This is a genomic window from Myroides sp. 1354 (genome assembly GCF_030324495.1).
Classification (GTDB): domain Bacteria; phylum Bacteroidota; class Bacteroidia; order Flavobacteriales; family Flavobacteriaceae; genus Flavobacterium.
In genome coordinates, this window is sequence record NZ_JACAGN010000016.1 from 1 (window position 1) to 57,671 (window position 57,671).

General features: G+C 33.7%; 61 protein-coding genes. 29 read left to right on the forward strand and 32 right to left on the reverse strand.

Annotated features, from left to right (window positions below):
- Window positions 1-432 precede the first annotated feature (432 nt).
- The 4 genes from HX004_RS14410 to HX004_RS14425 form a co-directional block, all read right to left on the reverse strand.
- Complete coding sequence (locus tag HX004_RS14410; protein WP_002992104.1) at window positions 433-1,767, reverse strand: DUF389 domain-containing protein; 1,335 nt, start codon at window positions 1,765-1,767, stop codon at window positions 433-435.
- Window positions 1,768-1,785: 18 nt separating this feature from the next.
- Window positions 1,786-3,108 carry a Na+/H+ antiporter NhaA gene (gene nhaA / locus HX004_RS14415; RefSeq protein ID WP_286443306.1) on the reverse strand — a complete coding sequence of 441 codons (1,323 nt, stop codon included), beginning with the start codon at window positions 3,106-3,108 and terminating at the stop codon, window positions 1,786-1,788.
- Between the two features lie 290 nt (window positions 3,109-3,398).
- Window positions 3,399-3,590, reverse strand: a complete 192-nt coding sequence (locus HX004_RS14420; RefSeq protein WP_286443307.1) for a cold-shock protein — start codon at window positions 3,588-3,590, stop codon at window positions 3,399-3,401.
- A 94-nt stretch (window positions 3,591-3,684) separates the two neighbouring features.
- Window positions 3,685-4,797, reverse strand: coding sequence for a DEAD/DEAH box helicase (locus tag HX004_RS14425; protein ID WP_286443308.1), 1,113 nt, complete (start codon window positions 4,795-4,797; stop codon window positions 3,685-3,687).
- Window positions 4,798-5,426: 629 nt separating this feature from the next.
- Here HX004_RS14425 and HX004_RS14430 point away from each other — a divergent pair.
- Entirely contained in the window at window positions 5,427-6,140 is a 714-nt protein-coding gene (locus tag HX004_RS14430; protein ID WP_060875543.1) for an ion channel, read from the forward strand.
- Window positions 6,141-6,704: 564 nt separating this feature from the next.
- Here HX004_RS14430 and HX004_RS14435 read toward each other — a convergent pair.
- The 6 genes from HX004_RS14435 to HX004_RS14460 form a co-directional block, all read right to left on the reverse strand.
- Window positions 6,705-6,965: a DNA topoisomerase gene (locus HX004_RS14435; RefSeq protein WP_081498607.1), complete on the reverse strand. Its 261-nt coding sequence runs from the start codon at window positions 6,963-6,965 to the stop codon at window positions 6,705-6,707.
- Between the two features lie 509 nt (window positions 6,966-7,474).
- Window positions 7,475-7,693 carry a hypothetical protein gene (locus HX004_RS14440; RefSeq protein ID WP_002992054.1) on the reverse strand — a complete coding sequence of 73 codons (219 nt, stop codon included), beginning with the start codon at window positions 7,691-7,693 and terminating at the stop codon, window positions 7,475-7,477.
- 18 nt (window positions 7,694-7,711) lie between these two features.
- The gene (locus HX004_RS14445) at window positions 7,712-7,942 is read right to left on the reverse strand and encodes a hypothetical protein (protein WP_060875544.1); all 231 of its coding nucleotides are present in this window, start codon (window positions 7,940-7,942) and stop codon (window positions 7,712-7,714) included.
- 583 nt (window positions 7,943-8,525) lie between these two features.
- The gene (locus HX004_RS14450; protein WP_002992048.1) at window positions 8,526-8,858 is read right to left on the reverse strand and encodes a hypothetical protein; all 333 of its coding nucleotides are present in this window, start codon (window positions 8,856-8,858) and stop codon (window positions 8,526-8,528) included.
- Window positions 8,859-10,061: 1,203 nt separating this feature from the next.
- Window positions 10,062-11,252 (reverse strand): DUF6438 domain-containing protein, encoded by a 1,191-nt coding sequence (locus HX004_RS14455; protein ID WP_286443309.1) that lies wholly within the window; start codon window positions 11,250-11,252, stop codon window positions 10,062-10,064.
- Window positions 11,197-11,748 (reverse strand): hypothetical protein, encoded by a 552-nt coding sequence (locus tag HX004_RS14460; RefSeq protein WP_286443310.1) that lies wholly within the window; start codon window positions 11,746-11,748, stop codon window positions 11,197-11,199. Before HX004_RS14460 ends, HX004_RS14455 begins: the two co-directional genes overlap by 56 nt.
- Before the next feature lie 118 nt (window positions 11,749-11,866).
- Between HX004_RS14460 and HX004_RS14465 the strand changes: the two genes are divergently transcribed.
- The 3 genes from HX004_RS14465 (at window position 11,867) to HX004_RS14475 (ending at window position 13,658) form a co-directional block, all read left to right on the forward strand.
- Window positions 11,867-12,616: a metallophosphoesterase gene (locus HX004_RS14465; protein ID WP_286443311.1), complete on the forward strand. Its 750-nt coding sequence runs from the start codon at window positions 11,867-11,869 to the stop codon at window positions 12,614-12,616.
- A gap of 3 nt (window positions 12,617-12,619) precedes the next feature.
- On the forward strand, window positions 12,620-12,976 hold the full coding sequence (locus HX004_RS14470) for a hypothetical protein (RefSeq protein WP_286443312.1): 357 nt from the start codon (window positions 12,620-12,622) through the stop codon (window positions 12,974-12,976).
- Window positions 12,977-13,199: 223 nt separating this feature from the next.
- Window positions 13,200-13,658 carry a hypothetical protein gene (locus HX004_RS14475; RefSeq protein WP_286443313.1) on the forward strand — a complete coding sequence of 153 codons (459 nt, stop codon included), beginning with the start codon at window positions 13,200-13,202 and terminating at the stop codon, window positions 13,656-13,658.
- Window positions 13,659-13,801: 143 nt separating this feature from the next.
- Here HX004_RS14475 and HX004_RS14480 read toward each other — a convergent pair whose 3' ends face one another.
- Window positions 13,802-15,043 (reverse strand): serine hydrolase domain-containing protein, encoded by a 1,242-nt coding sequence (locus HX004_RS14480; protein ID WP_286443314.1) that lies wholly within the window; start codon window positions 15,041-15,043, stop codon window positions 13,802-13,804.
- 418 nt (window positions 15,044-15,461) lie between these two features.
- Between HX004_RS14480 and HX004_RS14485 the strand changes: the two genes are divergently transcribed.
- The 4 genes from HX004_RS14485 (at window position 15,462) to HX004_RS14500 (ending at window position 17,902) form a co-directional block, all read left to right on the forward strand.
- The gene (locus tag HX004_RS14485; protein WP_286443315.1) at window positions 15,462-16,373 is read left to right on the forward strand and encodes a hypothetical protein; all 912 of its coding nucleotides are present in this window, start codon (window positions 15,462-15,464) and stop codon (window positions 16,371-16,373) included.
- A gap of 117 nt (window positions 16,374-16,490) precedes the next feature.
- Window positions 16,491-17,141 (forward strand): hypothetical protein, encoded by a 651-nt coding sequence (locus tag HX004_RS14490; RefSeq protein WP_286443316.1) that lies wholly within the window; start codon window positions 16,491-16,493, stop codon window positions 17,139-17,141.
- Between the two features lie 123 nt (window positions 17,142-17,264).
- On the forward strand, window positions 17,265-17,726 hold the full coding sequence (locus HX004_RS14495) for a DUF2004 domain-containing protein (protein ID WP_286443317.1): 462 nt from the start codon (window positions 17,265-17,267) through the stop codon (window positions 17,724-17,726).
- 11 nt (window positions 17,727-17,737) lie between these two features.
- The gene (locus HX004_RS14500) at window positions 17,738-17,902 is read left to right on the forward strand and encodes a hypothetical protein (RefSeq protein ID WP_286443318.1); all 165 of its coding nucleotides are present in this window, start codon (window positions 17,738-17,740) and stop codon (window positions 17,900-17,902) included.
- On the opposite strand, the gene HX004_RS14505 is transcribed toward HX004_RS14500, so the two are convergent.
- The 6 genes from HX004_RS14505 to HX004_RS14530 all read right to left on the reverse strand — a co-directional run bounded on the left by HX004_RS14505 (window position 17,894) and on the right by HX004_RS14530 (window position 24,213).
- Window positions 17,894-18,430, reverse strand: coding sequence for a PH domain-containing protein (locus HX004_RS14505; RefSeq protein ID WP_286443319.1), 537 nt, complete (start codon window positions 18,428-18,430; stop codon window positions 17,894-17,896). The genes HX004_RS14500 and HX004_RS14505 overlap by 9 nt on opposite strands.
- Window positions 18,431-18,637: 207 nt before the next feature.
- Window positions 18,638-20,134, reverse strand: coding sequence for an acyl-CoA dehydrogenase family protein (locus HX004_RS14510; protein ID WP_286443320.1), 1,497 nt, complete (start codon window positions 20,132-20,134; stop codon window positions 18,638-18,640).
- Between the two features lie 209 nt (window positions 20,135-20,343).
- A complete protein-coding gene (locus HX004_RS14515; RefSeq protein WP_286443321.1) occupies window positions 20,344-21,207 on the reverse strand; it encodes a helix-turn-helix domain-containing protein in 864 nt (287 codons plus the stop codon).
- A 300-nt stretch (window positions 21,208-21,507) separates the two neighbouring features.
- Window positions 21,508-22,176, reverse strand: coding sequence for a response regulator transcription factor (locus HX004_RS14520; RefSeq protein WP_286443322.1), 669 nt, complete (start codon window positions 22,174-22,176; stop codon window positions 21,508-21,510).
- A complete protein-coding gene (locus tag HX004_RS14525; protein WP_286443323.1) occupies window positions 22,166-22,975 on the reverse strand; it encodes a sensor histidine kinase in 810 nt (269 codons plus the stop codon). Before HX004_RS14525 ends, HX004_RS14520 begins: the two co-directional genes overlap by 11 nt.
- A gap of 557 nt (window positions 22,976-23,532) precedes the next feature.
- Window positions 23,533-24,213 (reverse strand): hypothetical protein, encoded by a 681-nt coding sequence (locus HX004_RS14530; protein ID WP_286443324.1) that lies wholly within the window; start codon window positions 24,211-24,213, stop codon window positions 23,533-23,535.
- A 174-nt stretch (window positions 24,214-24,387) separates the two neighbouring features.
- On the opposite strand from HX004_RS14530, the gene HX004_RS14535 reads away from it, so the two are divergent.
- The 5 genes from HX004_RS14535 to HX004_RS14555 all read left to right on the forward strand — a co-directional run bounded on the left by HX004_RS14535 (window position 24,388) and on the right by HX004_RS14555 (window position 27,914).
- Entirely contained in the window at window positions 24,388-25,041 is a 654-nt protein-coding gene (locus tag HX004_RS14535; protein ID WP_286443325.1) for a DUF2589 domain-containing protein, read from the forward strand.
- 94 nt (window positions 25,042-25,135) lie between these two features.
- Entirely contained in the window at window positions 25,136-25,753 is a 618-nt protein-coding gene (locus tag HX004_RS14540) for a DUF2589 domain-containing protein (protein ID WP_286443326.1), read from the forward strand.
- 193 nt (window positions 25,754-25,946) lie between these two features.
- Window positions 25,947-26,465, forward strand: coding sequence for a DUF2589 domain-containing protein (locus HX004_RS14545; protein ID WP_286443327.1), 519 nt, complete (start codon window positions 25,947-25,949; stop codon window positions 26,463-26,465).
- A gap of 33 nt (window positions 26,466-26,498) precedes the next feature.
- Window positions 26,499-27,269 (forward strand): M15 family metallopeptidase, encoded by a 771-nt coding sequence (locus tag HX004_RS14550; RefSeq protein WP_286443328.1) that lies wholly within the window; start codon window positions 26,499-26,501, stop codon window positions 27,267-27,269.
- A 3-nt stretch (window positions 27,270-27,272) separates the two neighbouring features.
- Window positions 27,273-27,914 (forward strand): hypothetical protein, encoded by a 642-nt coding sequence (locus HX004_RS14555; RefSeq protein WP_286443329.1) that lies wholly within the window; start codon window positions 27,273-27,275, stop codon window positions 27,912-27,914.
- A 156-nt stretch (window positions 27,915-28,070) separates the two neighbouring features.
- On the opposite strand, the gene HX004_RS14560 is transcribed toward HX004_RS14555, so the two are convergent.
- Entirely contained in the window at window positions 28,071-29,417 is a 1,347-nt protein-coding gene (locus HX004_RS14560; RefSeq protein WP_286443330.1) for a serine hydrolase domain-containing protein, read from the reverse strand.
- A gap of 189 nt (window positions 29,418-29,606) precedes the next feature.
- On the opposite strand from HX004_RS14560, the gene HX004_RS14565 reads away from it, so the two are divergent.
- From HX004_RS14565 to HX004_RS14575, 3 genes are read left to right on the forward strand one after another with little or no spacing between them, the layout of a single operon-like run.
- Window positions 29,607-30,656 (forward strand): sensor histidine kinase, encoded by a 1,050-nt coding sequence (locus HX004_RS14565; RefSeq protein WP_286443331.1) that lies wholly within the window; start codon window positions 29,607-29,609, stop codon window positions 30,654-30,656.
- A 3-nt stretch (window positions 30,657-30,659) separates the two neighbouring features.
- Window positions 30,660-31,376, forward strand: coding sequence for a LytR/AlgR family response regulator transcription factor (locus HX004_RS14570; RefSeq protein WP_286443332.1), 717 nt, complete (start codon window positions 30,660-30,662; stop codon window positions 31,374-31,376).
- 50 nt (window positions 31,377-31,426) lie between these two features.
- Window positions 31,427-31,996: a hypothetical protein gene (locus HX004_RS14575; RefSeq protein WP_286443333.1), complete on the forward strand. Its 570-nt coding sequence runs from the start codon at window positions 31,427-31,429 to the stop codon at window positions 31,994-31,996.
- A 47-nt stretch (window positions 31,997-32,043) separates the two neighbouring features.
- Here the strand turns inward: HX004_RS14575 and HX004_RS14580 are convergent, their stop codons facing one another.
- Together HX004_RS14580 and HX004_RS14585 are read right to left on the reverse strand one after the other, a co-directional pair.
- Complete coding sequence (locus tag HX004_RS14580; RefSeq protein ID WP_286443334.1) at window positions 32,044-32,832, reverse strand: PhzF family phenazine biosynthesis protein; 789 nt, start codon at window positions 32,830-32,832, stop codon at window positions 32,044-32,046.
- Window positions 32,833-32,887: 55 nt separating this feature from the next.
- The gene (locus HX004_RS14585; protein WP_286443335.1) at window positions 32,888-33,421 is read right to left on the reverse strand and encodes an NAD(P)H-dependent oxidoreductase; all 534 of its coding nucleotides are present in this window, start codon (window positions 33,419-33,421) and stop codon (window positions 32,888-32,890) included.
- Window positions 33,422-33,521: 100 nt separating this feature from the next.
- Here HX004_RS14585 and HX004_RS14590 point away from each other — a divergent pair, with 100 nt between their 5' ends.
- Both HX004_RS14590 and HX004_RS14595 read left to right on the forward strand, forming a co-directional pair.
- Window positions 33,522-33,875 (forward strand): winged helix-turn-helix transcriptional regulator, encoded by a 354-nt coding sequence (locus tag HX004_RS14590; RefSeq protein ID WP_286443336.1) that lies wholly within the window; start codon window positions 33,522-33,524, stop codon window positions 33,873-33,875.
- Between the two features lie 731 nt (window positions 33,876-34,606).
- Entirely contained in the window at window positions 34,607-35,557 is a 951-nt protein-coding gene (locus HX004_RS14595) for an ADP-ribosylglycohydrolase family protein (protein ID WP_286443337.1), read from the forward strand.
- A 58-nt stretch (window positions 35,558-35,615) separates the two neighbouring features.
- On the opposite strand, the gene HX004_RS14600 is transcribed toward HX004_RS14595, so the two are convergent.
- The 4 genes from HX004_RS14600 to HX004_RS14615 form a co-directional block, all read right to left on the reverse strand.
- Window positions 35,616-36,836, reverse strand: a complete 1,221-nt coding sequence (locus HX004_RS14600; protein ID WP_286443338.1) for a hypothetical protein — start codon at window positions 36,834-36,836, stop codon at window positions 35,616-35,618.
- A 103-nt stretch (window positions 36,837-36,939) separates the two neighbouring features.
- A complete protein-coding gene (locus HX004_RS14605; RefSeq protein WP_286443339.1) occupies window positions 36,940-37,884 on the reverse strand; it encodes a hypothetical protein in 945 nt (314 codons plus the stop codon).
- A 135-nt stretch (window positions 37,885-38,019) separates the two neighbouring features.
- On the reverse strand, window positions 38,020-38,739 hold the full coding sequence (locus HX004_RS14610; protein WP_286443340.1) for a DUF998 domain-containing protein: 720 nt from the start codon (window positions 38,737-38,739) through the stop codon (window positions 38,020-38,022).
- Window positions 38,740-39,021: 282 nt separating this feature from the next.
- Window positions 39,022-39,573, reverse strand: a complete 552-nt coding sequence (locus HX004_RS14615; protein ID WP_286443341.1) for a hypothetical protein — start codon at window positions 39,571-39,573, stop codon at window positions 39,022-39,024.
- Between the two features lie 152 nt (window positions 39,574-39,725).
- Here HX004_RS14615 and HX004_RS14620 point away from each other — a divergent pair, with 152 nt between their 5' ends.
- From HX004_RS14620 to HX004_RS14630, 3 genes are read left to right on the forward strand one after another with little or no spacing between them, the layout of a single operon-like run.
- Entirely contained in the window at window positions 39,726-39,884 is a 159-nt protein-coding gene (locus HX004_RS14620; RefSeq protein WP_286443342.1) for a hypothetical protein, read from the forward strand.
- A gap of 4 nt (window positions 39,885-39,888) precedes the next feature.
- Window positions 39,889-40,596 (forward strand): SMI1/KNR4 family protein, encoded by a 708-nt coding sequence (locus tag HX004_RS14625; protein ID WP_286443343.1) that lies wholly within the window; start codon window positions 39,889-39,891, stop codon window positions 40,594-40,596.
- Window positions 40,597-40,638: 42 nt separating this feature from the next.
- A complete protein-coding gene (locus HX004_RS14630; RefSeq protein WP_286443344.1) occupies window positions 40,639-41,109 on the forward strand; it encodes a hypothetical protein in 471 nt (156 codons plus the stop codon).
- A gap of 58 nt (window positions 41,110-41,167) precedes the next feature.
- Here the strand turns inward: HX004_RS14630 and HX004_RS14635 are convergent, their stop codons facing one another.
- From HX004_RS14635 to HX004_RS14645, 3 genes are all read right to left on the reverse strand, one after another.
- Window positions 41,168-42,043, reverse strand: a complete 876-nt coding sequence (locus tag HX004_RS14635; protein ID WP_286443345.1) for an AraC family transcriptional regulator — start codon at window positions 42,041-42,043, stop codon at window positions 41,168-41,170.
- Between the two features lie 783 nt (window positions 42,044-42,826).
- Window positions 42,827-43,288, reverse strand: a complete 462-nt coding sequence (locus HX004_RS14640) for a hypothetical protein (RefSeq protein ID WP_286443346.1) — start codon at window positions 43,286-43,288, stop codon at window positions 42,827-42,829.
- Window positions 43,289-43,553: 265 nt separating this feature from the next.
- The gene (locus HX004_RS14645; protein ID WP_286443347.1) at window positions 43,554-44,768 is read right to left on the reverse strand and encodes a DEAD/DEAH box helicase; all 1,215 of its coding nucleotides are present in this window, start codon (window positions 44,766-44,768) and stop codon (window positions 43,554-43,556) included.
- Window positions 44,769-45,377: 609 nt separating this feature from the next.
- Here HX004_RS14645 and HX004_RS14650 point away from each other — a divergent pair.
- Window positions 45,378-46,646 carry an aminotransferase class I/II-fold pyridoxal phosphate-dependent enzyme gene (locus tag HX004_RS14650; protein ID WP_286443348.1) on the forward strand — a complete coding sequence of 423 codons (1,269 nt, stop codon included), beginning with the start codon at window positions 45,378-45,380 and terminating at the stop codon, window positions 46,644-46,646.
- A 229-nt stretch (window positions 46,647-46,875) separates the two neighbouring features.
- A complete protein-coding gene (locus HX004_RS14655) occupies window positions 46,876-47,328 on the forward strand; it encodes a hypothetical protein (RefSeq protein WP_286443349.1) in 453 nt (150 codons plus the stop codon).
- Window positions 47,329-47,363: 35 nt separating this feature from the next.
- On the opposite strand, the gene HX004_RS14660 is transcribed toward HX004_RS14655, so the two are convergent.
- Window positions 47,364-48,491: an FAD-dependent monooxygenase gene (locus tag HX004_RS14660; protein WP_286443350.1), complete on the reverse strand. Its 1,128-nt coding sequence runs from the start codon at window positions 48,489-48,491 to the stop codon at window positions 47,364-47,366.
- Window positions 48,492-48,658: 167 nt separating this feature from the next.
- Between HX004_RS14660 and HX004_RS14665 the strand changes: the two genes are divergently transcribed.
- From HX004_RS14665 to HX004_RS14685, 5 genes are all read left to right on the forward strand, one after another.
- Window positions 48,659-49,462 (forward strand): DNA alkylation repair protein, encoded by an 804-nt coding sequence (locus HX004_RS14665; protein WP_286443351.1) that lies wholly within the window; start codon window positions 48,659-48,661, stop codon window positions 49,460-49,462.
- Window positions 49,463-50,219: 757 nt separating this feature from the next.
- Window positions 50,220-50,831 carry a hypothetical protein gene (locus tag HX004_RS14670; RefSeq protein WP_286443352.1) on the forward strand — a complete coding sequence of 204 codons (612 nt, stop codon included), beginning with the start codon at window positions 50,220-50,222 and terminating at the stop codon, window positions 50,829-50,831.
- A gap of 13 nt (window positions 50,832-50,844) precedes the next feature.
- Window positions 50,845-51,495: a hypothetical protein gene (locus HX004_RS14675; protein ID WP_286443353.1), complete on the forward strand. Its 651-nt coding sequence runs from the start codon at window positions 50,845-50,847 to the stop codon at window positions 51,493-51,495.
- Window positions 51,459-52,226 carry a sensor histidine kinase gene (locus tag HX004_RS14680; RefSeq protein WP_286443354.1) on the forward strand — a complete coding sequence of 256 codons (768 nt, stop codon included), beginning with the start codon at window positions 51,459-51,461 and terminating at the stop codon, window positions 52,224-52,226. The genes HX004_RS14675 and HX004_RS14680 overlap by 37 nt, the downstream gene beginning before the upstream one ends.
- Entirely contained in the window at window positions 52,223-52,894 is a 672-nt protein-coding gene (locus tag HX004_RS14685; RefSeq protein WP_286443355.1) for a response regulator transcription factor, read from the forward strand. Before HX004_RS14680 ends, HX004_RS14685 begins: the two co-directional genes overlap by 4 nt.
- A gap of 42 nt (window positions 52,895-52,936) precedes the next feature.
- Here the strand turns inward: HX004_RS14685 and HX004_RS14690 are convergent, their stop codons facing one another.
- A complete protein-coding gene (locus HX004_RS14690; RefSeq protein WP_286443356.1) occupies window positions 52,937-53,389 on the reverse strand; it encodes a GNAT family N-acetyltransferase in 453 nt (150 codons plus the stop codon).
- 28 nt (window positions 53,390-53,417) lie between these two features.
- Window positions 53,418-54,266: an alpha/beta hydrolase family protein gene (locus HX004_RS14695; RefSeq protein ID WP_286443357.1), complete on the reverse strand. Its 849-nt coding sequence runs from the start codon at window positions 54,264-54,266 to the stop codon at window positions 53,418-53,420.
- Window positions 54,267-54,376: 110 nt separating this feature from the next.
- Between HX004_RS14695 and HX004_RS14700 the strand changes: the two genes are divergently transcribed.
- A complete protein-coding gene (locus HX004_RS14700) occupies window positions 54,377-54,964 on the forward strand; it encodes a hypothetical protein (RefSeq protein ID WP_286443358.1) in 588 nt (195 codons plus the stop codon).
- Window positions 54,965-55,129: 165 nt separating this feature from the next.
- Here the strand turns inward: HX004_RS14700 and guaB are convergent, their stop codons facing one another.
- Complete coding sequence (guaB, locus tag HX004_RS14705; RefSeq protein ID WP_286443359.1) at window positions 55,130-56,602, reverse strand: IMP dehydrogenase; 1,473 nt, start codon at window positions 56,600-56,602, stop codon at window positions 55,130-55,132.
- Between the two features lie 58 nt (window positions 56,603-56,660).
- A complete protein-coding gene (locus tag HX004_RS14710; protein ID WP_286443360.1) occupies window positions 56,661-57,527 on the reverse strand; it encodes a hydroxymethylglutaryl-CoA lyase in 867 nt (288 codons plus the stop codon).
- Window positions 57,528-57,671: the final 144 nt, after the last annotated feature.

Genomic DNA, 57,671 nt, shown 5'->3' on the forward strand with positions numbered 1-57,671 from the left:
TTGTTCTCTGCTCATTTTACTAATGTACATATTTTATTATACAATTATTTTAATGACACAGTTCACGGGACACCCTCTCTGAATAAGATTTCTCTTGTAGTGCTTTTTTACCTACTTAGTGATATATCTTTGATTTTTTACTTCAATAATTCTTCTTTTAAAAAACTTATAAAGTTACATTCTTTATTTGTAATAATATTAAAAAATAAATTTATAACAAGTAAAAAATCATTAGATTTATAATTCTAAAACTAGTTCTCCTTATTTACTAGTTGTCTTTAAAAAGAGAAAGTCCTAGGGCTTTCTCTTTTTTCTATTTAGTTACAATTTAAACTTCGTCTATAAAGTAACGTAAACTCCGCTTATTACCAAAAATATTACATCTACTTTTTGTCTTTACCTCCTAACAGACCTTAATGAAGATAACTATTTTTACTTTATCTGGTTATTCCCTTTCTCCTGTATAGGATTATTTCCTTGAACAAGTAAAATGGTATCTGCCTTTAATCGAGTCTTTAACCAATTATTAAGTAGCTTACCATCTACTGCCTTTGTTTTTTCTTTTTGATTAAAAAGAAAAAACCAATTCATTGTAATACTATCAGTTTTTATATATCGCTCTACTTTCCCAATGGATACTTCTTCTATATTAGGAAAAAGTACATTAATTTCATTTATCAAATTAGGTTCATCCACTTTATACTTAGACAGTTCTTTTTTTAAGTCATTGATTATAATATCTTTCTCTGCATATGATCGATCTTGCTTACTGAGTTCATTTAAAATTTCTGATTTAATATCCTTTTCATCTTGTTTAAATGTCAGCTCTACATTGTCTAGACCTCTTTCCTTTAATAACCTGTTGTAGAGTAAAATATTTTCTTCAGTTAATTTCTTATCCAAAAAAGCAAGTTCTACTTTTTTGGGCTTAGTATTATAATTAATCTTTTTATAAATCACAGTATACCCTCTATCATTAAACTCAGAATCAATGAACTCCTCGACAGTTTTTGTGAATTTCTTTTCTTCAAATAACGTATAAGCCAAGTAGAAACTAGGTACAATCATCACAACAATCAACATACTAATACCATATCTTATACGTCTTTCTTTCTGGGTATCTAAAGTAGATGATGTTGGATATTTCAAGTACTTAATAACAAAAAAAGTAGCAATACAAATAAAAAAACAGTTAATAGTATACAGGTAAAAAGCTCCCAAAAAGTAACTTATATTAAATGTAGCTAACCCATATCCTGCTGTACATAAAGGGGGCATTAATGCAGTAGCAATAGCAACTCCTGGTATAGGATTTCCTTTTTCAACCCTAGTAATAGAGATAACTCCAACAAGACCTCCAAAAAAAGCAATCAAAACATCATAAATTGTTGGGGAAGTACGAGCTAATAACTCAGATTGAACATCCTTAAAAGGACTAACGTAGAAATAAATAGCAGAAACTAATAAACTAACAATAGTAGCAATGATTAAGTTTTTTATTGCGATTTTTAGCAATAAAAAATTATAAGTTCCTAAGGCAAAACCTGCACCTACAATTGGTCCCATCAATGGAGAAATTAACATGGCACCTATAATTACTGCTGTTGAATTTACATTTAACCCAACAGATGCAATGATAATGGCACAAGCTAAAATCCATAGATTAGCTCCCTTAAAGGCAATATTAGCTCTAATGTTTTCTAGAACTTTTTCCCCTTTCTCTTCTCCTTTATGCAGATTAATGTAATCAAAAAACTTATTTGTCATCTGCTCTTATTTTTATTGTTATTTTTTTTCTCTACTCAAAACATAATATCCAATCACTCCCCCAATTATAGAAGCGACAAAGATTCCTATCTTAGCTTGAGTCATATATTCCTCACTTGTAAAAGCTAATGAAGTTACGAATAAAGACATGGTAAAACCAATAGCTGCAAGAAGGCTCAGTCCAAAAAGATTTTTAATATTCATCCCCTCAGGGAAAGGAGCTACTTTTAATTTTACCAAAACAACTGTAAAACCTACTACTCCTATTACCTTTCCAACCAATAAACCAAGTGCTACACCTAGAGCTACATTTGTACTAAACAAATGATCAAAATCAATAGCTAAAGATACACCAGCATTGGCTAAAGCGAAAATAGGAATAATTAGAAAAGTAACCATCGGATGCATCATGTGCTCTAAACGCTGTAAAGGCGGTGTTGCACAGGCACTACTGTTTTCTATCTGCTCTAAAATATGTAATTGTTCATTAGTTAAAGCAGATCTAGTATTATCGGGATCTATTGCTTTGAACTTATCTAAAAGTACTTGTATTTTTTCACTAAATACTTTTTCACTAATTCTAACATTGGCAGGAATTGTAAACGCTGCTAAAACTGCAGCAATAGTGGCGTGAACGCCAGATAATAAAAACGCTGTCCATACCCCTCCAATTCCTAAAATAGCATAAAAAAGTATATTTCTAACTCCTATTCTATTACCCAAATACATAATAACTAATATAGAAGCCCCAACTAATAAATGCAAAGTCGAAATCTCTGAAGTATAAAAGAAAGCTATAACAAGTACAGCCCCTAAATCATCAACGATAGCTAATGCCGTTAGAAACACTTTTAATGTTAAAGGTATTCTACTTCCTAATAAATAAAGAACCCCTAAAGCAAATGCGATATCGGTCGCCATAGGAATTCCCCAACCATTAGACATCTCTCCACTTGGATTTAAGACAAAGTAAATAACAGCAGGAACAACCATACCTCCTAATGCCGCTCCAATAGGTAACATTGCTTTTCTAGGATTAGATAACTCGCCTGCTACAATTTCTCTTTTCAGTTCTAGCCCAACAACAAAGAAGAAAATAGCCATCAATCCATCATTAATCCAATGGTGTAAACTATATTCAAAAAAACTATTTCCTGCCCATTGAAAACCAAACTTATATTCCAAGATATGATGATAATGCTCTTTTAACGAGGAATTAGCTAATACAAGTGCAATAATTACACTTATCCCTAATACTATACCACCTGACTTCTCTTGTTTAATAAATCGTTGTATGGGGGATACCATCCTCTCAATAGGGGTCTGATTTAACTGGTTCATAAAAATATTTCTTCTTGTTTTAATGTTATAAATAGTTTACAATTTCAAAAATAGAAAATTAATTTTATTAGTTAATAAAAAATACGTATTTACATGAATTATCACTTTTATTTAACTTTAATGATGTTTTTTTTGTAGTTAAAAACAAGTATTTATCTAAAAGCTTATCCTTAGCCATTACAGTTAAGAAAAACTCATAAAAAACATTTTTTTCTAAAATTTAAAAACCCCGCCTTTAAAGCGAGGTTTTTCTTAGAAGTATTTTGACTTACTTATCTAATACCAATAAATTATTTTCTTTTAACATTCACTGCTATTAAACCTTTTTGACTATGTTGTAGATCAAAAACAACATCATCATTTTCATAAATATTATCTAGTAGTCCTGTTGTATGTACAAAAATATCTCCACTTCCGTTTGTTTGTGCAATAAATCCAAAACCTTTGGATTCATTAAAAAATTTTACTTTACCTTCTTGCATATAGCTTTTTTATTTTAATTGATTTATATTCACTTTTATACTTATCTTTTAAGTATAAGATTACATTTATATTTATTTAATTACAAAGATGAATTTAACTCGACATTACCGGAATAGTAAATCCAATTAGTTTTTCAATTTTCTTAAGATCCTTTAACTGATCTTCATCACAAAAAGAAACTGCGGTGCCTTGAATACCTGCACGCCCTGTTCTACCAATTCTATGAACATAACTCTCAGGTTCATTAGGTAATTCATAATTTAATACATGAGGTAGTTCAGCTATATCAATACCTCTTGCAGCAATATCCGTTGCTATAAGCACTCTAATGCGATTATTTTTAAAATCATTTAATGCTTTTAATCTTGCATTTTGTGATTTATTACCGTGAATGGCAGCTGTATAAATTCCCAAACTCGCTAGCTTTTTTACTAATTTATCTGCCCCGTGTTTAGTCCTTGCAAACACTAAAGAACGCTTTATTGACTTATCCTTTAGAATAGTAAAAAGCAAGTTCAACTTTTCTTCTTTTTCGACAAAGTAGATAGATTGCTTAATTGTTCTGGCTGTAGAAGAAATAGGAGTAACTGTAATCTCTATTGGATTTCTCACAATTTGCAAAGCCAATTTTTTTATTTCGATCAGCATAGTAGCCGAGAAAAACAACGTTTGTCGTTTAGAAGGTATCTTTGTAAGTATTTTTTTTACATCCTTTACAAACCCCATATCAAGCATGCGGTCTGCCTCATCAAGTACTACAATCTCAACATGACTAAAATCTAAGCAATGTTGATTTAACAAATCTAACAAGCGCCCTGGAGTAGCAATTAATATATCAACGCCACGATTTAGTTGAGCTACTTGTTTTTTTTGTGGCACCCCTCCAAAAACAGCTAAGTGTCTTAATCTTAGAAACTCACCATAGATTTTAAAATTCTCATTAATCTGAATAGCTAATTCTCTTGTTGGAGTTAAAATAAGAGAACGGATTACTTTTTTCGAACTGCTTTTTTGATTTAAAAGCTGTAAAATAGGTATTGCAAATGAAGCTGTTTTACCAGTTCCTGTTTGTGCACACCCAATTAAATCTCTCCCTTTTAATATATGCGGAATTGTTTGCTCTTGTATGGCTGTAGGCGTCTGATATCCCACTTTACTAATTGCCTCTAGTATGGGTTGAATTATATTTAATTTTTTAAAACTCATCTTGGTTTGACTGGAATTACCAGTATTTATTTAACTCCTATATATAGTTTTAAATAATCTGGAGTAGTTAGATTATAAAAAACAAAGCTTCTTATCTGAAAAAAATAGGTAGTTAAATTATAAGACCATCTAATATTTAAAGAAAATTAAATTTAAAACCTCTTATTACTTTTATTTTAGTTGTTATAAAAATTAGTATAATCCGAATCCATTTGAAAAATGGATTTATAATTTTCAACTTTTACAAAAAGTTACTAACATTATATATTTATCAATAAATAAAATTTACTTTTTAACGAAAGTAATTGTAATTAAGACAACTGAAAGCAAAAACTGAGAAAGAAAAAATGTTTTTGACTATTTTCAGATAAGGCAAAAGGCAGAAGCCTGTTTATAAATTCTTTACAAAGATAGATCAATTTATTTGAATTACATTAAAATAAATTGATCTGGACAATAAAACAGTTTTTTAAACTTAATTGATAATCTCATTAATTGGTAAAAAGAAAATATTTATTGAATCAAATTTTGCTCTTTTAATTAACTATATAATTTTATATTATCATTTTTTGTACTAAATTAAGGATAGATAATATTATCATTGTACCTTTTAACAAACTACTTAAAATATGTCAGAGGCTATATCAAAAGAAAAAGTCAAGCTACAAATTATTAAGACATTACATATAATTTCAGCCTTTATGCTAATTGTATTAGGAGTAAGTATTTCTATTGATACCTTTAGTAATATTTCTTATTTAACTGGGGATACTTATATGAAAATTCAATTGTGGATTTGTATTTATTTTTTACTAAGTCTATTCATTGAATTTATTCTATCAAAGAAGAAATCAAAATTCTTTTGGAATAATATAATTTTTATTCTAATTTCCATTCCTTATCTCAATATATTTCAAGCCTTAGAAATTAGTTTCTCCTCTGAAGTAAAATATTTCTTTCGATTCATTCCCTTAATTAGAGGAGGATATGCACTTGGTTTTGTCATTATCATGTTAAGTAGAAAGAAAATTTCGGGTTTGTTTTTCTCTTATATACTAATTTTAATGTCATTAATATATTTTTATAGTCTTATTTTTTATGTTTTTGAACATGAAATCAATCCAGATGTAAATTCATATTTTGATGCTCTTTGGTGGGCGGCTATGGGAGCTACTACTACTGGCTCTAACATTATTGCAATTACTCCAGTTGGTAAAATATTATCTGTTATAACAGCTATTTCTGGCATTACTATGTTTCCTTTTTTTACAGTATATGTCACTTCTTTAGTACAGCGAAAAGTTGCTTTTCAAGGAAAAAAAGTTAAAAGTAAAATTAAGTAGTCTAATTTATCATAAGTGAAATATTATCTCAATGCTATATATTTACTTTTTTCTCTTTTCTAGAAAGTAAAAAAATCCGTATTAGAATATTATCTTATAAGGATTTTTTCATGTTATTCTTTTATTGTTTTATAAATAAGAAAGTTATAGCAAAACATTAATTATCTATCATTACAAAAGTTAATAAAAACAAATACAACGAATAACCAAATTCAAGTGAATTTAAAACTAAATTCACAATCATAAATATCTAAGGCAACCTTTGTTTGCTTTTTTATACAAGAATCAAATACTGATTCCCATACGCGTTGTGCAATCAAATGATAAATACTTTCTTTTATAGCGCTAAGTCTATTTGTGGTTAATAGCCCATGATGATTGGTAACCTTCACATCATTCACTATCTTCTATTAAACCTTGCAAGCTTTAATTTTAAAAGCAGGTTATTATACCTACTATCATCAGAAAGTACTTTTAATAAACTGGGAATCTCCCGCCATAAATCCCCAGGAACATACTTACTCGATGTCTGCGGATAGGTAATAAACTTCTTTTCATACAAGCTTAGAGCCATCCAAAGAGCTCATAGGCTCTTTTTTGAAGTGAGGTTAAATCAAAAAGTAGTTGAGAATCTTCTTTAACAGTCTTTATTTCTACTTTTGTAATGATAGATTCGCTTTGTTTCTCAATGCGTTTGAACGCTTGTTCTGCCTTGTGTTGATCCTCTGACTTATCAATTGAGAGTGACTTGAATAATACTCCTTCTTTTTGATGGGTAAGTTCTAGTTGATAATACAGCTTCTTTGTAAAAGAAGTATTCTCTATATAGCTTGTCGAATTATTTTACTCTATTTCAAAGTGTAAAAAAAAGTTCGATTTGCTTAAGGATAATTATGTTTTAGCCTTCAAAGCAGTAATAAATATCAAGTATTACTTATAGTATTACTTAGTGACAGTTAGAGAAAAATTAACCATTCTCAAATGTGAGATCAGTAAACAAAAATAGACTATCCAAATTTGGATAGTCTATATAAATCAAGCACTTATATTGATTCAAAAAGTAAAATATTACTAGGCTCAAATTTAAGCTCAGTGAATACATGGCGCTAATAGAAACAAATAAGAACTCAATTGAGCGGCTTATCTATTAAGAACCTCCTTATGCAGGTTACCATTTTTTTTTAATTTTCTGTTTGTGATTTTAGATATTTTCTTTGAGATTTTTTCGCTGTGAGTTTTATCAAAAATTTTTCCAAAACCAATCATATCATTTTTTATTCTAATATTCTTGCAAGCCGTAATACCATTGATTTATTCATATATACATATTTTGCTTAATAACTCTTATTTATTTCCACATCTACTTTTACATGAGGGTAATATCCTTTACTAAATTTTGTTCCATTACTTTTCAAGAACTCATATACTTTCTTTTTTTCTTCAGAAAATTGATCAATAGATGTCAACTCAAATTCAACTATATGATAAATCAAATCAAACATTAATGTTTCCATTATCATATCCAACTCTTCTTGGCTAATTTCGTGTTTCATAGAAATCTGTAATAAAGATTATTCTAATACTTTCTTCTTATTAATCTTTTTCATTCTCCTGTCAACAATGTCTATATGTTGTAATTCATTCGTTCTGTTATCTTTTAAAAAATTATATGAATCCTGGATATCTTTTGTCATCTCTGAAACAGAACCTATATTATGCTCTAAAATATACATCAATATAGTATGAAGCATAATATTCATTACTGAATTAAGTTGGCTTTTATCTCTAAAGTTTACTTCCATTGTTTTTTATTATTGATTAAGCAGTGTAAAATGACTGTCTAAAATTAAGACAGTCATTAACAATAAGATGTAAGATATATAGCTCCTTACACAACAGTAATTATAAAATACGATATTACTAAAAATATAGAATTCACAAAAAGCTGCCTTAAATAATTAAGACAGCTGGACGCAATTTTTTATACGATTTAAGCTCCCTAGGCCCACGTATTATAATGCTAATATAAATAAAAAAATCATATTAAAACAAATTATATTAAAATTTAATTATTTATTGTTAATTTAAATTATACAAATACAAATCCTTTGCTTTTTAAGAAAAAAGCAATATTTTTTTTAATTCAATATATCTATACTGTATAAAAAATATCTTTGGATTTATTTAGTTAAATTATTATCAACTATAGATATAAAAACATTTAATTAAATTTATTAGTAGATGAAATATATGATATCTATTTTTAACTTAATATACCACTCACTCAATAAAAAGGCTATTTCACTAAATTCAAAATATACTGTTCTAGTAACAAAAAAAAGCCCCAATTAAGGGGCTTTCCTGTTTATATAAATATATTTTTATTTAAAAATAACGATTTATAAGATCTTGAATAATATCTCTAAAAGTGAAATGTCTAGGATAATGATATTCTCCTTCATAAATATCCCACACCCCTCTATTTCTATCATAGATTCCAACATATAAAGTAAAAGAACCTCCGTAATTTGAAGAAGAAGGTGAAATTCTTTGGCCTTCTTCTAAAATAGCTTTAACAGCATCTTTGCTTATTGAGCGTTCAAATTGATATTCAAGAACCTCTCCGCTTCTTACATCTTTAAATTGCGCTCTGGTCTGAGCTTGGACTGCGGTATTTACTCCAAATACCAATAAAAATAACATAATAAAATTCTTCATAGTTTCTGATTTTAAATTATTAAAAATAATGGTTAACCATATCAAATATAATAAAAAAAGAATAAAAATTAATTTATTTTCAAATAAAAGCTAATTTTTATTCTTTTTTTATCAAAAAATTACGTTTAAAAAACAAAAAAAATCTAGGTTTTTCAAGCATTCAAGACTAGAATAAAAAAGCCCCTTAATTGGGGCTTTTTTATTTAAGCATATTATATAAGACATAAGGTATAATACTTATTTCTTATCAAATTTTATAAATCTTGTAAACTTAATAGATAGACTCTACAAACGGAACGAGTTTTACATAGCAAGTAAATATCTTCTTGGAGAGACCATTGTAAATCAAATAGGGAAAACACCAGCTTCAAGATGAGCTTTTTTTGCAAAAACGATATAACTTAACTGTTAGTTTACCTATCCAAAAATGGAAACCTAAAGTTGAATTTGAGCCTTTATTTTAAATGAAAGATTTTACCCAAATACCACAAGAACGATTTTTATATAAAGATGATTACTTTTTGATAATTAAAGATATTTTTCCAGTTAATCCTAATCATTTACTTATCAGAATACTGTAAGATAGGATTACCTATAATATGATTGATTATCATTTTCGAGTCATAATCACACATATGATTAATATTTATCAAAAAGTATGGAATGATTTTAAAATCAAAGATTTCATAGATTCTCCAAATGATTAATTTGAAGTAAAATAAGACATGTAAAAAAATCGCCAATTCGCTACTAAAATCCCCCATTCCTTCTAATAAATCTGTTAAAATTCATCAGTTGATTTTCCTTTGAATTACTTTGAAAAAAGTGTTGTACAAAAATACAAAAATTGGGGATAAACCCCTATGAATGCTAGGATCTTATTTATTGTATCGAAAAATAACGTATCAAACTATAAAATAAAAAACGCCTTTCGAGGCGTTTTTTATTGGATTAATTATTGGATTTAGTTGAAAATAAAGGTCTTAGTAGTATTTCGGTCAGACCTTCTCACCTATACATTGTAACTTCGTATTCTTACCTTTTAAACTTTAAAAACTTAAGCGAGCTACATTTTGGTTTGAGTTTAAGTAGATCAAGAATATGCTCAACCGCTACTTTGTTTGTTCTATTCATGCGAACCGTACCAAAAACCTAGGTAAAGTAGCATTGATTTTTTTGGGCATTGCCTCTTTCTCTTTTATTTCACCTTTCAAGGTCTTTTATAAAATTCGCGGTATTGAAATTTCGCTCCAGAAAATTATACCCCAAATCATACGTTATCGCTTCCCTATCTTCAAATTCAAATTTGTAAAACTGTCCATCCGTTACTATAGATTTTATTTCATATTTATGAGTTCTTGCTTCATTTGGATCAGGTCCCCAATAATCAAGATTATCAGTAAATACCAGTTTATACTTCGAATCAAATGCTTTATCTACTTGTTTGGCTTTTTTGAGTGCTGTCCAGAGGTAAAAACTTTCTGATTTAGCAAGCGGTAAAACCAAGTTATCTCTTTTAAAAGAAAACGAATGCAGCTTAGGATAGAAAGGTTCATCATAAGGCAACGGATCAAGTTTCATCACATCATGAATATTAGAAAGTAACATATAGGCCCATATCAACTCCTTGGTTCCTGCCATTCCATAATCGTGGATTGTCTTCACAATTTTTCCATTTTGAATAAAGGTAGTTGTCAGTGTTTCATCATCCGTATGATCAACGGCATAGCTATTCTCCAATACTAAGGGATTTGCTTTTCTGAACTTATCAAAAATAGTTTGCGTTGTTTGACGGTCAAGATGTCCGGTATAAAAACCAAGCGATTTTACATAACCTTCGCCTTGAAATAAAACATATCCTTCTTTGGTGACTGAAATATCAAGTATTGGACATGTGCCATAACAACCCGAACTAGAATAGATAATTTGATCAAAATCGGGTACGATGTCTAAGTTATAGGTAAGTTTCTTGTATCGAATAATCGTACTATCATTAGTTGCAAGCTCTAAAGTATCATTTCTTTTAGCGATAAATTCCCATTGGAACGCCCAATTATGGGTCACCAAACTTTTAATATAAACACTGTCTTTATTAACTTGGTAGGGCACCGTATTTCCCAAAAACTGTCGCATTCTCCTACCTGTAAGGCTATCTAGTTTTTCTTGATAAAATCCCAAATAAAAGGAGATACTATCCTTGGAGATTGTCATTCCTAGCGGTAAACGAAAGGATTCTAGAGGAAAATCATCCACAAGACTATCATCTATAATTAATTCCCAATCACCAACCAGCGTTTCTCTTACTTGGTTGTTTGCCTTTTGTTGCTCCTTACGTTGACTACAACCTAAAAGTATAATCGTCAAAATAATAAAAAGAATTGTACGTGTTCCCATAATTTAAATTGGAGTTGCAGTTTTTATTTAATTGAGCAATAAGTGCAGTAAGCGCTACGAGATCTAGTTTTGTAACCGTTTCTAAGGTAATCTTTTTGTCAAAGTTGATCACTAATACACCTTTATTATCTTCTTCATAACCAACTTGACGTAAAGTATACTGAATTTTATTAAAAGTAAATTCCTTCACTTTATCTTTAAACCAGTTGTAATCCGCCGTATAGATTAGTTTATTATCCAACATAATGATTACCTCTTTTCCACACGTATTCCACAAAGAAATTCGCAAAATAAAAAAAAAGATTAGTCCACTCAGAAGTAAACAAATTAAGTGAGAAAATTCAAATGTCCCTCCATGGACAAAATTCACGACAAAACCACCTATAGGTAAGGCAGCTGAGAGAAACGTAATGATGTACAAAAGTATACGAACAAAAAGATTGCTCCTTTTCACTTTCAACACTAACCTCGTATCGTTAAACGCTATTTGATCCATTGTTTTTTTGTTTGTATCAGGGATGAAAACTAACTTTGTTTTTTAACCAACATTCAAAGTTATCACAAAACCTGTACCTTTAATAAATTAAATATTTTTCAGCACTCTCTTTTCGATTATGAAAATACAACTAATTAGCGACTTACACTTAGAATTTGGCAGTGGTACTGTTTTGTCTTTTGACCAAGCTGATCTTGTTGTATTCGCAGGAGATACCCATTTGGGCAATAAGGGAATCGAATGGATTAAAAAGTATATGCCCAATAAAAAAGTACTGTATCTATTGGGCAATCACGAGTATTATAAAGGATCTTATCCAAAGACTTTATACAAAATAATCGATGCCACTAAAGACACCAACATTCACGTACTTGAGAATAGTTTTATTGACATCGATGATATTCGCTTTCATGGATGTACCCTATGGACTGATTTCTCCATTTTTGGCAATCCCATAGAATATGGAATGCTTTGTCAAAGTAAAATGAGTGATTACAAACAAATTAAACGAGACCCTTCTTATTCTAAATTGAGGACTATTGATGTTTATCAAATCCATCAAAAATCACGAACTTGGTTGAATCAAAGTTTAAAAGAGTCTACTGCTAAAAAAAATGTGGTTATCACGCATCATGCGCCAAGTATATTATCCATCCCTGAAAAATACAAGAGTGATCCTGTAACTGCCGCTTATGCTTCCAACTTGGACGACTTTATTTTAGAACATCAGCCCACATATTGGATTCACGGTCATATTCACACACCATGTAACTATAAAATTGGCGAAACTACAATCATCTGTAACCCACATGGCTATTTGGATGAAAGAGATATTGGATTTGATAAAGAACTGATTATTGAATTATAGAAAATGGATAAAGAAACCGCACACTACATTGTAACTTATTTTTTTAATTTATTACCCTACAAAGAAAAATTAGCATGGAAACATTATGCATCAATATTAAAATTGGAGTGTAATGAAAATCCTAAAGCTATGGAAATGTATAAAAGCAAAGGTTGGATAACTGATGATCAAGAAATCCTAGCCTTACTTAAAAAGGGATATGAAACCTTTGAAATAGAAACTGCAAAAAAAATAGTAACACGGTATCCTACTCAAATCTTTTTCAATACATGTCCAAAATGCAGCAAGCTAGCTAGAACCCCACATGCAAAACAATGTAGATTTTGCAAGTATACTTGGCATAATGACAGAGAACTTTAGATGAAATCGCTATAGGAGGACCAAACTATAGCGAGGCGAATGGGATAGTAGTTTTGGCTCTGAATCAGACATTAGAATTATACTTAGAGATGGATAATACATGAAACAATACATACCTATTTAAAATAAAACAAAGTACAACTTCTTGGAGCAGACCAGGCAAAAAGAAACAAGAAGAGAAAATTAAAATCTACAACTCCTAAAATGGGGTATTACTATTATTATGAAAAAAATACATTTAATTTTACTCCTTCATTTTTTAAGTATTCACTGCTTTAGTCAAGAAGATAAAGCGATACATTTTGATACATATCGCATACTAGGTACTGACTTCCTTATTGATTTGACACAAGAACAGATCATTCACGATAAACAAGTTGATGATGTCATACTAGTGCTTGTAAAAAAAGACGAAAAACAACTAGGCTATTTTCGTTTTAAACTTGATAAAGAGATTAATTTAGCTGAAACAAGGACTCTTAAAACAGTATTATTTACAACTTTTGTTAGCAACCTACAACAAGAAATAAAGCAAAAAAATAGTGTCTTAAAAAAGCAAAATATTAGAAAAGCAGTATCCTTAGATAACCTGATATACTCCCCTGTTTTAATCAAATTAAAATACAACGACGCAAGTAGGTATTATAAAAGCTCTACGGAGTATCAAGAAATTGTCTTTTAATCAAGGTCAAAATTCAAAAAGCTAAAATAATAAATAAAGGTATTTTGGATTAAGATAATAGAGTGAATTTTTTTGTACGATCACCCCTATTATTTTATTAATATATATTTTTAGTTCCATTCTCTTCCAATCGGAAAGAAACGTCAACTAAACTTACCTTGATACTTTGCTAACACCTCCCATATGCCATAGAAATCTTGACTTCCCTTTTGACCTGAAAAAGAAGTGTTCAAAATCAAAATACGGCCTGTATTATTCTTTGGATCAAAGAACAAGAGAGAAGCTACTCCTGGATCTCCTCCCGTATGACCGATATAGCCTGAGAACCCGAAACCAATAAATACACCTACATTATAACTTTCATTGTAGGGGTTGTGCTCTTCTCTTTCTAAAAAATTAGCGTCTTTTAATTGGGGACGAAAGAATTCTTTATAACTCTCTTGGTTTAGGATTGTGCCTTTTTGATTGTATCCCTTTATTAATTCTGTTAGAAACAAACTCAAATCGTGAACAGATGTAATAAGACCTCCATCCGGATACGTAATCAGCTGATAAAAAGGAAGTGCTGTTTTTTTATCCGCATACAATTTGGAGTAATGCTCAAACTTTACCTTGTCAAAACTCCATCCGGAATTCTTCATTTTTAAAGGTTCCAAAATATGCTTTTGAGTAAAATCATCAAATCGTTCTCCTGTTGCTTGTTCTAAAACAAAAGCAGCTAATGTTGTACCTAGGTTTGAGTATTCATATATGGTTCCTGGTTTATAGCTAGCATACGTATCCTTTGTGTTCCATTTACCACCTTGCACAAGTAAATTTTTCAAAAATTGGTCGATTGAAATAATGGAATCAACTGGATTAAACGTTTGCATATCATCAAAACCTAAACTTGAATTTATAATAGATGGTCCTTCTTTTAAAATATAGTTCTTACTGAGATAAAACTCATTATCTACAATACCTGAGGTATGAGTAGCTAAATGTCTAATTGTTATTGTCTCATCTGGATAAGAAGGGTTGACTACTTTAAACGGTAAGTAATCATTAATTGGATCATCTAATTTTAGCTTTCCTAGTTCCTGAGCTTTTAACAATGCAACTCCAACAAACACTTTAGAGACTGAAGCTATATTTTGAATGGTTTGATCGGTATAAGGGATCTTATTTTCAACATCTGCATACCCAAATCCTTGTTGATACAATGTTCCCTGATCATTGACAATAGAAACGGCAAATCCATTAAAATCACTTTGCTCGTAGATTTTACTAATAGCTAATGTCACGGAGTCTGTATAAGATGCCTCTTGTTCTTTTTCTAGTGAATTCCCTTTCTTACAAGAAGTAGAAAACACGGCTAATAAAACGAAAACAACTATTTTTTTCATCAAAGTAAAAATCGATATGATTGATTTAAAACAAAATAACTACACTCCTTACTTTTACGACGTAGTGGTGCGCCTTCTACTACTCCCCTTGCTTATGCACTAACAATAATAAACAATTCGTTCCTAATACGTTCTATTTTTCTCTAATTATCTCACTAAGTGAGACAATACTAATCGACACTATGGATTTCAAAGAAGAGAAAGAACTAATATAAAAATAAACAAATCTATCCTAAATATTTAGAGGTGCTCACTTCTTCCCATTGACTTATTTTTATTGGATATGGGAGTATAATGAAATTAATGACAACCGAGTATACAAAAGTTTATTTTTTCTTTTAAAAACTATTTTTTTAACCAAAATTTATACTAATATTTGAAATAGTAAAATTTTAACTAATCCATTTACCTCACTACTATGAAAACATACTTCACCCTTATTGCGCTGTTTATTTCCGTTGTTGTATGTGCTCAAACAGCTCGAGACACCGTAGTTTCGAGAATTTACAATGCGTATATTCAAGACGAATCCGATTATCAAGTCCTTAAAAAAGACATTGAGACGTTAAAACATTTAGATGCAAAATACAACCCTGAAATACTCAATCGACACTTAGAGACGATGTTTCATGCCAAGGACCTCAATTTCTTTAAATCTTCTTTGACGTTGTTAGTGTTGAACTATGGCTATAACGTATCCTATCTATCTGGTAATGAAAATTATTACCAAGCGATTATCTCTGGTGAGTTAGCCCCTTGGTTTAAAAAGATGTATATCGAAAATCACCCCAAGTGGTTGGCCAATAATTTAGATAAGTTAGTGGATATCCATACGCTTAATGGTTTACACGAGAAAGACCAAAACGTACACAAAGCCTTACTTGAAGTTTATAAACATGGTCAATTAAATGAAACACAACGAACCTTCGTAAAAGAGTTAGATGACGATTATATTTTAAAAAACGCAGAAACATTAGTCAAGATTTCAAAATCAATTGGTTCCATGCCAACCGGAAATTCCTTTGCTTTAATTCAAAAACCTTATGACATTATCGAAATGCATAACTTTCAGCAAAACTTCGCGACCTTTTTCGATATGATTTATCCTTTTTATAAAGCCTCTTACCTCAAAAAAGATCTTCCTATCGTAAAATTCAGAAACATAGATTCAATCCAATTTCTTACGGATAAAAATCAAATCTTCGGACTTTTATCTGTTGAGGACATCCCCCTTTATTTAAGAGAAGAGTATAACGTTCAACGTATTGAATCTGCCAATCCTACGCTCACCAAGAAATATAGAACAGAATTAAACTGGACGGAGCTTTAAGTCAATGTTTAGACTTGGTTTGAAGTGTGTGCTCTTCTTCTGCGATAAAGTAGTTCTCAACCTTTGTTTTATTGATACAACTATTGATTATCTTAGCCTCTAATCTTTCTTGTGGTTATGAATATCCTACCTCAACAACTTAATGCGCTAGATATCCTCAACATTTTTATAGAGGAACATCGTATTTGTAGTCCTTTAGACTTTGAAGCCGATGAAACTATTATGCTAAACTTTAATACAACAGTGAGTGATTGGAGATGTGCCAGAGACCTCAAGCCTTGGAGACCTCTATCTCGTTTTTTGAATGACGAATTTAATCTCACTCTACCAGAACAACAATGGAAATCGGTTCTTACACCTGCGCGAAAAAGAACCTTGCGAGAGGTATGCGAATTGATTGCTAATCACTGTTCTTTTACAACTGTCACACCCATTCAATTACTTGGTACCCCTTGTTTAAGCGCTTCCGTATTTATGACCTTAAAGAAGTATTTAGCACGAAGAGGTGTCAAGGTTGACGATCTAAAACCTTCTACGTCTATTGCTCCCTATCTCACGGATTATTTTTCTGAAATGATTGAACAAATAGGAATAATAGCTAAAGGAAATAAGGTCTTTGAGGTATTGGATTATCATTCAACAGAGAATAAAAGACCACTATCGTTAAATTACTTTTCTTCGTCTAAACTCAACACCGGATCCATACAGACTTTTAGGGATGTAGTAGAAAAAATTATCGCTGTAAATGGGCAAACTAGTCAACCCTAGAATAAAAGAATATGCAGTACGAAATAACTTTAAACGACAATTACTCTAATACGAAGCATGGTATTTTCTCAGGTGAAAACAACTAGATATATCTATAATACCAACAATATAAAAAATAACGCTATGACACTATTACCCTATTTTGGTACCATCGATCTCCATGATGATTACTTTGAAGCTAGTTTCACGACAACAAAAGGACAAGACGTTTCTTTAACCATCGACTTTGAAGGAGATGAACCAAAAACAACAGATTTACAACGTGTTGCAAGTTTTTTGGATCGTTTAGAGGAGCAGGCGAAAACCATAAAAGACCAGCTACTAACTAGTGCTTTTGCTGAAGAAGTAGAAGAATATATTGATCACCATCGCAGTGAATTAGCTGATGAACCTCAAATGCAGTCGGTTACTTCTTCTGAACAATTTGTTGATGCACTTCAACTCTATGCCATCCGTATCTATCCTACCTTGGAAGAAAGCTTTGTTTCTATTGATTTTACTATTGATGCGAACTTAACACAGTATGTATTAATGGTTAATTTAACTCCCGACCTATCAATTCACGATATCGCCATGGAAAGTTAAACCTCCATACTATGACTATGACTCCACCCTTTCTCACTAAACAATGTGATGAATGCAACAGTATATACGATGCACATACTTCAGCTATGGATGCACTATGCCCTCCTGGTGTTCCTGTGCTGTATGTATATCCGAACGATACACATATAATTGGAGAAAAAGATAGCTTACTTTAGTTTCACCTCCAACAATTCCATCCATTTTGCTCGATCATTAACCACAAAACGACATTCTTGATCCGCTAGTTTCACCTTTAAACCGTTGTCAATTATCCCCATGGTTCTACAAGGTTGGATGGTTTGCACATCAGCAAAGGCAATGCGTACCGTTTTTTTTGTAAAATTAAACTTGTGTGAATGAAAGAGTAAATAATCTTGGGTTATCCCTAGTTTTCCACCAATGGCCTGTCCTTTTAAAAACAAGTTGGCAACGCCATAAGCTTCTAAGACTTCCCCCTCTTCTAAGGGTAAATCTAATTTGAGTAAAATTCCCTTGGTCATCTTCTTGATAAAGAAATAAAACACCAAGGAGAAAAACACACCAAAAAGCACGCCTTTCACTAAATAGTAATACCATGCAGCTAAACTATGATTAAATACCCAATCCAGTAGTACCCCCAAAAGGATATATGTGACAATAACTAAACTTACAATTTTGATTGCGTCTTTTTTGCTTACTCCTAAAGCATCTGCTCCAATTTTCATATTTTTCGTTTAATGCTGTTTTAAAGATACGGATAAGATAGCGTTAATTGTTATAAAAATCCAATATAACTGTCTAAGAATATCAAGCTGAAAATTGAAGGGATTTTTATTTTTGGTCGTACAACACCTAGTTATACAACCACAAAAAAAGTCAAGCAGCGAACGACTTGACTCTTTGTTATCATTTAGCAATGCAAACGCCTTCGTTTAAAAACGCGTCCAATCTGAATTTACTTGATAATCTAAGATAGGATCTACGTCATTTTGGGTTTTAAACTGTCCATAAAAAGCCGCTAAATCCGCTTCAACTTGTTGACGAGTAATCTCCACCAGTTGAGGATTAAAGTCGTCCATTTGCAAGACAAATTGAAAGCCAATAACGCGAGAAAGCATCTTGCCAATAAGCAACATATTGCGTTGTTTCACAGTACTATCCACTGTAAAATCAAAGTACGTTCGAAATAAATCCACACTTACATTGGTGCGTTCATACCCTTGTAAAAAGCGATATAGATTAGTTTCCTTCGCTTTTCGCATCAGCTTTACAATTCCTTCCGCAATTTGCGTATACAACATCTCGTTCGATCCCTCAAAAATTTGGAAAGGTCTACAATCCACTAAAGATCGCCCCGCAATATGGTCCAAGCGATACCCATTCGCCCCTGCTAATTGCAAGCTAATTTGAGCCGATTCTTGCATTAAATCCGTCACAACCGCTTTGAGTACATTAGCCTCAATACTCATCGAAGCCAAGTCGTTCTCAATGCCACTGGTCGCTACACTAAAAATACACATCCCTGAACACAGCGTATAAGCCGCTTGAATCTTGGCAATTTGATTTTTCACTGAATCAATACTCAATAGCGGCACTCCCCCTACTTGTCTTTCTTGACAATGCGCCAATGATTCGTCTAACAACCTTTGAATGAAGCCCAATCCCATGCCAGGAAATTGCAATCGACTGCGGTGTAGTGTATCGAGCATTAATTTAATTCCCGTGCTTTCGGTTACTAATTTTTGTTCAGAAGGAACGGCAATATCAATTTCATTAATACCATAGGGAATCGCATACAACCCTAGATTATTATAGCGATGCGTCATGGGAATATGTTGTTCCGCTCTGTTGTTTTCAGAAACAAAAAAGTCAATATCGCGCGATAATTCGCCATTGGGTTTGCTCTCTCTTGCAGTTACTAACCAGAAGTCAGCTGCACCACTCAACCCTTGCCAGTGTTTTTGCCCTTTAATGTGAAACATTCCCTCCTTGTGTTCAAAAGCCGTTTTCATATTCAAGGCATCACTACCATGGGCTTTCTCCGTAATCATCAAGCCTCCCATCGCCTTGTTTTCCATAAACTGGTAAAAAACGCGTTGTTGTACAGCCGGTTGTCCATACTTCGATAGCGGTTCTAAAAAAAGCGCAATATTGATCCCAAACATCAACGACAAAGGCAACGACTCATACGAAGCAGCAGCAAGGATTTGCAAGCACTCTTTTACTTGTACCCCTCGCCCACCGTGCATTGTGGGAATAGCCACTGCCAATGGCTTTTCCTCCATGATTTCCTCTATTAATTCAGCTGGAAAATCACGGGTTAATCCCATATCATTATAATTGTATTTTTCGCGAAACAAATACTTCAATCGCTTCTTGAATTCTGCGATATAAGTACTAAAATCAATGTGTTCTATTACTGCATGCATAACTATCTCCTTTTTTTCAATTAAAAATCTACCGTTGTTTGACCATTTCTTCCCCTAAGTGCCCAGAAATCGATAAACGATGAGTCATCTATAAGGACAAAAACGATCAAATACTACTTTGAACAAAAATAAGAAGCTGATTGCGAAACAAATATGATAGTTTAGATTAAAACTAGGACAAATCGTGCATCATTAACATACAACTGAAACTATATCTTCCTGTATGCTGAAGGAGTAATACCCACGTGTTTTTTAAAAAGTCGAGCAAAATAAGACGGATCGACAAAATCGAGTTCATAGGCAATGGTTGCAATGCTTTTATTGGTTTCCAGCAGTAAAAGTTGGCTGTGAATAATGGCGATTTCCAAGATCAGTTCCTTGGATGATTTTTGATACACGGAAGAAACACAGCGATTCAAGTAATTGATGGACACTTTGAGTTGATCAGCATAAAACTCGACGGTCTTGTGCTTGCTAAAATGTAAATGGACGAGTTGTTTAAACGCAATCGCAATCTCTTGTCTACGCTCAATGGATGTCGTTGAATCCGATAGCTTAATCACCTTTAAGGCAATGGTTTTGAACAAGCTTTCATACAGCTCTTTATAGGGTTTATCGCTGTGAATTTCACTATACAGTAAATCAAGCAGACTACTCAGTGCCGCACTGTTTTCCGCATTGAGGTTGAGCAAAGGAGAGATGGTAAAAATATTCAAAATCTGTGTTTCTCGAAACATGGAGGTCATGGCCTGTTCTTTAATCAACACACAATAACCTTCAGCCGATTTGTCTACAGACTCAATGGCTGAAATATAACCATAGTTACACAACAATACCGCAGGTGCTTCTACCGTAAACGTCGTCGAATCAATCCGTTGGGTAAAATAACCTTTCGTCAGGTGAATTAATAAATTATACCCAAAGAAAATAGGTGGAATTGGAATTTTGAGGTAAGGAGCAATATCCTTGAGGGAAAAAATTTTAATTGGAGTACGAATATAGATCAAATGATTCCTACTCATGTCCATGAATTTGGAAACAAACTCATCTGCATTAATTTGATTGTCTATCATACGTAATGGTATTTATTCAAAGTTCAGCAATTGAATCGAATTAACCATGAAAAATAAGAAATGAATACGCAAAAAATAAAATAACAGTCCAAATTGACCGATGCGTTGGGGTTTTGTTTTGGGCACTTTCTAGGTCTATTGCTGTGTTTACTTCGAGTTCTTTATGTGTTACATGGCTATTTTTTTAATCTCTAAAGGCATAGTCAGAAAAAAAGCGTTTGTCTTTTGACCAAGCTCATCTTGTTATCTCAGCGGGAGATACGCCTTTGGGTAGTACGGAAATTGAATGTTATTTTGAACTTATAGGGAATTAAATTGATCGATGGCGATTAATTTCCGTTGAACAGCCCACAACACTAAACCCACAATATTCTTGGTTTCTGTCTTGACAAATAATGTATTTTTATAATTTTCAACCGTCTTCGTTGCTAAAAATAACTTTTCACCTATTTCTTTTGCAGTACATTGTTTTGCTAATAGGTAAATGATATCCAATTCTCTTTTTGAAATATCGTATTGTTTACTGGCTTGTTCGCCTCTGTTATGTTGTATAGCTCCTTGTAAATAAGGGAATTGCTCTTTGCTAATATAATGTCCTTTCGTCAATACTTCCTTCAAGATCGAATGAAATTCAGCTAGTTTTACATACTTTGGCAAATAACAAGCGACGCCCATTTGAACCATATAACCAATTAAAGCTTCATTATAATGAGCAGTAAGTACGATGACGGGAATCTCAATCAGTTCTCGTTTTAATTGTTCCATCAACTCCTCTGCTGTTGAATCTCCCAATTGAAAATCCATAATAATCAAATCCGTATCTCTGCTAATCACAGCCAGATCCGCTTGAAAACTCGTTCCATTCGCAAACGTATGGATCACTTCAAAATCTGCTGATGTACCAAAGAAATTAGTCATCAATTCTAATAGTAACGTATCATCTTCAACAAGTGTAATTCTATATTTCATTTTGTACACAAATTATTATTTTAGTTCCTTTATTTTCTTTACTGCTAATCTTCATTTTACCTTGAATTAAAAACAGTCGATTTCTAATATTCTCATAGCCCAATCCTTTATGCTCATTCACTCCTCCAATGCCATTATCCTCAAGCAAGAGATACATTCCCTTTTGACTTTCCCTCAAATCAAGGTGCACCGCTGTTGCCTTTGCATGTTTAATTAGATTTGTAATTAGTTCCTGCACAATTCGAATCAATTGAATTTTATAATTGGCAGACCAATTCAGCTTTTCATGTAATTTACAGCATTTGGTCAGCCTATAATGAGCTGCTAACTTCTGAAACTGCATGAGAATCAAAACGTGTAAAAATGCCTGTTGATAAAAGGGCGGATTTAAATCATGTGCAATATCCCGTACCACAAGCAGAGTTTCCTTTATATCTTGTTCCAGTTGTTCAATTGTATCCCCCCTATTAACTTTTAATAGAATAAGACTCAACTTATTCGATATACTATCGTGTAAATCACTTCCTATGCGTTTTCTTTCATGTTCTTGCGTTTGAATATGTTTCTCAATCAACGCTTTTAAATGCTTTTTTTCCAGCTCCTCTCGCTCTTGCTTCATTTGAATCTCCTTTCGATAATTTTTTTTTAGTAAATAAATAGACGAATAGGTCATACCACTAAAGATCAAAATAGCATAAAGCAACCAAACAAATAAGTTTAAGGGATCTTCCCACGGCTTATTTGATAATAAGTGACTGTTGCATATAGAAAATGTAAGACAAGCGAGTGTAAAAGCCATAGCGTAAATTTCAGATTATTATTCCAATAAACAGAAAAAGTAAGTAGCAGATAGTAGATACAACTAAATGACGCATAGAAGAGCACAAAAAACAATAGTCCCTTAAATTTTTCAATCTCCTGATAGGAGGCTTTTATACTGTACTTTTTTAAGATCAGCAACAGAAAAGCATAGCCTATAGAGCGGCTAGGAATTGGTAAAAAGGTCGTTTTAAAGATTAACAAAAAGAGCTCCACTACAACAAGTAGAATATAAATCCATAAAAAAAACGAGTAATGCACTTGCATTTTCTGTTGTTTGTTGAGGAAAACTTTTGTCAATAAGACAAATTCGGCTAATCCAAACAAAGGAATAAAAAAATGATTGTACCCCAAGTACTTTCCACACACGTAGCTGCACACATCAAATACGAGACAAGTGAGAATATAATTTCCCAACCCTTTATGAACTGGGGATTGGTGCAAAAAAAAGTATCCATAGAGCCCTATGGATACCACTAGATTAATCGTTAGACCCTTGGTTATTACATCTACCATGGTATATAAATCCATACCTCATTAATTTTGTACCAATTTCAAATAGTTGTACAGGCCATTATCCATGATTGTAGGTTTGAATGGTGGTACTGGACGAGCGGTATCAAAAAAGGCACTAGCCTGTTTTTCTTTTCCTTCACTAAGTTGTTCCACAATCAAATCATACTGAAAATCTCGCTTTAGGATATTCTTATTTACTAATCCAAAATACAGATGATTGATTTGAGATACAGCAGTAAGGTTTGTTCGGGGAATTTGGAAAATAAGTGGCGCTGATTTAAATTTCTCCAAGGTGCGCTTTCTTCTTTTTGCATTCTTCCAACTGCTTCTGCGCTTTTCTGCCTCTTTGCTTGATATTTCATCTGAACCAATAGGACCATAGGGCACCGCAGGAAAACAGAACACATCTTTAGGCAATTGATCTCCTTTGTAGTTCTCTTCTTTATCTAAGGAATCGGGAATGATGATAAGAAAAAATTGCCCTACTATATTGTTCATCGTCTCCTTCTTGTTGATTGTTTTCTCCTTATAACCAAAATATAGTTTCAAGTGCTTTTCATCAACCAATTGATCATATACTGTACTTGCTATTTCAAATCGAAGCGGGTGTTGATACAAATAATCTACTAGTGTTGTATCCTGAGCAATTGAATACCAATTGGTAACACCTTGTTTCACCTGTTCAAACGTAATTTTTTCCATACCTAAAATGTTAACATTTGTACAAATATAACCAAATCGTTTTAACACTCTCTACACATTATCCCATCAATTTATAGATAAAAAGGGAAAAACACCTCCTAAATTAGGTATTTCTCCCCTAAAAACAGAACCACATCGAACCTAGATTTGTATCGAACTTTAAAATTATAAGTTATGGAATCAAATTTATTATCAATTTCCCAACAATTTTCGGGATTACCTATGGACTCATTAATTGGAGGTCCATTAAATGCAGCTGCGGATGCCAATGCTAAAATGGCAATGACGCAAGCAAAATTTATTTTAGACACTTGCTTTTCTAAAGGAGAAGAGAATGGTAAGGAATATTTTCTTCCTATTATGATTAGCATGGAACTTGAGCGTCCTCTTATCAAAGAAGGTAGTGATGGTACATCTACCACAGAGGTTATAAGGACTACTTTCAATTTGCCTTTAATGACTATTATGTCTATTAACTCTTTGGCCGTTGACTCCGTAGACATCAAATTTGACATGGAGGTAAGCTCCTCTTTTGCGGAAGAAAACTCCAAAGAAAAAAGTGAAAAGAAAGCGGGAGAAGCCTCATTAGAAGCGAAGATTGGCTATGGTGTTTTCTCTGCGACGATCAAAGGAAAAGCAAGTTATGACAGTAGTGAGTCTAGCAAAGAAAGTCAACACTACAAAAAGAGCAACTCTGCCAAGTACCATGTGAGTGTACACGCCGGACAATTACCGTTACCTACTGGTATTGCTACGATTATTGATGCTTTCTCAAAATCAATTGATCCGATTACAGTAGTTTCGAAACCTAAAGAAAAAAGTGCATAATAAAAAGGCATCTTTTTTTGTAACAGGTTCTGAAGCATGTTAATTCAATTAGTGAGCGCTAGAAAATAGCGCTCACTATTAAAAAATTAAAACGATGACTCAAACACCACAGCAAGACCCTTTATACACTAGAGACCAAGATTCAGAATTGAATATTGAGTCCATCATTTCTGCTCCCTTAATTGCGCTCTCTAAAGCCAATACTGTGATGCTCAATGGGCAAACACAAGCGATTCTTGACCAATATTTTGTAGCGACAAAAAAAGAAGAAGGAGAACAGAAAAAGGAAGAAAACCAGACGATTTATAAACCGAAAATGATCAACATGACGATCACCAAACCGGTGGAAATCAAGGGTGAGATGGTCAATCACGAAATGATTTTTCAAATTCCTCTTTTATCCATTGCTCCTATCAACTCCATCGCTATTGATAAGATGAAAGTTTCTTTTAATCTAGAAATTACCTCTACCACCAGCTACATCAATGGTCATAATGGAATTATTGAACGCAAAGCCCAGTTAAATGGAAAAATTTCCAATGAGAAACACGAGAGTGCAGCAGAAAAAAAATATGCCAAATCAAATCAAAAAGCATTGAAAATTGACATTCAAGCCCATGCTCTCCCTCTTCCATTAGGTATTTTGAACATTTTAGATTTATACAATAAAAATATACAACCCTTAACAACTAAAAATCATGATGCAACCTAAAACAACAACTATTGCATGTCCAGATTGCAATACTCCCATCTTACTTGAAATCAATCAACTGCTACAAGGTGGAAAATTTACTTGCTCGACCTGCCATGCTTCTATCGGTATATCCTTAGATAGCAAGAATATAGTAGAAAAGGCGGTCAAGTCTTTTGAAAAAACAAAGTTATAATTCCAAAAACAGTATCCTATGGCACTCATTAGTTTTAAAAATTTTATTCAAGCGATACACGCAGCAATCCTCTCCTCAAACGAGCAGATTATCAAACAAAATCAATCACTTTTACGCGATTACTTTGAAGAGACAGTAATTGAAATTGCAGATAAAGAAGGGCAAGTTACTTCCAAAAAAACACTAACTCCTAAAACAGTCACCTTAACCTATCCAGAGAAAAACGAAGTACCTGATAAAGACAATCAGGATAACTTTTCTCTCGTGATGACGCCTGTTGAAGTTCCTTTAATTGCCTTAGTTCCAATGACTACTTGTGGAATTGAAAAAGCTACGTTTACCACGGAATTTCAAATGCAAATCATCGAGAATGATTTACATCTCTTATTTGGTAAAGCTCCTTCGAATCTATTGAAAAAAACACCTGGCACTAACTTTGGTAAGTTAGAAATTACCCTGAGTCCACATGAAACTCCAGAAGGACTAAAACTATTGACAGAAAGTTATGAAAACTTTCTAAAAAGGCAAATCACTTAACCTACTATTACTCAACCCATAAAACTAAAAACAATGAAAATTGAACTAATCAAACCGAACACAACAAGTGAATTACTCTTGCAGTGGAAAAAATTCCAAATGAGTCTGGGCAACTACAGTGGCCCACTGAATGATCACTATGATCCTGAATTTGTAAAGGTGATTCAAAATTACCAGCAAAAAAAGCAATTACGCGCAGATGGGTATATAGGCAACCAAACGTGGTTCGCCGCCTATCAAGATGGCATGGAATTTTGTGCCAACCAAAAAAGGGAATTCCCGTTAAAACCAGCCTTTTCGCCCGTGGTGAATCAGCAAGCAAAATTTGATTTGTTTGGTGAAATACTCTTCGTCTCAAGTCCCACCAAAGACAATCCAGAAAACATTATTATTCAAAATGATTTTGAGTCGAAAAATATCATTCGAGTGGAAATTCCTCAGCTGAGAAAAATCTCCAATGGGATATACAAATCTATGCGATTTCACCGAAAAGCAGCAGACCAATTACGTGGTTTCTTTAACGAAATTGAAAAACGCAACTTGATGGATCTACTCCTCACTTACGGAGGAAGTTATAACCCAAGATTAATTCGAGGTTCAAAAACAGCCTTGTCTAATCATTCTTTTGGAACTGCTTTTGATCTTAATATGCAGTGGAATGCCTTAAACATTGAACCCGCAGCCTTAGGAGAAAAAGGATCTGTACGCGAGCTGGTTCCCCTAGCACACGAATTTGGCTTCTACTGGGGAGGACATTTTTCTCGAAAAGATGGAATGCACTTTGAAATTGCTAAATTACTATAGCCTATGAAACCATACGTAAAACCCCTCTTGCTTATACTAGGCTTCTTGTGTCATAGCTTAAGCATCGCACAGCCCTTTTCATTTACTTCCAATTCAACAGGAAATGATACGTTAAACATCAAACTTAGTTACAAAACGGATCGATTAATTATTGGAAATGTAAAACAACCCGTTGCCTTAATTGGCGTATACAAAAAGCTTATAAACAACAAGGATACGATACAAGATATTTACCAATCCATCGCTTATCTAAACTTCCCTCAACTGGATACGCTGACTTTTAAAACTCATTCCTACAGAGGATTTAAAATTCTAAACCTCAACAATGACGTATACAAAACGGATACGCAATTTTGGGAGCAATACAACTTGCCTTGGTTGGAATACCTAACCAATAACAATACAACGATTTATGTTCTCAGTGATGGTGCAATTGATCAATTAAAGTATCAGTTTTATGATCCACATCCAATTGGACCGTTTGTATTCCGTTATTTTAATATGACTAAACAACTCATGCGCACTGGTTTCGGTAAAGAAATCGAGTTTTTAGATGCATTGATTAAAAAGGGAATCTACACCTGGAACGAACAACTAGGTGCTTATCAAGCGAATACGATCAACTCACAACTAATTTCAAATTGAAATTTCCCTTCTCCTCCAATAAATTTAGTAAAAAATATGCTGCTGATTTATTGGATCAAAAAAGATAAAACATCCCCACATCCAAGCCAAGAGTCGTCCTAAAAGTGCTCTTGGCTTTTTTAAAAGTAACAGTGATGTTAGATGCTCAACCGCTGTCTACATGATTTTCTTACAGCTTATGGATACCTTATTTTGGGTAATGCGCATGGCACTAACCTCTCCTTTTTTGTTTAGCGTAAAGTCGAAATCTGCATTATTTTTTCTCCCATAGAATTTATGCTCTCCTTTTCGCTCCAACAAAATTTTTTGTCCTTCCTTTCCTTCTGCATATATGCTCAAGAATAAGTAATTATTGGCCGCTTCACGTATCTCGAATTCCCCTACCGTAATGAGTCCAATCAAGGTTGCTTTGTACACCCCCGTATACATTTTAGTCGAAGGTGAAGTTTGACTTGCATAAATTGTAAAATCTGGAAGTTGATACGTTTTATTCCTATACTTCGAAAACAAACCCAGGGCCACCTCTTCCAGTTTTATACTCCCCCCATTTGACAACAATGAAATAGACAATCCTTCAGTGGGAAAATAAATGGTAAACGAATAAAATTCATCGATATTACCTATATATCCATAGCCTATTTTATCATAAAAAGGCATTTTGTATAACCCGTATCCTATCCCTTTCTGATTGGTTCTCTTCATTTGCGTCAATGACTTTTCGGAAACTAGCTTTCCCTTGAAAAGCTCTTCCATCAATTTTGATATATCCGCTGTGGTAGATACAACGGCGCCTGCAGAAGAGATAAAACTCGGATGTGTATCTATTTCTGTCGTCCATTTTGCTCCATTATACAAATAAGATGTATTTCTTTGAGGATATTCCTTTTCACTGGTTTCACAATACGTATTTTGCAATCCTATTTTATTTACAATTCTTATGGTTACATTTTCTGCATATGTTTTTTGAGTTACATCTTCTATTATATACCCCAAAAGCAAGTAGTTGGCGTTGCTGTAAATGCGGTCTTGTTCAGGTTTAAACTCGGGTTTACCTTGTAGAATCAAATCCAACATTTCTTTTTTTGTAAATTTTTTATGCTTTGACGTATAGTAGGCATTCCACTCGAGGTAATTATAAACCCCACTGCTATGACCTAAAAGACTGGCTACTGTTATTTTATCCGCATTTTTAATCGTTGGATAATACTGATCAAGCCTTGTTTCAAGCGTTAGTTTGCCTTCCTCTATAAGTTGAAAAGTGATAATTGCCGTAAAAACTGCTGTAAGAGATCCCACTTTGTACTGATTTGAATGATTGCCCAGTTTATTGTATTCGCCTGTATAAATCGTTTTCCCTTCTTTTTGAAGCAGAACACTTCCAGAAAAAGCGTTATGTTGTTCTAAATCGCGCATCAAGCTATCCATAGACCTCGTGTAATCAGGATTTTGTGCTGACAGTAAACTAAAAATATTGAATACTACTGTTAGAAATATTTTTTTCATCTTAAATACTTATTTGATGCAAATAAAATAGGTCCTACTCCAATTTTTTCGTTCTTTTTGACCAATCGCGCTAGAATTGGGACATAAAAAACGCATCTTGTTTGTCTACGAATAACAACTGTTCGTGTAAAAAACACACAGGCGTTATAGAAAACAACTAACTTTACGTTTTTATAGAAGCATTCGTTAATGAATTCAATAGCTAGATTTAATTTATCAAGACTCTTGCTCAATGTACTTTTCGCGGGTTTAATTGTATTTGTCAGTATAAAGAACAACGGTAAAATTTTACCAGTAGGCTGCATTCTACTTTATAATGTACTTCTTTTTATACCTCCATGGATTAATAATTTCTGGTTATTTCCAAAACTTCGGCTCCATAAAAACATCCGACGCTATCTACTGAATGTCATAATACTTTTCTTCCTTTCAGTGATAATTATAGGACAGTACTTAAAATGGCTTTATGAGTACTTCGAGAAAAGCGAGTTAAGTGATTTTACAGCCTTGGCGATTCATATTTCTTTGCCTTCATCATTCGAAAAATATCAACATTACTTGGATGTTGCTCCAGGAATCATGCTATTGTTATGTATCATGACTCTGGGGTATGTGGTACAAGAATATATATTAAAAATTAAAAAAGAGGAATCGATACAAGCTCAACAAAACATTGCAGAGCTCTCTTTACTCAAATCCCAGATTAGTCCGCATTTTCTGTTTAACATTCTAAATAGTTTATACGCCCTCTCTCTTAAAACATCGAAAGAAACACCAGCTGTTATTTTAAAACTTTCTGATATCTTGCGATATTCCTTATATGAAACTCAGGAAAAAGAAATTGCCATCAGTCAAGAGATACATATTCTACATACGTATCTGGCTATTGAGCGTTTAAGAATCCCCGCTAATACTCGTATTTCATTTCGTCATGACGAGGTAAAAGATTCCATTAAAATTGCGCCCATGCTTTTACTTCCCTTGATAGAAAATGCTTTTAAACACGGTGTTGATTCTACCATTGACGTTTCTTATATTGATGCTAATTTATACTGTGATAACAACAAATTAATATTTGAATGCGAAAACAGTTTTAAAGAACGAGTTACCAAAGACAAGGGTGGAATAGGGATTGAAAACATCCGTAAACGCTTACAGTTGCTTTATCCATCAAGGCATGTATTACAAATTGTGAAAAAGGAAGATACCTTTCGTGTAACGCTTGAAATAAAATTTTAAAGAATGATGAAAATACGTTGTTTAATTGTAGATGATGAAACGCTCGCTCAGGAAGTTTTGGTTCACCATATTTCAAAATTTGATTTTTTACAGTTGGAAGGCATCTGTAATAATGTTTTTGAATTAATCCGTTTTCTCCATAAGAATAAAGAAATTGACTTGATTTTTTTGGATATCAAAATGCCAGAAATCAGCGGAACTGATTTTGTTTCCCTATTTGCTAATCCTCCTGCCATTATCTACACCACGGCGTACAACCATTATGCAGTAGAGGCCTTTAATCAAAATGCCTTAGATTATTTGTTGAAGCCCATTTCATTGGAACGATTTTCTAAAAGCATACAAAAAGCGAGTCAGTACATACGACCTGTTCACCAAGCAACTCCTCTGTCCGCTGAAAACCACCACGCTTTTTATGTAAAAAGCGATAAGCGTTTGGTCAAAATCGACCCAGCTGAATTGATCTACATCGAAGGCATGCGCAATTATATTTGCCTCTATACAGAAACAGAAAAAATAATGGTACACGGTACACTTCTTACGATTGAAGAAAACTTAAAACACCTAGACTATATTGGTAGAGTACATAAATCTTATTTTATTAACTTCAATAAGATTCATTATGTAGAGCAGCACATAATCATGTTAACCAATAAAAAAAGTATCCCCATTGGATTGAGTTACCGCGAACAGACCTATGAAAAAATCAAAATAATGTAATGATAAAAGACTTTAAAGATTAGAAAAAGAATTTAAATTGCCATTTTACTATGAAAAAAGGAGAAAGTTTACTTGCAGACAGTGAGCTTCAAAATATTGATTTTGAAGCTTTAAAACGCTTAAAAACACAATATTTCGAATACTTAGAGCAGCATCCTATCTTGTTTCCTACCCCCTTACATACAATTGATTTCATTAAACTTTTAAAGAGAAGAAACAGCGATCAATCTCATATCTATGGCCCCTACAAAAACATTAGTATCTATGAAGCTGCAAATAGGATTGCTTCTGATTTGGTTATTCTCAATGGTTTAGTAGAACTCGTCGAAATCAAGTCTGAATACAAAAAAGCTACATTTACTTTGCGTTTAGGTATAACAGATCACAAAGGACATGGTGATTTCACCATTTCACTTCATGGCGAAGACTATGAAGGAGAAGCGTTTAATGTAGCTCCCTCTTTTTTAAAAGCGAAACTGAGAAATACCTTAAAAAAATGGAAGGACAATCCTAAGTTAACCCATATCCTTATTAACGAAGATTCTTTGAAAAACAACACCTTCAAAGAGCGTGATGCCCGTGTTTTTATCGTTCGAAATTGGGAATTTTCTACTCATTAGATACATCCCCCAATACATATTCGTGTTGGAGGATGAAATCCAAAGACTTAATCGATATAGATTTGTGCCTTTGCATAGGTCCTCGCTTTACCAGCCACAATTACTCTTTTCTCTTTATTTTGACAATATAGTTCTCCGCCCCTTTCGGATATTTGACGAGCAAAAAGGGTCTCTTTACCCAATTTAGACGACCAAAATGGAATAAGTGAACAGTGAGCAGATCCGGTAACAGGATCTTCAAGAATGGTGGATTGAGGGGTGAAATATCTTGACACAAAGTCACAATCACTGCCTACTGAAGTGACCACTACACCACCTGGATCTAGATTTATCAGATCGAAAATAGAACGTTCTATTTGGATCTTTTTAATCTCCTCTTCTGAATCATAGACTAACACATAATCTCTCGATTTGAATACCGCTTTGGGTTGTATATTCAAGGATTTTGCGATAAGATCTGGAAGAGTTGAAACTTCAGGCATTCGGGAGGGGAAGTCCATGTAGTACATTCCATCCTTCACCTCTACTGTTAACGCACCACTTTTCGTATCAAAGACAATGGTGTCCTTTTTGTAATTTAAAATAGAAACTAGACAATGAGCTGCCGCTAAGGTAGCGTGTCCACATAAATCCATTTCAATCTCCGGAGTAAACCACTTTAGGTGAATCGAATCTCCTTTATCGATAAAGAAAGCGGTTTCTGCTACTGCATTCTCTCTGGTTATTTTTAATAGAACCTCATCAGGTAACCACTCTTTTAAGGGAACCACACAAGCAGGGTTACCGTGAAAAATCTCAGCGGTAAAAGAATCGATTTGGTATAATTCTAATGGCATATTTGTTGTCATTTAGGGATAAATTGTTTTATTCTCAGGTGTAACTACGTTTCCTTTATACGCCTTGAATAAACTTCATATAAGGCGCAAGGCTGCTTTGTATCGCTTCTTCAGAACTGTCTCTTTCAATGCCATAATACGCATAAAATCCCTGATAATCTGCTTTTATATAGCGAAAGGTCACTTCAAAAGGAGCCAACAACTGCTCTAGTGTATACATATACTTTCCTTCTGGGGTATATTCCTTCTCATCAATCCCTACACTAACCGCTAGTGCTACTTTTTTATTTCCCATTTTGTAGCCACTCTCGCTTCCATAAGCCCATCCATAAGTTAAAACTCCATCTAACCAAGTCTTAAACAAAGGGGGACAATTAAACCAATAGAAAGGAAACTGAAATACAATATGATCATACCCCTCTATGAGCGCTTGTTCTTTTTTGACATCGAGAATTCCATCTGGATATACCTCGTGTAAATTGTGAATATAATATTGATCAGGATATTTGCTTAATTCGTTTATCCACAGTTTATTTACTACGGAATTTTCAAAATTGGGGTGGGTTATTATAACTAACGTTCGCTTCATTTTTTATCATTTACAGTTAATATTAGAGCAAAAATAGAGCGTTTTATTAGCATTTCGTATCTTTGAGCCCAATTGTTAGATACTATCAAAAAAGTAAGTAATGACTAAAATTAAAGAAACCTCTACCCATTTTGAGAACAAAAAAGTTCTTGAGAATACGTGTAATGAAGTTTATGCTACCAGTATCATTGGCGGGCAATGGACCATGGCTATTTGTTGCTATTTACTCGAGGGGAAGATGCGTTTTGGAGCGATTAAAAAAGTATTGCCCAACATCACAGAAAGGGTACTAACCCTCCAATTGCGCAAATTAGAAGAGCATGGGATTATCTCGAGAACGGTGTATCCCGAAGTTCCTCCCCGAGTGGAATATGAATTAACAGCGATTGGTCTAAAACTATCTCCTATCATTAAAGCCTTAGGCGATTGGGGTGCTGAACACAAAAAGCTATAAATCCTTTCTATTATAGCTCACTCAACAGGACTATTCTTTCTCATTGACAATCATGTACCTGTTTCAAACACATTCTTGATTCAAGTTCTATAAATTCAAGCCTATTGCTTAAAAAACAATATGAATCTAACGTCCTATCTTTTCTCGGTAGTCTCTTACTCTATTTCGTTGAATTAAAAAGTTTTATATTCAGCTTATTCTATTTTTATTCTAACAAAACATGCTTCTCTCTAAAAGCATTGAACTTTTTAGCCTGAACTTCCCAAGGCTTTCTCCATTACTTAATCCAACAAAAACTCTAATTAGCAGTAGGTAAACGTATGATGGACAAAATTGATTACGCTAAAAAAAGGAATAATCACAATACTAAAATAGTACATCCTTATATATAGGCAGATTAACTTTTAAAAACAAAATTCAAAAAATATTCAAAATTGCCTAATACTTTTGAAACTATACTATTAACCCTTTTCAATTAAATAACGTATGAAAAAGATGAGCTTCCGAATTCTAGTTTGTGTATTTTTACTACTCACTTTCTCTTCTTGTAGAAACGACGATGATAATCCAATTCCCACTTTGCAGTTTAATAGTTGGTTTCTGAATTAGTTTCCTTTTCAACTCTATATTATTGTTGCGTATAACACATTAGCAACAAAGAATATATCTTTTCCATTTGAATTAGCCATTAATTCTTTATTTTTGAAAGAAATCCAATCAAAAACTAAGTCATGTCAAACCTCGCAAAAGATATTTTATTTGGTATTTCAGTAGCAGATGCACTAGGAGTGCCTGTTGAGTTTAAAAGTCCTGCAGACATTAATCTAGCTTCTGTACAATCGAATTATCAAGATATATCCAACCGCTTTCTTCCTTTCGGTTCTTGGAACAAGCCCGTTGGTACTTTTAGTGATGATTCTTCTCTAACTTTTTGTACAGCTGAATATCTAGCAGCTGGTGAAACAGACTTAAACGATCTGATGGATCGCTTTAAACAGTGGTTAAAAGAGGGGTATTGGACAACAGACGGACACACTTTTGATGTAGGGAGAACGACCTTATTCGCTATTGAGAATTTCATTGCGGATTACAATTGGAGAACGACTGGACTCAACACGGAACGCGATAATGGCAATGGTTCATTGATGCGTATAGCTCCTCTACTTCTTCCACTTTTATATGATCAAACGATTACAGATCCTTATCAATATATATGCGACTTTAGCAGTGTAACTCACGCTCATTCCATATCGGTAGATAGCTGTTTTATCTACCTGATGTATGCAAAACAGTTATATTACGCGAAAGATACGGCTTTGGCTTTCGTCAAAATGAAGGAAGAATTAGGGATTAATTATGTCAAAAACCCTGTATTCAAACGTCTTTTTTCTGAGGACTTTTTATCCCTTTCTCCTACTCTTTTCAATAGTCAAGGTTATGTGGTGGGAAGTTTAGAAATTGCCATGCACAGCCTTCTGACAACGAATAGTTACGAAGAAGCAATCTTACAAGCCATTTCACTGGGTAAGGATACAGACACCAATGCAGCCATTACGGGCGCTTTAGCTGGGCTTTTATATGGATACGACAGTATTCCTTCTCATTGGATTGACCCCCTCAAAAGAAAAGAGGATATTGAAGCATTAGCCAATCAACTCTATGCTACTTGTACAAGGGTATAATTTTTTACAACCAGACAACGAATAGAGCAATCAGAAAACTACTTTTTCTATCCACAAGTTAACAATTGTAATAGGCTTCGGGTATATTGACCTTTTTCTTTGTCATTGACTCCAATTGCTTGGCTAAGGAATCGAAGAAATACGTATCTACTGCAGTAAAAACATAGAGGTAATCCTCCGTTTTAAAATGTACAATTAAATCGGCATATCCACCTCCTTTTGCAGGTAACACATTCTGAAAAGTAAAATTTTTAATTTTATCGAGGTCTAGAATCAAGGCTGTATCCTGACCTACAAATCCAATTTTATGATTCCTTTCATCCAGCCAAATCCCAGACTGATTTCCTTGGGATTCTATAATCTTCGTAGGAATGTGTTTTACTTCATCTCTTTCCTTATAACTCACTTGAAGATTCAATCGCTCGGAAAAAGGTAGAAATTCTGTTAGTTCCATCACGGCTTCATAATCCTCATTTTCTAGAAAATAATCGTATTCGCGTTTATTGTAGAAATGAAGAGAAGTACTGCCATCGTCATAACTATGTACTGCGTCATAGGTATAACAAATAGAAGCGCTTATCCCTTGTGTTAATTCAAATTGCAAATAACACTGATCCTCTCTTTCATAGCCGTATTGACTAACATCAATGCTATCGTCTATCCAGAGTTCACGCAATTCGCGATAGCTTGTATCGCTATTGGTTTCATCGTATAGGTTAACGAAATATTCTTGTATAGGCCGATTGGCACTCGAATGATCTGCATAAATCTCCAATTGATGGATTAGAATTCCCTCTATTCGAACAGCGTATTTAAACCGCAAATATTTAGTACCGTAATCCGTCAAATAGGCTTCTACTAAACCTGAGGCTTCCAATTGTTCGTAGGTAATATCCCAAGAGATGCTTTGTTTGGGTGTTGCATATACTTCATAGCCCAAATCACCATCGTCAATATACTCCTCTAAGATTTGATAATTTTGATGTGTTTGTTTGGCCCAGATTTTTACTTTATCATCTTCTTTCTTGGTTTTACACACGGCAAAAAAGGCATCATCGTCAAAGTGAAATCGACTAGACAGCTCTTGATACATCGCTTCAAATCCCTTTAACTCCGTTGAAATATACCGTTGATATTCGGCAAAAACGAAGAGGTAAGGAACATGACCTAAAACTTGTGCATAGGCATATTTTAGGGTGTGAATCGCTATTGTTTCAATTTCTTGATGGTCAGTATAAAAAAGGGTGTCTCCTTCTATCCAGGTTTCTTTGTGATCCATTGACTATTTTTCTTTTTTATTTTGCAAAGCTAGCTGTTCTAGCGATCAAACAAAGGGTTATATATCTTCTACCAATATCCAATTGTAGAAACAACCAATTATCTTATAATGTTTCAATTAATACGCGTGTTCGATCATAGGGAGATTCCCAAAAGCGCTTGATTTTTGATTCTAAGCCATTTTCTTTCATCAGGGATTCATCATAAGAATCTTCGGGGAAGAAATTCACCTCTCCAGATTGAATGGATAGGGAGAATCCCTCTGGTTGTGCCTCAAAGTATCCTTCTGATTTCAACTCGCGCAAAACATCCAAAAGAAGTAAATCCATCGCCTTGCGCTCTACTTCTGTTTTCACTTCTAGCAAGGTTTCCGCTATCGGCATGTATACCTGATATTTCATTTGCTCTGGATTCCACAGTTTGTCAAAATCAAGGGGTTGTTGTTCAATTTCAGACTTAAAGTCGTTAAAACTTCCAGCAGCTATTTTGTATCCGTTGTTCTTTGGATCTTTAACCAGAATCAAACCGTATACATCATCCTTTTGTTCTTGTGCCTCAGCGATTAATTGGTTGAAGAAGGTTTTCACGGTATCAACCAAACCTGGTTTATAGCCTTGTAAGTTGCTATAAACGGCCGTAATTTGTTGGAAATTTACTTCAGCGTGATTTCCTCTCTCCTCCACTGCTTGGTCAAGCATTTCAGCAAAGGTTACTTGTAAATCAATCAAATGGTCATCTTCTAGTAAAAAAAGCTGCTGATTCTCCACATTTGCCAGTAAGAGATTTTCATTGTATTCATCTCCTATAGCGAGGAAATTGGCATAGCCCAACTCTTGGATCATTTCATTTTGTTCGATAAAATCATCTTCTTCATTAAAAACAGCCCAAAATACATTTGGATTAAATCCAAAGGCTTCCAAATATGCAATAAAAAATGGGGGAATGTCGTGGGCTAAACGATTCTTTAAGGTGGCTATTTCATCCGCATGCAATCCCAGGCCTTCTTCATAATTACCTTGTGCTTTCAGCTGATCTACTCTATTTTTCATCTTGTCTTACTTTTACTTGCTTTTCTTTCCAAAATAACGCAATTAACAGCAATGAATTGCTCCCTAAAATCAGTGATTTTATTTATATGGGGATCAGAGTTATCAATCATCAGTGATCCGTTCACAATAACTACTCTATTTTCTATGATTCCTAAAAAGAAGAGTTAACGCTTCTTCTTTTCCTTTCAACATCCAAGATGCACCAAATGAAAACAAAGCAAGAGTTTCTCCGATAAATACAAATTGAGCAATAGTGGTTAGCGTTTCTAGTGGTTTTCCAAAAGCTGCTAATAAGATTCCAATCCAGATCAAAATTCCACAGAGGTTGTATAGCGATCTAAACTTAGTTGTTTCTGATTTAAATATATAAAAACAAAAGACACTTAATATAATAAACAGAATTAAAGCTGAAGCAGTGTGAATAATCTGATTAAAACTAGTATACTCCCCATTAAGTGTATATTGTAACATATCCACTGCTAATTTTTCAGGAGACGTATGACCGCTTTCTAAAGTATGAGGTGAAGTAGGGAATAAAGCAATTAAAATTGCACATATTGCTGCAATTCTAGCTAAACTTTTCTCCACTCTATTTTTCTTCTTATCACTAGGATTCTCAGTATCAGGGGTTGTAGAATAACATATCATCATTAACCCTATTGCAATAAGAATACCCGTAAATATTTCTCTATTATTAGTGAAATAATTATGACTTATTGAAGTTTCAAGACGACAACATTTCACAACGCTTAGTATTAAAATTAATGTAGGGAGAAGAAATGCTAAAAACCCAATCAAAAATATAATCTTTTTCCCTGTTTCTTCAGGATTTCGCTTTTTAATTGCTTGTTTCATACTATAATTTTTTAATAAAAATTAAATATAAACATATTTTAACAAAATAATATATTAAATTTATTTTTAAACGTAGGTATTGTATTTTGAAATGAAGATTAAACTAAAAATTATTCATTAATCACTCTATTTTGAACCTTGAATCCTTAACAATGGGCAAAATTATAAACAAATACCCATAGACTAACGCATGAAAAGAATGTATACGAGATTTGAATTGTCTTTCAACACAACTAAAAACAAAAAAAGCGTTGAAATAACGCTTTTTTATATATAACTCTATTAATTCAATCTCCAGTTATACCCAACACCTACCGTAAATGGAAATAATTCATTATCCATGCTGATGTAAGGATCGTCTTTAACTGCGTCATAATTATCTCTAAATTTCTGAGAGCGAACAGGAATAAAAAATCCTGTAGTGATTTTGTTGCCCTGCTTTCCAACGTGAATATCAACATTCACACCAAAGCTCATCCCGTAAGAAACCATATTATATTCTGAAGCACCATCTACTTTTAGTACTCCATTATACCCATAAAGAACTGTAGGATTAACAGACAAACGCTCGCTCGCTTTTATTTTATAAGAAGCTCCTATATTCCAACCTGCTTCTTCTAAATTGTATCCCAAACCTGCAAAAACACCAATATTTTTAACCGGTAAGTATTCAATTTTACCACCTATTCCACCATAATCCAATCCCAATCCTAATCCCATATAAAGCTTATTTGGATCATCATAGCTCCTAGTAGGAGCTTCTTGTGCAAAAGCTGTAGAAGTAACAGCCATAAAAAGAAAACTAAAACTTAGTTTTTTTAAAAAAGTATTCATAGTAAGATATAATAAATAATTTAAATGCGCTTGAATAAGAAGATACACACTCTCCTCCTCAACCTACTTCGTTAAATAAAATAATTTGAGGATGCAATATTAAGAATTTTAACTCACTCTAATGTTAAAAATGTTAAATAAATTACCGCCACATGACTCCCCTCATAATGTACATCGATTTAGCTAGTACATTCTCATCTTCTATTCCTCAATTTTATTTTAAAACCACCAATTTTGGGGATATGACACCTTTCATTAATAAGGTACATTTACGCTTGAATGAAGAATCTTTATCTAAACTAAAAAGATAGGCAAATGACAACTTTAAACGAAATTGAAAAGGAATTAGAAATACAATACCCTCCTCTTTATAAAAAACTATTTGCTGATGGTATGTTGGATTTAGGTCCAACAGGAATGGATTGGTCTAGGATTACCTTTCCTAAACTCAAACAACAACCACCTCTGCTGTTGTTTGGAGAAGATATTGAAATTTGGAATCCCACAGAATACAAAGCTGGGATCTTGGAGATTAAAGACCTAGAGGTATACGATATTGCAACAAAATATCACTTCGTTCCCTTTGCTAAAAATGGAGCAGGTGATTTATACGTTTTTCAATTCGATTTGCAAAATGGCGAGGATATTCCCATTACTTTTTTTCCGCATGACGATTGTGAAGCTGAAATTTTAGCGAAAAACTTACAAGACTTTATTTTTAGACAATTGGTAGAAGCAACGCGAGAAATAGACGATTGCGCTATGGTTTTTGAAGAAGAGGAAAAGGAAATCAAAATCAATTTTCAAAGCCAACTGCATACCCATCGTCCTTATCTAACTGTACGACAGATAGAAATCTTAGAGGAAATATACGAAAGAAAAGTAACAGAATATGCCTATACATTGCCCAATGGTAGCAAAGCAACAGCAGAAGGATTGGCAACCTTTGAGGAAGTGGAAGAAATTATAAAACGCGAAATTAACTTCAATCACCTCAACACTAAATTTGATTACACGATTTAACATTAAAGCCAAGAAATACAGTAACCCTCTTCTTATTCTAGTATGACAGCACCTAAAAAATATAGCCTAAAAATAGTATTCATCGTTGTATTTGTATACTTGGGAACAGCGATTCCCCTTCAAGCTCAAGATCAACTCTTTGGTCCTTCATTCAGTTATCAATATCAAAATCGCACTATGTTCAAAACAGGGCTTTACTATGCTGCGGAACTCAATTCAAAGCATATTATCAAAGTAGATGCTACAGCCAATTTCACGTGGATAGAAAATAAATTCATTGTAATTCCTGAAATTGCAACCACTTACTATTCTGAAATGTATTACATTGGATTATTTGGACGAACCGAATTCACTCCTTATACCTTAACACCTAAGATAGGATTGTCATTTGCTACTTTCATTGAACTGGATTTTGGATACGGATTTCCGCTGGCCAACAAAGGTGAATTTCGTCCCATCAAAGGTTTTACAACTTCTTTGCGCTTGAATATTCCCATCAACTATAAGTTGTAATGCTTGGATTGACTACGTACAACAAATGTACATTTTTTCTATTCCTGGAAGACCTTTTTCAATCTTTGGTATACCTATTCTTATATTCTAACGGTGTAAATCCCGTTTGTCTTTTAAAAAAAATAGACAAATGATTCGCTTCTTTAAACCCCAACCGATACGAAATTGCATTCACTGGTAGATCTTTGTATAATAAACATCTACTGATTTCCATCACGATTCGCTTACAAATCCACTTATAAGGCGTTGTGTTTTCAATTTTTTGAAATGCATATTCAACTGTTCTCAAGCCTAGGTTTAATTCCTCTGCATACATCTTCACACTATAGCTTTTATTCAAATTCTTATTTACAAAATCTTTAAATTTCGCTACAATTAATTTTTCATGAGACACTGTTAGTTTCTCCTCTACAGCGGATTGATTCAACGAGCATTCTAAAAAAATTAAAACATTAAACAGATAATTATTCAACACGTATTGTTGTTTAGGATAGTAGGGTTTATTTAATTCTTGATTGATGATATTAAATAATAAAACTAATTCATCAAAATGATTGTTGACATTAATACTTTTACAAGTTCCCGCATACTTAAATATAGTAGACGTGTGAAAAAACTGAAAATGCATTTCATCAATACAAAAAAAATCTTCCGTAAAAATGATAACCTTTGCGTTATAATCTATGGGATCCTTCCATTCAACCACTTGATTTTTAAAAAGAACTAATACCTCTTTGGCTACCACTTGTATAGGATTAAAATCAACATTTAAAGTACCTTCTCCTTCAGTAAACAGGTGAATACTAAAAAAACTAAGCTCATGAGGGGCAAAAATAAAATCTTGTCTTAGCTCCAAGACTCTATCTAAATTCTCGCAATTTATATACAGTCTAGTAGAGGACCGATGCATAAACGGCTCTAAAGGTATGTTCATAGTATTGTCTTTCTTTCATCGTTAAACCCTATTTATAGGCTTAAATTGAAAAAACAAAACAAAGTAAAATTGACAAAACATTAGGATAGAAACCTGAATTTAAAGTATATATACACGCATATTACTGCAAATAATTTCACACCTTAATCAAGTTTTATCCCACAAAACATCAATAAATAATCATTTTTTAAGCCCAAACTTAAATTAAACATTATTTCAACAAATAGAACAAAAAAAAAATTAACAAAAAATACACAAATAAAACTAAAAAATTCAAATGTTTTTTAGTATCCACAGCATCCATCTTATCCGAAGAAAAAAAGAATAAAATACTATAATGCAAAAAGCATTCTATTGCTAGAATGCTTTTAAGGGGATTTTCTGTTTCTTTTAAATCCTACAGTAGGATTCCTCTAAAAAATTGTTGTTGTTTGTTCTTGAGCTTAAGTAATAAAGCCACTCGGTCGTTAAACCTCAAAAAGGTAAGTTTACACTAAACACCTTTAATGCAATAGTCCCCACTAACTCCTTACCTTTGAGTGGCTTTATTTATATCTGTATTCAACGAATCTTAGATAAACCGCTGTAAGGCGAAAGAGCCTCTCTTTTATTGTGCTTAACAAAAGTAAATACAGATGACTCGTTTCATACTATTGATTAACGAATAAAAAAGAGAGATTACCGCAAAAGGAAAAAATTGTATTTTACTCTTCCTTTCGTTGTAATCTCATCCTTCATCTACACGCCTACACAAAAAAAGAACGCTACTAGCGCTCTTTTGTATTAATCACAGTGTTCGTGTTTGTGCTTGTGTTTATTTTTATTTTTGTGTTTGTCTTTGTACTTATTGCTTTTGTGATAATGATGGTCTCTCTTGTGATCATAAGGGCGATAATGGGTGTACACATACGCATTGTCATTCCATTTTTCTTGTTGCTCAATAGTCAAGATATCTCCTATTTTAATTCGTACCTCCCTATACAATTGGTCTCTTTTTCGATTGAGTTCAGATTCACTATACCGTTTTGAACTAGCCCAACTACTATATTGACTCTCGCAATCTCTTTGATATTGTCTAATCTGATTCCATTGGCTGTCTTTTAGCCCTAAAATGGATGCATCATCGTAAACTAATGATACTAATCCTCCTAAATTAACACCAATACTCGTACTGTTAACTTTTGTTTGTGCATTTGCAAAAGAAACCATGCATGCAAATACTCCAACAATAATGCTCTTTTTCATATTACTACTTGTTTTTATTCTCAATTTTTTATTTTGTTAGTAAGGCAAAATAATTGTTGATAAAAAAACAATCCTCATTTTATATCTCTTTTTTACAAGAAGATTAAATCAAATTAAAGCATATGTTAGTAATTTTCAAACAAAATTCACTTATTATTAACTATTCAACAACCCTAATTCCTCTACTTCTCACAAAGAGAATTGATTAGAACTTCGCATAACACGAATAATCAAAAAAACAGAATACTCGATCTTATAGCTATTCTTACTGATCTTTTGCTTTTTTTGATTTCTTAGGCCAATATCTGCGCTTTTTGGATTTTTTAATTTTCTTGGGATCTGGCTTGACCTCTTCTAAACTAGAAGCTTCAAGTGAATGTACCGCAATCTTAGTTCCAATTAATGTTTCAATCTTTTTGAGTTCTTTCTTTTCATCTTCCGCACAAAAAGAAATTGCAATACCATGAGCGCCTGCGCGTCCTGTACGTCCAATACGGTGAACATAGCTTTCGGGAATATTGGGTAATTCGTAATTTACAACATGTGGAAGTTCTTCAATATCAATTCCTCTAGCAGCAATATCCGTCGCTATTAATACGCGAATTTGATTTTCCTTGAAATCACTAAGTGCACGTTGTCTAGCATTTTGGGACTTATTACCGTGAATAGCAGCAGCAGAAATACCTACACTACTCAGTTTTTTGGCCAATCGATCTGCCCCATATTTTGTTCGTGTAAAAACCAGCGAACGCTGAATAGAAGTATCGTTTAAAAGCTCAATTAACAAGGGTAATTTTTCGTCCTTTTCAGCAAAATAAACCCCTTGTTCAATTGTTCCCGCTGTAGAAGAAACAGGAGTTACATTAATTTCCTTGGGATTTTGAACTAATTCCATCGCTAACTTTCTAATCTCTGGTGGCATTGTTGCAGAAAAAAATAGCGTTTGCCTTTGACTGGGAATTTGAGTGAATACCTTTCTTACATCTCGAACAAATCCCATATCCAACATACGATCAGCCTCATCTAATACCACAATTTCCAACTGGCGAAGGGAAATTAAACGCTGATTCAACAAATCCAATAAACGACCTGGAGTAGCAATAACAATATCTACACCTCGCTTCAATTGCGCAACTTGTTTGTGCTGAGGTACCCCACCAAAAATAGCCAAATGTTTTAGTTTCAAATGTGTCCCATACGTTTTGAAATTCTCATCAATCTGAATGGCTAACTCTCTCGTAGGAGTTAAAATCAAAGAGCGAACTCCTTTTTTATCACCTTTTTGTTCCTCTAACAATTGCAAAATAGGAATAGCAAAAGATGCCGTTTTTCCTGTTCCCGTTTGTGCACATCCAATAAGATCATGCCCTTTTAAAATGAAAGGAATGCTTCCTTTTTGTATGGCAGTAGGTTGTGTATATCCTACTCGTTTAATCGCCTTTAAGATAGGCTGAATTATATCTAATTGTTCAAAATTCATATTCAATGACTGGACACCCAGTTTTTATACTACTCCCTATAAGCAAAGTTGAAATAATCAGGAGTCTTTAACTTATTTCAACCTTTTTTATTTACATTATCGCTTTGCGTTCTATGCTATTTACTAAAAAACCTAAAATAAAATACTCTCATTTACTCCTATAAAATCATCGTTCTAGAGCAACATGAAAACTAATCTCAAGAAAAGTTAAAAAAACAATAATCGACTAAAAAAAGCTTTTTCTTATATAAAATAATAGAAAGCATAAATTTATAGGTAAATTCTGCGCGAATATAGACCTTTTAAATGACTTTCAACAAACTAGCGTACATTAAACCTCTCAACCATTAAATAACGAAAAAATGCTTATTTGTTATCCCCTTTGCCCTTCTCTTTCCAATTATTATTCAGGATAACGGGCAAATTGCCATTTGCTCCTGCGTATTTCTCTTTTCTCTTTCCAATTATTATTCAGGATAACGGGCAAATTGACATTTGCCTCTACATATTTCTCTTTCTTCTCATAACGAGATTATTTATTTAAATTATTTCTCCAACTAAGGAATTTACCTTACTTTTATAAGGATTAAACCTACCAATAAATAAAGTATGAAGATAGACTTTACTAAAGCGAGTTTTAAAGATTTTGAAAATATTCCCGACTTAAATATTTATCAAAGAGCTCATGTTCACGAGGGGTATCTCAACTACCTACGTGAAAATGAATTTATGAACTACCGCTTATTAGCTAACTCTGGTTGTGGTCCTGAAATAGGTTTAGAAGAAGATGGCTACATCAAAAAAGGAGATTACATCAGTTTTGTTTGTAATGATTATTTGGGATTCACTCAACATCCTGAAATAAAAAAAGCAGTCATTCAAGGAATCGAAAAATACGGAACAGGAGCAGGAGCTTCACCTTTAATAGGGGGCTATTTCGATTATCACAAAGAACTAGAAGACAAGCTATCTGCCTTCTTCAAACGCCCTAAAGGATCTTCTATCGTTTATACTACAGGATATACCTCCAACAGTGCTTCTTTACTTTGTTTATTAAAAAAAGAAGACATTGCTATTGTAGATATGGCAGTCCACGCCAGCGTATATGAAGGCATCATGGGTACGACTGTCAAGCGTTTTTTACACAATAACACAGAAGCACTAGAGCGCATTTTAGCTTCTGCTCAAGATACTTATCGCACCAAAATGGTCATCATTGATGGAGTATACTCCCAAGATGGCGATGTTGCCAAACTCAAAGAAATACTAGAAATCACGAAAAAATATGGCGGGATTCTCTTAGTGGATGATGCTCATGGTATTGGCGTATTAGGTGAAACAGGTCGCGGTGCAATGGAATATCACGATGTACTAAACCAAGTAGATATCATCACCGGAACGTTTAGTAAAACCTTTGGCAATATAGGAGGATATCTCGTTGCCAACAACCCTAATCTAATTTCATACCTGCAGTTTCAATCGAGGCAATATGCCTTTTCTGCTGCTGCAACACCCGCAATTGTAGGTGTAAGTCGAGCCATTGAATTAATAGATGAGGAACCGCAATGGCAAAAACAACTGTGGACGAACATAACATACTATAAAAAAGGATTAGTTGACATCGGCTTGGAAATTGGCGCTACAGATTCAGCAATTATTCCTGTTAAGATTGGAGATGTATACAAAAATAGTCAAGTGGGTAAACTATTACTTGAAAATGGCGTTTATACCAATCCCATCATGTATCCCGCAGTATCCTTAAAAGATTCACGCATCCGCATGAGTCTAATGGCCACACATACCAAAGAACACTTAGATAAAGCATTGAATGTCTTTGAGTATATCAGTAAAAAATTACAACTGACTAAACGCGAATAAACAAGCAAATAAAAAAATCGCTCCTCGATAAATCAAGGAGCGATTTTTTTATTTGATGACCACACTACTTTCCGGTCGTATCATATTGAATTTCTTTTCATTTTTATAACATAACCTAAAAATACTATCACTTGTAGCTGTCTATTATTTCAATAAAAAATACCGAGAAGTAGTGAGAAATAAATCTCTTTCTTTTCAGAACTTGCCAGTAAACCTAATACCTATAAAAATGGAGAAAATTATAGCTCAAATTATGCCAATACTTGCAACAGAACTCAATCAATATTATGGCAACTCTTATATTTTTCCACTTCCAGATTGGGCTGTATTACAAGCACAACCCGAACTAGTATATCTCTTGCCGATTTACGGAGAAAATGGAATCAAAATAGCGAAACAAAGGGTCGATTTCTCGGTTGACTTTTCCAATTATTCTTCTGTCTTATACTATGCTGATTTCCTCTTTCAACAAATGGATACCACATTGGAAATCATTGCTTACGTTGTTTTTTATCACAAAAAAATTCGCATCAACAAACATCTTGATTATCGTCAAGAATTAACAAAAGAAGAACGTGCAGAACAGCTATCCTTCAACAATAGCCAACCCAAAGTTGAAATATCCGTTCATTTTTTTAATCGAAATTTTTATTCCATTGATGATCTTTTACACTGGAAATAAACACATTAATTTTTTATTCTATTAAAAAAGGTAAACTAAATTTGATTTAACTCAAACATCTTTTCCATTTGCCTTTTTTTCATCCAAGTTGGTAAAAGACGAAAAGATGTATTGCGGCAAGCAACAAGCAAAGGGTTTCTCCATTGTGCTATTTTTCCTAAAGTCCAACTCTCTCGAACAATACTATGTGCTTTAGCTTGACGAGCAAGAGGAAAGTGTTTCAGCGCTTCCTCTAGAGAATATTGCTCTAACAACCTGCTGATTACATACACATCTTCTATGGCTTGGCAAGCGCCTTGACCTAAATTAGGAGTTGTAGCATGAGCTGCATCTCCAATCAAACAAGCTTTCTCCTTATACCATCCCTCAAAAGGTTTAAGGTCGTATATTTTATCAAAGTGAATCTTTTCTTTTGGAGTTTGTTGAATCATTTGTTGAACCCAAAGCGGACATTCATCTACATAGGAGGTTACTTCATGCTGAGGTTGATGCAAATCTTCATCTACTAAAAAATACCAATACACTTGATGATCGGCTAATTTCACAAATCCCATTCGCTTGCCTTTTCCCCAACTTTCTACAGCAACGTGTTCGTATTTTTGAGGGAGATCAAAAGGGAGAATTCCTCTCCAACAAACTTGATGCGCATCGCGTAAAGCATAATCGCCAAACAGCAATTGACGCACTTGTGAACGCAAACCATCCGCACCTATAATAAAGGGATGATTCACCCTGGTACCATCTGCAAACTCTAACTGATAGTCACCATCTGTTGTTTGTGTGATTTGTTGTAAACGCTTGTTCAATTGTATATCTTCACTTCCTATAGTATCTAACAAAACACGATGCAGCGCACTACGGTGAATAGCGATATTAACTAATTGATACTTTTCTTCAAAATTAACCAAAGAAGTTTGGTCTAAAACCTGTAAATTTAAATCCGTTAATAGCACAGTAGAAATACGAGTTCCCTTGCCGTTGAGTTCATCTGCTATTCCCAAATGACGATATACCTGCATTGCGTTATTTGCAAGGGCTATACCCGCTCCTACGGGTTTAATTCGAGGAGAGGATTCATATACTACAAAAGAAATACCAGCTCTTTTCAAAGCAACAGCTAATGTTAATCCCGCTATTCCTGCACCAACTATGGCTACTTGCATACTGTAATTTACATTTTCTATTTTGACACTCAAATATAAACGAATTTACACACAGTTCACAATTAACAACTAGCGTAAAAATAAATAACATAGGGACAAATTTATGCGGTATTGTAAGAATGAGAAAAGATAGTAATCTTTGCCTATCAATTCGAAAGTAGAACAACATGGACCAAATGAAAAGAAAAGGATCAAAAACCATACAAGGAATTCCATCGGAGATTTTAGTGCAACTCAATCACGGAAAGATTGAAACCGCAAATTTAGTAGAATGGTTAGCTATTGACATAAAGGAAATGTTGTCCATCGTATTGGCACAATGCAATAAATCAACGTATCTAAAACCTACTTTAGAAGCATTAGAAGCATTAAAAAAACCAACCATTACCTTAAAAAATGCTACGATTGGGCAAGTTTTATTGGCTGAAACGCTCAAGACTAAGGACCATGAACTTTTTACCTTTTTGAGCCAACATCCTGCGGATATGCCCCGTTGTTGGGCGACTTATATGGTGGGATGCAATACAACCTTGAGCCCTATACAACAACTCAACGCAATTCAACCCTTTGCAGCTGATACCCATTTTGGAGTTCGCGAAACAGCCTGGATGGCAGTGCGTCCAACTATCATTGAAAATCTAACACTTAGTTTGGAAGTATTAGAACCCTGGACCTTACATTCAGATGCTAACATTCGACGTTTTGCCACAGAAGCTACTCGACCTCGAGGTGTTTGGTGTGCTCATATTGATGCACTCAAATCCAACCCCTCACTGGCACTGCCTTTATTAGAGAATTTACGCAATGATCCCGTTAAATACGTTCAAGATAGTGTAGGGAATTGGTTAAATGACGCTAGTAAAACCCAACCCGATTTTGTTCAAAATTTATGTGATACTTGGTTGGCTGAAAGTAATACCAAAGCGACAACCTACATCGTAAAAAAAGCATTGAGAACGCTAAAAGGCTAATTCAAATTGTAGATTATAACACAAGTACAAGCCATTCTTCTTTTACAAATCAACAAAACAGAGTTTGATTATATCAGTAAATAAAAAAACGCTATAGTGAAGATACTACAGCGCTCATTTTAAGATATTAAAATTGTTGTGGGGACTTTCGCAATTGAAATATAGATTTCGTTATTCTCTGTACAAGTAAAACTAGTTTTCCTTTCATGTTGCCTTCTTTTATCTATTTTACTTCTATGACAAATGTAGAAGCTCATGACTAAATTTATACCATGGGAAACCCCTGATTTTAAAAAACAGGGTTTTCCTCCTTCTATTTTTTTTCACAAAGAAAAAGTACTGCAAAAATCATGAAATACAGTTTTGACTAGTTTGTAAAAAACCATATTTTATAAGGTTATTTCCCTTTTTCCCCTTTTATTTTTCTCTCTTAACTCCTTGAAAAAATCAAGTAAAAACAAATACCAAAACTTCGCTATTTTTTTTCTTTTCTATTAACATTTAGCATCTCATTTACATTTACCTAAATACAAAATAATTCACAATAAATAGTAAATATTAAATAATAAATAATATAAGTTATATTTTTTAACAAAAAACAAAACGTTACCAAAAACACAGATTCCTATTGCTTTTAGAAAAACACATAAAAATATCACAAAATTTAACTTACATTTGTTTACTATCATAAATCATTTTACGCTTACATAAAACAACTTATTTTTAGTCAAATAGTATTAATGTAAAAACATTTTTTATGAATCAACAGTTGCAAACACAAACAAATTTACATTGGGTTTACCAAAGTATCATCAATTGGGAAAACCTTTCGTTGGATCGAAACAAATTGATTGAAATTGCCGATTATGGACTGAGTACTTTTTATTTTCTAAAAGGTATTGTGGATACAGATGACATCCACGCTTATATGGGATGTTATAAAGATGTCTTCTATATACATTTTATTCCTAGTTCTTTAGATGTCCCTGCTTCATTTACCGATGGTATGACTATTCCCAAAGAACTATCTAGTAGTATTGCTACAAAACTAAACAATTTTAAGGGGCCTGTATTAAAAAATGAAGCTGAAGAGCGCATTGGTAATTGGGCAGACAAAACGTTGCGCGATGGTATTCTATTAGCAACAGATCTTTTTCAAATCTTTTGGATTCCCAATGAAGATTTTGAAGATAACACCCCAATTCAAGTCGATTTAGCAATAAACAACAATAATCCAGACTTAATCTTAACTCAATTGAATCAAATGGATAGTTTTTTGAATACTTGTAAACCTATTCCTCCCTTTAAACCCACATTACTACAAAATCAATTTGCTTTATATGAACAAATAAAGCTATGGAAAATCTAGTAACGAAGGAAGCATGACTCTTTTTGAATTTGTAACCTATATTACCTATTTAGTTCCAGTACTTTTAATTATACTCATTGTATATGCTGGAACTAAAACACCTTTCAACGCAGTAAAATTCGCCCTACTAGGTTATCTCATTACGAGTTTAGCCTTCTATTTTATGGGCGAATTTTTAGGAAAAGTCTATCGTAATAATTTAATTCTAATTCCAATTTTTGGTGTAGTTGAACTAGCTTGGTTTTCTCTGATCTATCGCCTTATAACGACAAAAAAGCTTTATTACCTAATTAATTTACCTGCGCTTATTTGTCTGATATACGAACTAAATACCATCAATTTTCACCTCCTTATAGAGATTGAATCCTACACTCGATTTACTTCCACTTTTACCTTACTGCTATTGGCTATTTTTTATTGTTTTAACTTATTGAAAAATAGATGGAGGGATTATCATCCTTCTTTTTTCTTGCTCAATGCAACATTACTTATTTATGCGTCTTTCTCATGTATTTACTATCTTCCTCTTAATCTATTGATTAATGGGAAATCCGAAAACAAATTCTTGTTTTGGTTAGTAAACCTTATCATCACCTTATTGTTTTACATCATAAATACCAAAATATTATGCAACATACCTGGCAAAGAGAAAACATCATCATAATTTGGTTTATCATTGGCTTATTACTTGTCCTTATCATTAGTATTGCCTTTATCATTCTGCTTATGTTAAACTATAAAAAACACATTGACACTCAACATCAAATTAACCTATTAAACCAACAACATTCAAAAAAGCTACAGCTATCCTCTGTTGATATTCAAGAAAAAGAACGACAACGAATCGGAAGTGATTTACACGATTCCGTCATTAATGCACTAAATATCTTATTTTTAAAATCCCAAGCAGGACAAACAGACGATCAATTGGTGGAGAGTATTCAAGAAACAATACAACTAACTCGAAGTATTTCACACGGTTTAAATCCACCATTCTTAAACTATGCTTCTCTTGAAAATCTAATCAAAGACTTGTTTCAACAATGGAATATTTTTTATACCATCAAGTTGTATATTAATAAACGAACGTCTTTTGAATTGACAACAGAACAAAAAATGCATTTGTTGCGTATTATCCAAGAATTAATGAGTAATATCCACAAACATGCGCAAGCCAATCAAGTTGAATTTCAGCTGAGATTATCCGAAAAAGCGGTTGTCTTTGCGATGCGTGATAATGGCAAGGGATTTCAGTCCAAATGTGATAACCAAGGACTTGGTTTACAAAACATCCAGGTTAGAGCCTCTTTATTAAAAGCAACATTTAAATATAAGCAACAACAATCTGTCGGAACCGTATTTTTGTTTATATTACCTCAAATTACAAAACCATGACTATAAAAGTAATTCTCCTAGATGATGAAGTACTCATCACTGATTTATTATCTAACTTTTTGCAACAAGATCCTGCTATCGAAGTAATGAGTACTTATAACTTTGGTACTTCTTTCTTAGATGCAATGCAAGAAGCAACAACGCTACCTGATCTTTTTATTTTCGACTATCGCATTGGTGATACAGATGGAATCGAACTACTTAAGCGTTTGCGTGTCTTGGGGATTCAAACCCCAGTCATCCTTTTATCCTCGCATTATAACGATAGCTTAATTAGTTTCATCGTTAAAACGGGATTTGCCGCCTTTTTACCTAAAAACATGAAACCAAGCACGTTGACGGAAGTTATTCATGAAGTACACGCCAAGGGATTCTATTTACTTCCTGCTCAATTTGAACATCTACGCGAACAAATGCAAGTGAAGGCCCAACCGTTAACGACTGATTTAAAACTTGCGCTTTCTGAACGCGAAATTGAAGTACTTCACCTTATCGCTCAACAAAAAACAGGAAAAGAAATTGCAGACCTTTTATTTATTTCTCTAAAAACAGTAGAAGGACATAAAAACAATTTATTTCTCAAAACAGGAGCAAAAAATGTAGTCGGTTTAATTGTATATGCCGTACAACATAAACTACTTTCTCTGGACGAAATATCCATGTATTAATACATCTGCTAAAAAGCCCCCTTTTTACAAGTATTCAATTCCTTACAACTGAAAGTGAAATACACTTAAATAACGATCCTTAATTTGCGTTTCAATCTGACCCACCATTTGACCATTTAGCTTTTGATAAAACGCATCTACATGAGGATCTGCATACAACTGCACATAATGGTATCCCATTGAAGTGGCTTGATTAATCGCATGGTGAAACAGTAACTTTCCATAGCCGTTTCCATGGTATTCTGGTAAAACCCACAACCCATCCAATAATGCAAAATCACCCTCGTTTTTTAATGCATAAAAACCAATCAACACCTCTCCTATCTCTCCTTTAACAATCTTTCCTTCTACAAAACAATCTGGAGTAACCGACAAATCATTTTCCCACAATTGCATCCATGCATCTGAATACCCCCAGTGCTGTTTTGCTTTTTTTGCAATTTGTGTCAATATTGCACAATCTCCTACTGAAGCAGGTATTATTTTTATATCCATATGTCTATTTTAAACGAATTTCAAACAACTACAACTGTGTATGTTGCTGAATAAAATCAATTGTTTTATCTACTACTTTAGCCAAATCCTCCGGAAGCTCTTCTTGGTTATGTGGATGTCTAGCCCCAAATACGTGATCCGCTCCCTCAACGATAAACAATTCCGATTCTTTGATCCAAAGGTGCAATAGCTCTGCCTCTTTTACATTGACCGCCTGGTCTGCTGTACCGTTAACAATTAAAACTGGTTTTTTGAGATTTTGAGCTGCATATTGAATTGTCAATTGCTGTTCGTGTGCCACAAAATCCTCCCAAAAGGAAAAGTAATGGGGCATTTCTTGTTTCGTACGCCCATTTAAACTATAAAACACCCCCTCCTTTTTCCATTGTTCGAAGTTATCGCGTTGGGGAAATCGCTTTTTAAAATCGGCAACACCCGCCCAAGAAATAGCTCCTGTCACTTTATCATTGTAATAGGTTTGCAGCACGACAGCCCCTCCTCCTCTACTGTGTCCAATTAAAAATATTTTCGTTTCATCCACAAAAGGCTGACTGCTGTAATAATCAATAACAGTCGTTAAGTCAAGCTGCTCTTGGGTATACGTATTTCTTCCAAATGCGTCCAAATCCGTAAATTCCGAAGGGTTATCTACTGTTGTACCATTGAGGGAAAAATTGAATTTAACTACTGTAAAACCAACTTTTGCAATCGTTTGCATGGCCAAATCCCAAGCTCCCCAATCCTTAAAGCCTTTATAACCGTGACAAAATACAACCAAAGGATATTTTTCTTGAGTTCTATTCTGATAGCAATCGGCTAAAATAGGCGATGTAGTACCGCTGGGAATGACTGCTGTTGTATGATGTAATTGCTCCATTCTTTTGAATCTTTTTTAACAGCTTAAAGTGCTTTTTTAAAACAACCTTAAACATTAATATTTTAACTTAGCTTGTACAAATCAATTTAATTAACAAATAAACGCAGCATATGAAACCTTTAAATTTTAGTACTCCTACTTGGAAAAGAGCTTTTTCCATTGCTATTGTAAACTTAAGTTTATTGTTTACTTCATTCACTACACTTGCACAAGAGAAAGAACAAGTTACGATAAAAAACAAAACTTTAGCTTACGAAATAACAAAAGAAACAACAGCTAGTGATTTGGACATGATTCAGAAAGAAATTAATGCAGCCAAAATTGCTGACCTAAAATTTTCAAATGTAAAGCGCAATGCAAAAAATGAGATTATAGGGCTCACAACGCAGTTTAAAGATGAACGAGGTTCTTCTCAAAAGAAAAGTGAATACAACTCTCAAGGTATTCGCCCTTTTGCTGTAAAAATACACGAAAATGCCGAGGGGTATAAATACTTAGAAATAGCTAATACCACAGCAGGGCTGGCGACAAAACAAACAACATCTACTTCGTCTCTAAATGATTTACTTTCAAATGAAAGCAGCGATAATTTCGATTTTGGAGAATCTGATATGATGGAAATGATGAAAGCCATGCAAGAAAGCATGCAACAACAACAAGAATTGATGCAAAAATTATTGCAGGAAGATACGAAGTGAAATAAATAGTGAGGTGGTGAGGCAAACTCTTACCTCTGACATCTTCACAAAAAGCAAACCTAACAAAATAAAAAACGCTTCCTTATTATGGAAGCGTTTTTCTATTGCACACAAAAAAGCCATAACGACAAGGTTATAGCTTTTTATTATTTAGTTCGCTACTCCCTATCTTGAATAGTTAGGAGCTGATTTAGTAATCGTAATATTATGTGGGTGACTTTCTCCAATACCTGAAGCAGTCAACTGAACGAAACGAGCCACTTCTTGTAACGTAGGAATATCTTTTGCACCACAGTATCCCATACCTGCGCGTAATCCTCCGATAAATTGTAACATACTTTCGTTTAATTCCCCTTTGTAAGGAACGCGTCCTTCAATTCCTTCTGGAACTAATTTTTTCACATCATCTTCTACATCTTGGAAATAGCGATCTTTTGAACCTTGTTTCATTGCTGCAACAGATCCCATTCCGCGGTATGCTTTGAATTTTCGTCCTTCAAAAATGATGGTTTCCCCTGGAGATTCTTTTGTTCCTGCCAACATCGATCCCAACATCACACAGTCAGCACCTGCGCCGATTGCTTTAGGAATATCTCCTGTATAACGTAAACCTCCATCTCCAATTACAGGAACACCCGTTCCTTTAAGTGCAGCAGCTACTTCCATAATTGCTGAGAATTGTGGAAATCCAACACCTGCTACAACGCGTGTTGTACAGATAGAACCAGGTCCAATTCCAACTTTTACAGCATCCGCTCCTGCTTCTACTAAGTACAAAGCTGCCTCTGGTGTTGCAATATTACCTACAACTACATCAATTTCAGGAAATGCTTGTTTTACTGCTTTCAATACCCCTACTACACCTTGTGTATGTCCGTGTGCGGTATCAATAATCAATGCATCTACACCCGCTTTAACCAAAGCCGTTGCACGTTCCACTGTATCATGAGTTACACCTAAAGCTGCAGCTACGCGTAAACGACCGAATTGATCTTTATTCGCATTAGGCTTCAAGGTTAACTTCGTAATATCTCTGAATGTAATTAATCCTACTAATTTGTAATTCGCATTAACTACAGGTAATTTTTCAATTTTATTCTCTTGTAAAATACCTTCTGCTTGCTCTAAAGTTGTTCCCTCTGCTGCAGTAACTAGGTTTTCTTTCGTCATTACCTCTGTAATAGGTTTTGCATTTTCTTTTTCGAAACGCATATCTCTATTGGTAATAATCCCTTTTAAAACCCCATGTTCATCAACAACAGGAATTCCTCCAATGCTGTATTCGGCCATCGCTTTCTTCGCATCACCTACCGTAGCAGTTAAAGGTAAAGTAACAGGATCGATAATCATTCCTGATTCCGCTCTTTTTACTTTGCGAACTTCTTTCGCTTGCTCTTCAATCGTCATATTTTTATGGATAACTCCAATTCCTCCTTCACGAGCAATAGCAATAGCCATTTCGCTTTCTGTTACCGTATCCATCGCCGCAGATACAATTGGAACATTAAGCGTAATATTTCTTGAAAAATTTGTTTTTAAACTTACCTCTCTAGGTAAAACTTCCGAATAATTTGGAACTAAAAGAACATCATCGTAAGTTAATCCTTGACCGATGATTTTTGTTGTGTGTGCTTTCATGTGCAATTGTAGTTGAATTGCACGCAAATTTAGTTTTTTTTATTCAGCTAAAAAAATCTTAGTGGTAAAAATTAAAAACTTTTAACGCTTCGTTATAAGCGCTTTCAAAAGACATCGCACTTAAGTTAGTATCTATCTTATTGGCAGTAAAATAGCTCAACATTTTTTCCGTTGGCATATTTCCCGTTAAATCATCTTTTGCCATCGGACATCCTCCATATCCTTTAATTGCTCCGTCATAACGCAAACAACCTGCCTTATAAGCCGCATCAATTTTCTCAAACCACGAGTCGGGTGTCGTATGTAAATGGGCACCAAATTCAATCGCTGGATAAGCTGGGATCAAATTGCTATAAAGATAATCAATCACCTCAGGTGTTGAACTTCCCACCGTATCTGACAGAGACAGAATACGCACACCCATATTCGCTAATCGCTCTGTCCATTCTCCTACGATATCCACATTCCAAGGATCTCCATAAGGATTACCGAATCCCATAGACAAATAAGCCACCACTTCTTTATTGGTTTTATTTGCAATTTCCAAAATCTCTTGTAAAGTTACCAAAGACTCTGCAATAGTTTTATGCGTATTGCGCATTTGAAAATTCTCAGATATAGAAAAAGGAAAACCTAAATATTGTATTTCTTTATGTACAGCTGCTTCTTCTGCCCCTCTTGTATTGGCAATAATAGCTAACAATTTACTTTGTGTTTTACTCAAATCCAATTGAGTCAAAACTTCTGCTGTATCGACCATCTGCGGAATAGCCTTAGCCGATACAAAACTACCAAAATCAATAGTATCAAAACCTACACGCAATAACGCTTGTAAATATTGTACTTTTTTTTCTGTTGGTATAAACATTTTAATGCCTTGCATTGCATCGCGAGGACATTCTATAATTTTTACTGCTGGTTTCATAGTGCCTCAAAGATAGAAGAAAGACCGAAATTCTCAAAAACAAATTAAAAATTTAAAAACATCAGAATTTGCAGTTTTTAGATTCCTCTCTTTATCGTTAATAACCTTTAAAATCTTTAAGAATATTTTAAAGAAATACCGTAG

Bases quoted from the DNA above. Each gene is read 5' to 3' on its own strand.
- HX004_RS14640 (WP_286443346.1), bottom strand. From the start codon at position 43,288: ATGAAAAAGAGCATTATTGTTGGAGTATTTGCATGCATGGTTTCTTTT.
- nhaA (WP_286443306.1), bottom strand. From the start codon at position 3,108: ATGAACCAGTTAAATCAGACCCCTATTGAGAGGATGGTATCCCCCATA.
- HX004_RS14655 (WP_286443349.1), top strand. From the start codon at position 46,876: ATGGAGAAAATTATAGCTCAAATTATGCCAATACTTGCAACAGAACTC.
- HX004_RS14475 (WP_286443313.1), top strand. From the start codon at position 13,200: ATGAAAAAAATACATTTAATTTTACTCCTTCATTTTTTAAGTATTCAC.
- HX004_RS14555 (WP_286443329.1), top strand. From the start codon at position 27,273: ATGAAACCATACGTAAAACCCCTCTTGCTTATACTAGGCTTCTTGTGT.
- HX004_RS14620 (WP_286443342.1), top strand. From the start codon at position 39,726: ATGACTCCCCTCATAATGTACATCGATTTAGCTAGTACATTCTCATCT.
- HX004_RS14460 (WP_286443310.1), bottom strand. From the start codon at position 11,748: ATGGATCAAATAGCGTTTAACGATACGAGGTTAGTGTTGAAAGTGAAA.
- HX004_RS14625 (WP_286443343.1), top strand. From the start codon at position 39,889: ATGACAACTTTAAACGAAATTGAAAAGGAATTAGAAATACAATACCCT.
- HX004_RS14430 (WP_060875543.1), top strand. From the start codon at position 5,427: ATGTCAGAGGCTATATCAAAAGAAAAAGTCAAGCTACAAATTATTAAG.
- HX004_RS14595 (WP_286443337.1), top strand. From the start codon at position 34,607: ATGTCAAACCTCGCAAAAGATATTTTATTTGGTATTTCAGTAGCAGAT.
- HX004_RS14660 (WP_286443350.1), bottom strand. From the start codon at position 48,491: ATGCAAGTAGCCATAGTTGGTGCAGGAATAGCGGGATTAACATTAGCT.
- HX004_RS14565 (WP_286443331.1), top strand. From the start codon at position 29,607: ATGAATTCAATAGCTAGATTTAATTTATCAAGACTCTTGCTCAATGTA.
- HX004_RS14545 (WP_286443327.1), top strand. From the start codon at position 25,947: ATGGCACTCATTAGTTTTAAAAATTTTATTCAAGCGATACACGCAGCA.
- HX004_RS14635 (WP_286443345.1), bottom strand. From the start codon at position 42,043: ATGAACATACCTTTAGAGCCGTTTATGCATCGGTCCTCTACTAGACTG.
- HX004_RS14450 (WP_002992048.1), bottom strand. From the start codon at position 8,858: ATGAAGAATTTTATTATGTTATTTTTATTGGTATTTGGAGTAAATACC.
- HX004_RS14420 (WP_286443307.1), bottom strand. From the start codon at position 3,590: ATGCAAGAAGGTAAAGTAAAATTTTTTAATGAATCCAAAGGTTTTGGA.
- HX004_RS14510 (WP_286443320.1), bottom strand. From the start codon at position 20,134: ATGCATGCAGTAATAGAACACATTGATTTTAGTACTTATATCGCAGAA.
- HX004_RS14650 (WP_286443348.1), top strand. From the start codon at position 45,378: ATGAAGATAGACTTTACTAAAGCGAGTTTTAAAGATTTTGAAAATATT.
- HX004_RS14590 (WP_286443336.1), top strand. From the start codon at position 33,522: ATGACTAAAATTAAAGAAACCTCTACCCATTTTGAGAACAAAAAAGTT.
- HX004_RS14695 (WP_286443357.1), bottom strand. From the start codon at position 54,266: ATGGAGCAATTACATCATACAACAGCAGTCATTCCCAGCGGTACTACA.
- HX004_RS14530 (WP_286443324.1), bottom strand. From the start codon at position 24,213: ATGGAAAAAATTACGTTTGAACAGGTGAAACAAGGTGTTACCAATTGG.
- HX004_RS14560 (WP_286443330.1), bottom strand. From the start codon at position 29,417: ATGAAAAAAATATTTCTAACAGTAGTATTCAATATTTTTAGTTTACTG.
- HX004_RS14485 (WP_286443315.1), top strand. From the start codon at position 15,462: ATGAAAACATACTTCACCCTTATTGCGCTGTTTATTTCCGTTGTTGTA.
- HX004_RS14465 (WP_286443311.1), top strand. From the start codon at position 11,867: ATGAAAATACAACTAATTAGCGACTTACACTTAGAATTTGGCAGTGGT.
- HX004_RS14700 (WP_286443358.1), top strand. From the start codon at position 54,377: ATGAAACCTTTAAATTTTAGTACTCCTACTTGGAAAAGAGCTTTTTCC.
- HX004_RS14495 (WP_286443317.1), top strand. From the start codon at position 17,265: ATGACACTATTACCCTATTTTGGTACCATCGATCTCCATGATGATTAC.
- HX004_RS14445 (WP_060875544.1), bottom strand. From the start codon at position 7,942: ATGGAAGTAAACTTTAGAGATAAAAGCCAACTTAATTCAGTAATGAAT.
- HX004_RS14550 (WP_286443328.1), top strand. From the start codon at position 26,499: ATGAAAATTGAACTAATCAAACCGAACACAACAAGTGAATTACTCTTG.
- HX004_RS14425 (WP_286443308.1), bottom strand. From the start codon at position 4,797: ATGAGTTTTAAAAAATTAAATATAATTCAACCCATACTAGAGGCAATT.
- HX004_RS14580 (WP_286443334.1), bottom strand. From the start codon at position 32,832: ATGCCATTAGAATTATACCAAATCGATTCTTTTACCGCTGAGATTTTT.
- HX004_RS14490 (WP_286443316.1), top strand. From the start codon at position 16,491: ATGAATATCCTACCTCAACAACTTAATGCGCTAGATATCCTCAACATT.
- HX004_RS14690 (WP_286443356.1), bottom strand. From the start codon at position 53,389: ATGGATATAAAAATAATACCTGCTTCAGTAGGAGATTGTGCAATATTG.
- HX004_RS14610 (WP_286443340.1), bottom strand. From the start codon at position 38,739: ATGAAACAAGCAATTAAAAAGCGAAATCCTGAAGAAACAGGGAAAAAG.
- HX004_RS14525 (WP_286443323.1), bottom strand. From the start codon at position 22,975: ATGGCTTTTACACTCGCTTGTCTTACATTTTCTATATGCAACAGTCAC.
- HX004_RS14470 (WP_286443312.1), top strand. From the start codon at position 12,620: ATGGATAAAGAAACCGCACACTACATTGTAACTTATTTTTTTAATTTA.
- HX004_RS14520 (WP_286443322.1), bottom strand. From the start codon at position 22,176: ATGAAATATAGAATTACACTTGTTGAAGATGATACGTTACTATTAGAA.
- HX004_RS14540 (WP_286443326.1), top strand. From the start codon at position 25,136: ATGACTCAAACACCACAGCAAGACCCTTTATACACTAGAGACCAAGAT.
- HX004_RS14515 (WP_286443321.1), bottom strand. From the start codon at position 21,207: ATGATAGACAATCAAATTAATGCAGATGAGTTTGTTTCCAAATTCATG.
- HX004_RS14575 (WP_286443333.1), top strand. From the start codon at position 31,427: ATGAAAAAAGGAGAAAGTTTACTTGCAGACAGTGAGCTTCAAAATATT.
- HX004_RS14455 (WP_286443309.1), bottom strand. From the start codon at position 11,252: ATGGGAACACGTACAATTCTTTTTATTATTTTGACGATTATACTTTTA.
- HX004_RS14685 (WP_286443355.1), top strand. From the start codon at position 52,223: ATGACTATAAAAGTAATTCTCCTAGATGATGAAGTACTCATCACTGAT.
- HX004_RS14410 (WP_002992104.1), bottom strand. From the start codon at position 1,767: ATGACAAATAAGTTTTTTGATTACATTAATCTGCATAAAGGAGAAGAG.
- HX004_RS14440 (WP_002992054.1), bottom strand. From the start codon at position 7,693: ATGAAACACGAAATTAGCCAAGAAGAGTTGGATATGATAATGGAAACA.
- HX004_RS14480 (WP_286443314.1), bottom strand. From the start codon at position 15,043: ATGAAAAAAATAGTTGTTTTCGTTTTATTAGCCGTGTTTTCTACTTCT.
- HX004_RS14670 (WP_286443352.1), top strand. From the start codon at position 50,220: ATGAATCAACAGTTGCAAACACAAACAAATTTACATTGGGTTTACCAA.
- HX004_RS14630 (WP_286443344.1), top strand. From the start codon at position 40,639: ATGACAGCACCTAAAAAATATAGCCTAAAAATAGTATTCATCGTTGTA.
- HX004_RS14605 (WP_286443339.1), bottom strand. From the start codon at position 37,884: ATGAAAAATAGAGTAGATCAGCTGAAAGCACAAGGTAATTATGAAGAA.
- HX004_RS14645 (WP_286443347.1), bottom strand. From the start codon at position 44,768: ATGAATTTTGAACAATTAGATATAATTCAGCCTATCTTAAAGGCGATT.
- HX004_RS14710 (WP_286443360.1), bottom strand. From the start codon at position 57,527: ATGAAACCAGCAGTAAAAATTATAGAATGTCCTCGCGATGCAATGCAA.
- HX004_RS14600 (WP_286443338.1), bottom strand. From the start codon at position 36,836: ATGGATCACAAAGAAACCTGGATAGAAGGAGACACCCTTTTTTATACT.
- HX004_RS14675 (WP_286443353.1), top strand. From the start codon at position 50,845: ATGACTCTTTTTGAATTTGTAACCTATATTACCTATTTAGTTCCAGTA.
- HX004_RS14570 (WP_286443332.1), top strand. From the start codon at position 30,660: ATGATGAAAATACGTTGTTTAATTGTAGATGATGAAACGCTCGCTCAG.
- guaB (WP_286443359.1), bottom strand. From the start codon at position 56,602: ATGAAAGCACACACAACAAAAATCATCGGTCAAGGATTAACTTACGAT.
- HX004_RS14680 (WP_286443354.1), top strand. From the start codon at position 51,459: ATGCAACATACCTGGCAAAGAGAAAACATCATCATAATTTGGTTTATC.
- HX004_RS14535 (WP_286443325.1), top strand. From the start codon at position 24,388: ATGGAATCAAATTTATTATCAATTTCCCAACAATTTTCGGGATTACCT.
- HX004_RS14615 (WP_286443341.1), bottom strand. From the start codon at position 39,573: ATGAATACTTTTTTAAAAAAACTAAGTTTTAGTTTTCTTTTTATGGCT.
- HX004_RS14500 (WP_286443318.1), top strand. From the start codon at position 17,738: ATGACTATGACTCCACCCTTTCTCACTAAACAATGTGATGAATGCAAC.
- HX004_RS14585 (WP_286443335.1), bottom strand. From the start codon at position 33,421: ATGAAGCGAACGTTAGTTATAATAACCCACCCCAATTTTGAAAATTCC.
- HX004_RS14505 (WP_286443319.1), bottom strand. From the start codon at position 18,430: ATGAAAATTGGAGCAGATGCTTTAGGAGTAAGCAAAAAAGACGCAATC.
- HX004_RS14665 (WP_286443351.1), top strand. From the start codon at position 48,659: ATGGACCAAATGAAAAGAAAAGGATCAAAAACCATACAAGGAATTCCA.